The following is a 55,214-nucleotide window of genomic DNA, read 5'->3' on the forward strand; positions in this document are numbered from 1 at the left end:
CACGGGTTGGGGCGGCACCAATATCTCCGATCCGCTCGCAATCCTGGGACCGTTCGACGCGAAGGAGGCCAGGCCTGGCCTCTCGATGCTGATGGTCTCCACGACCGGCGAGCATTCGTCCTATTACGTGCTCGACGAAGCCTTGAAGCCGGTCGAGACCGAGATGCCGGATGACCTCAAGTTTTCGGTCGAGCGCATTCAGGAGAATTGCGAACCGGCGCTGTGTACGGTGCTGTTCATGGCGGGCGCCGGTGGTTCCTTGCGGGCGGGCGTGACCGACAATCCGGTGCGGCTGACGCGCTCGGTGAAGGACGCGCTGACGCGCGTCACCAGTGGCGGCGCGCCGGTCTATGTTTGGCCGGGCGGCGGCATCACCTACATGGTCGACGTGACACAGATGCCGGCGGGGGCATTCGGTTACGTGCCGACGCCCGCGCTGGTGGCGCCGATCGAATTCACGATGAAGCTGTCGGACTATGCGGCGCTCGGCGGGCACATGGATTATGTGAAGCCGCTCGCCGAAGTTCAGGGCGGCGACGATGTCCGCCAATTGCCCTGGCAGAACCCGATCCCGGGACCCCGGGCATGACAAGGCTCCCGCAAATCGCGTTGCTGTCTGACGGCCGGCGGCTGCATTTGCAGGATGGACCGATTGACCTGATCGTCGAGGCGAGGGGGGCGGCCGACGCAGTGCGCGAGGCCTATAAGGCTGCGGCCGAACGGTTCACCGGGCTTCTCGACGAGCTCTGCGCGGAACTGCCGGAACTGCGGACCGTTGTCGAGGAGCGGACCTCGTTGAGAGGCGTTGTGGCGCATCGCATGCACGCCGCGGTGGCGCCCTATGCCGGTGATGGCTTCATCACGCCGATGGCCGCTGTGGCAGGCAGCGTGGCGGAGGAGGTGTTGGGCGCAATGCTGAACGCTGCGGCGCTCGATCGGGCCTATGTCAACAATGGCGGAGACATTGCCCTGCATCTCGGCGAGGGCGAGCATTTTTCGGTCGGCCTGATGGACCGGCCCGATCGCGACGGCGTGATGCGGACAATCAGGGTGGACGCCGATGATCCCGTGCGTGGCATTGCGACCAGCGGACGGCACGGCCGCAGCTTTTCCCTCGGGATTGCCGATGCGGTGACCGTGCTGGCCGGAACGGCGTCGCAAGCCGACGCGGCCGCGACGATCGTTGGGAACGCCGTCGATCTGCCGGGGCATCCCGCCATCATCCGAAAACCTGCGAACGAACTTCAGCCCGACAGCGATCTTGGCGCGCGGCTCGTGACCCGCAACGTTGGTGGATTGTCGCAGAACGAGATCACCACCGCGCTCGAATCTGGCGCGGAATGTGCACGGCAATTATTCGATCGCGGATTGATCGAGGGTGCCGTGTTGCAGCTTTGTGGTGATATGATTGTCATCGGGACCAAGGATATTGAACGGCAACGATCGCGCCCGCTTGCACAAGAGAACGCGGTCCATGCCTGAACTGGGAAGCGGTTTGAGGAAACAATCATGAGCGCGATCATCCGCAAGATCGTCACCGTCGTCGAAGAGACGCAGATGGAGATGGGCCGCCAGGTCTCACCGCCGACGCGGCGTGCGGCGGCGATCGCCGTGATCGAGAATCCGTTTGCTGGAAAGTATGTCGAGGATCTCTCGCCGCTGATCGCGATTGGCGAGGAGCTCGGCGAGCTGCTCTCGAAGCGCGCGGTGGCGGCGCTCGGCATCGACGGGTCCAAGGCGCAGAGCTATGGCAAGGCCGCGGCCGTCGGCGAGAATGGCGAGCTGGAGCATGCAGCCGCCATCCTTCACCCGAAAATGGGCGCGCCGGTGCGTAAAGTGCTGGGCAAAGGCGCTGCGCTGATCCCGTCGTCGAAGAAGCGCAGTGGACCCGGCACGACGCTGGACGTTCCGCTGGGCCACAAGGATGCAGCCTTCGTGCGCAGTCATTTCGATGGCATGGAAGTGCAGATCAACGACGCGCCGCGCGCCAACGAGATCATGGTCGCGGTCGCCGTCACCGACAGTGGCCGTCCTTTGCCGCGCGTCGGCGGGCTGACCGTTGCGGAGATCAAGGGCGAAGACGGACTGCGTTAATCTTTTCAGAAAGTGGAGGTTGGGATGCGAGCAAAGAACTATTTTGTCGGGGCGGCGTTCGCGCTGTTGGCAAGCGGCATGGCTCATTCGGCCCTTGCGCAGGACATCAAGATCGGCGAGATCAACAGCTACTCGCTGCTGCCGGCGTTCACTGAGCCCTATCGCAAGGGCTGGCAGCTAGCGGTCGAAGAGATCAATGCGGCCGGCGGCATCAACGGCAAGAAGCTCATCGTCGTCTCCAAGGACGATGGTGGCAAGCCGGCAGATGCGCAGACCGCGGCCAACGAGCTGGTGTCGAGCGAGGGCGTGGCGATGCTGACGGGTACGTTCCTGTCGAACATCGGTCTTGCGGTCAGCGACTTCGCCAACCAGAAGAAGGTGTTCTTCCTGGCGGCCGAGCCTCTGACGGACGCCATCACCTGGTCGAAAGGCAACAAGTACACGTTCCGACTGCGTCCTTCGAACTACATGCAGGCCGCGATGCTGGTGGAAGCGGCCAGCAAGCTGCCGGCAAAGCGCTGGGCGACGATCGCGCCGAACTATGAATACGGCCAGTCCGCGGTCGCGGTGTTCAAGAAGCTGATGTCGGAGAAGCGGCCCGACATCCAGTGGGTCGATGAGCAGTGGCCGCCGCAGGGCAAGATCGACGCCGGTCCGGTGGTGCAGGCGGTTGCCGCGGCCAATCCCGAAGCGATCCTCAACGTCACCTTCGGCGCCGATCTCGTCAAGCTCGTGCGCGAAGGCAACACCCGCGGCCTGTTCAAGGGACGCGAGGTCGTCTCCTTCCTCACCGGTGAGCCGGAATATCTCGATCCACTCAAGGAGGAGACACCCGAGGGTTGGATCGTCACCGGCTATCCCTGGTACTCGATCAAGACGCCCGAGCACGACGCGTTCCTGAAGGCCTATCAGGCCAAGTACAACGACTATCCGCGCCTCGGCTCGATCGTTGGCTACCAGACCATCAAGTCGGCGGCGGCGATCCTGGCGAAGGCCAATTCGAGCGATCCGGAGAAGCTGATCACTGCGGCGGAAGGACTTTCGATGCCGTCGCCGCTGGGCGAGATCACCTTCCGCAAGATCGATCACCAGTCGACGCTCGGTGCCTATGTCGGCAAGACCGCGCTGAAGGACGGTAAGGGCGTGATGGTGGACTCGTCTTACAAGAAGGGCGCGGACTATCTACCAAGCGATGCCGAAGTCGAGAAGCTGCGTCCGAAGGATTGATCCAAAGTGAGACCGGGGCCTCGTGGTTCGAGGCGCGCGGCGCAGCCGCGCTCCTCACCATGAGGGTCCCGGACCTTCCTGAGGAGGCGCGTAGCGCCGTCTCGAAGGATGAAGCCTAATATTGCGACTTACGCTTAACCCGGACCGCAGATGGCCTTTTACGTCGTACAGTTTCTGACCGGTCTCGCCAGCGCAGCGTCGCTTTTCCTGGTGGCGTCGGGCCTGTCGATCATCTTTGGCGTGACGCGGATCGTGAATTTTGCGCATGGCGCCTTTTACATGATCGGCGCCTATGTCGCCTTCACGCTGACGGAGCGCCTGTCAGGTGCATTCGGCTTCTGGGGCGGCATCGTGGTGGCGGCGTTCGCGGTGGCGCTGATCGGCGTCATCGTCGAGATGGTGCTGCTCCGGCGCATCTATCACGCGCCCGAGCTGTTCCAGCTGCTTGCGACCTTCGGCCTGACCTTGATGGTCGAGGACCTCGTCGTCCTGATCTGGGGCCCAGACGATCTCGTGGGGCGCCGTGCGCCCGGCTTCAAGGGGGCGATCGACTTCTTCGGCCAGAACATTCCGAGCTATGATCTGTTTCTGATCGTGCTCGGACCGGTCGTGCTCGGCATTCTCTGGCTCTTGTTCCAGCGCACGCGCTGGGGCGTTCTGGTGCGCGCAGCGACGCAGGACCGCGACATGGTCGCGGCGCTGGGCGTCAATCAGAAATGGTTGTTCACGAGCGTGTTTGCGGTCGGCGTTTTCCTCGCCGCTCTCGGCGGTGCGCTCCAGATCCCACGCGATGCCGTGCATCATGCGATGGATTTGCGCATCATCGTCGAGGTCTTCGTCGTCGTGGTGATCGGAGGCCTCGGTAGCATCATCGGCGCTTTCGTCGCGGCTGTGCTGGTCTCCGAGCTCAACGCCTTCGGCATCCTGATCTTTCCAAAAATCTCTATCATCCTGGTCTTCCTGGTGATGGCGGTGGTGCTGATCGTGCGGCCCTGGGGCTTGTTCGGCAGGCCCGAGGCGCCGGCCCGCAAGACGCCCGGTCTCACCGTCAATCCCTGGCGACCGCTGACGTCGAATGAGCGGTTGGCTGCGTTTGCAGCGCTCGTCGTCGCGGCGACACTACCGCTGTTCGCCGGCAATTATGCACTGACCGTCGGCTCGGAGATCGCGATCTCAGTGATCTTCGCCGTCAGCCTGCACTTCCTGATGTCGGTCGGCGGGCTCGCGTCCTTTGGTCACGCCGCCTATTTCGGCCTCGGCGCTTACGGCGTCGCTTTCCTCGCCAAGATGGCCGGACTGCCGATGATCGTCTGCCTGTTGCTCGGTCCGCTGCTCGGCTGCATGGGCGCTGCCGTGTTCGGCTTCTTCGCGGTGCAGCTCTCCGGCGTCTATTTTGCGATGCTGACGCTCGCCTTCGCGCAGATCGTCTGGTCGATCGCGTTCCAGTGGGTGAGCGTCACCGGTGGCGACAACGGCATCCTGGGCGTCTGGCCCTCGAGCTGGGCGGCGAGCCCATCGCATTTCTATTGGCTGTCGCTCGGTGTTGCGGCGCTCGTGACGATCGCTTTGCGGGCCATGGTGTTCTCGCCGTTCGGCTATGCGCTGAGGGCGACGCGCGACTCGCTGCTGCGCAGCGAAGCGGTCGGCATCAACACCAAGCGTATCCAGTGGACCGCCTTCGTGATCGCGGGCACGACCGCGGGCATTGGCGGCGCGCTGTTCGCCTACCTCAAGGGCAGCGTCTTTCCGGACAATCTCGGCATCTCGCTCTCGGTCGACGCCCTTGTCATGGTGCTGCTCGGCGGCGTCGAGACGGTGTCGGGCGCGGTGATCGGCGCCATCGTCTACAAGGCCTTGAACATCTGGCTGGTCAGTCAGACCGACCTGTCAAAACTCGTGCTCGGCGGTTTCATCGTTCTGATCGTCGTCGTCTTCCCCAAGGGCATCGTCGGCATGCTGGAGATGCTAGCGCAGCGCCGCAGGAAGACATCGCCGCCGGGGTCACCCTTGCTTGCCAAGCCGATCGAGTCCGCCGAATGAGCGTCGCGCCCCCACTTCTCGCGGTCGAAGGACTGACCAAATCCTATGGCGGCGTCCATGCCGTGCGCGGCGTCTCGTTCTCGCTGCGCGCCGGTGAAATCCTGGCGCTGATCGGACCGAACGGCGCGGGCAAGAGCACCTGTTTCGACATGCTCAATGGCCAGAACAAGCCTGATACCGGCCACGTCCGCCTGCTCGGCGAGGACACAACCGGCAGGAAGCCGCGCGAGATCTGGCGGATGGGCGTGGGGCGCACTTTCCAGATCACCGCGACTTTCGCGACCATGACGGTGCGCGAGAACGTGCAGGTCGCGCTGATTTCGCACGGCAAGCAATTGTACAATCTTTGGGGCTCGGCGCCGAACTTCGACCGCGGCGAAGCCGGGCGACTGCTCGAGCTGGTCGGCATGGGGGGCTATGCGGATCGCCCCTGTGGCGAGCTTGCCTACGGCGACCTCAAGCGGCTTGAGCTCGCCGTCGCGCTCGCCAACCAGCCAAAGCTGCTGCTGATGGACGAGCCGACCGCCGGCATGGCGCCGCGCGAGCGCGTCGATTTGATGCGGCTGACCGCGCAGATCGCTCGGGAAAAATCGATCGGCGTTCTCTTCACCGAGCACGACATGGACGTGGTGTTCGAGCACGCCGACCGCATCATCGTGCTCAACCGCGGCACGCTGATCGCCGAGGGCTCGCCGGCCGAGGTCCGGGGCAATCCGCAGGTGCAGGCGGTCTACCTCGGCGAGGGCCTCCTCTACGATGCCGGGCCTCGCGAGGGAGCATCGGCATGAAGCTCACGGTGCAGGACCTCAATAGTCATTACGGCCCGGCCCATATCCTGTTCGACATCGGCTTCGAAGTCGGCGAGGGGGAAGTCGTGGCATTGCTCGGCCGCAATGGCGCCGGCAAGTCGACGACGTTTCGCTCGATCGTCGGGCTCGTCGCGCAGCGCTCAGGACGGATCATGTTCGAAGGCAAGGATGTCTCGGCGCGTCCGACACATGAGATCGTGCGGGATGGGCTTGGTTACGTGCCGGAGGAGCGGCGTATCTTCACCGATTTGACGGTGGAAGAGAATCTCGAGGTCGGCCGCCAGCCGAAGCGCCCGAACGCGCCGCACTGGACTCGCGACAAGCTGTTTTCGCTGTTCCCTAACCTCGGCGAGATGAAAAATCGCCCGGGCGGCCGCATGAGCGGCGGCGAGCAGCAGATGCTCACCATCGCGCGCACGCTGATGGGCAATCCATCGCTGGTGCTGCTGGATGAGCCCTCGGAAGGCCTGTCGCCGAAAATCGTGGAGCAGATGGTCGAGGCCATCCTGACCATGAAGAAGGAGGGCGTCAGCATCGTCGTCTCCGAGCAGAATCTGCATTTTGCGCGGCTGATCTCCGATCGCGCCTATATCATCGAGCGCGGCCGCATCTGCTTCGGCGGCACCATGGCCGAGCTCGACGCGCGTCCGGATATCCGCGACGCGCATCTGTCGTTGTGAAGGCAAAGGGCAAGGGCATCGAGCGGATGGCGAGAAGCGTCGCGGCGAAGAAAAGCGTCAAACCGGCAAAGCCGCCTTATGTGCTCGACGAGCAGGTCGGCTTCATCCTTCGCCAGGTCTGGCAGCGCCACAGCGCGATCTTCTCTCGCGAGATCGGCACCAACATTACGCCGACGCAATGGGCGGCGCTGTCGAAGCTCGCCGAGGCCGGGCCATGCTCGCAGAACCAGCTCGGGCGCCTGACGGCGATGGACGTGGCGACCATCAAGGGCGTGATCGATCGGTTGACGGCGCGCGGCCTCACCGAGACCAGCCAGGATCCGGAGGATGGACGGCGGCTTCTGGTCAGCCTGACGCGCGCGGGCCAGCAATTGGCGGAAAAGGTCGCGCCGAATGCGCTTGCGATCACACGAGAGACGCTGGCGCCGCTCGAGGCAAAGGAGCGCGAGATGCTGATGGCGCTGTTGAACAAGCTGCGGTGAGGCGCGACTAACCTCGGTGAAGGTCTTGTCGAGGTTTTTGACATGAGAGCGGCGACCCGGTTTGCTATGGCTCTGAGCATGAGTGTGATGCTGGCGGGCCAGTCTGCTCCCGCCCTGGCGGCGCAAGCCTATGAGGGGTTCTGGGCGTCAACCAAAAAGGATTGCCGCGACGAGGACAGCGCCAACCGCATGAGCATCGAGGGCGGCAACCGTCTCTATTGGTACGAGACCCGGTGCCGCGCCAGCGAGATCACTGCCGACGGGAAGCTCGCCTGGAAAATGAAGCTCGCCTGCGAAGGCGAGGGTGAGAAGTATCGCTCCAGTCCCCGGGTTTCCATTGCCGCGGACGGCAAGCTGGTGATGGACAACAGCCCGGTCGGGCCGGGCAAGCGCCAGACCTATGTGCGTTGTGAGATAGCGAAACCGCGGTGATCCTGCTACGTCTTCCCCGGCCATTTTGCGCGATAGCGGATTTCGCTGCCATCGGCGAACCGCCGCCACGTTCCGAACTCCGGCGTATGCGGAGCCGAGGCCGTCAATCCGATCGGGTAGATTCGGCTGGGCTGTCCCTGGATGTTGACGGCGAGTTGCCGGTGCGAGGTTCGGAACGCCAGTTCGACTTCGCCTGCGATGACGGGCTGATCGCCGTCACTATGGAAGCCAGCTGCGTTCAATTCGCCCGGCATGGTGTTGAGGTCCGTCTGCAATTCGATGGTGATATCTTGCGGTGATTTCGGCACTGTTGCGCCGGCCGGAAGGCGAACCTCGAAGACGAGCAGAGGAGTGGCGCCGTTTCGGTTGAGCCAGGGCGTGGCCGTCATGTACGCGACGCCCAGGTAGGTGGCGGCGGCGGCCACGCAAAGCAGGACCACGACACCAAGCGATTTCAGGCTGTTGCGCGCGAGACCGCTATTGCCTGCATCCGTGCCGGAACGCGTCACCAGCCAGCTGGCAAGCACCACGCCAGCGATCGCTCCGATGGGTGAGTAGACGAACAGTGCCAACAGGCCAGACGTGATCGGGTCCGCCCGGTTGCCCAGATCGAGCACTGAAAACAGCACAAAGGTCGTGACATAACCTCCGACCGCACCGGCTACACCGGCGGCAATCCGCGACGAATTCTTCATGTCTCCCTCGGCGTTCCAGCAATGAACTGCCTGCGTTAGACGCAGCAGGCCGACGACTTGTTCAATGCTGTCAAGGGAGCACGGGAGCGGCGAGCCGCTCCGGCTGCGTCACTTCGCCACCACCTCGGGCACCCTGCCGGCCGGCGGGGTGTTGCGGCTGCGCTGGGTGCGCACGATACCGTCAATGATGGTCATGCCGATGCCGGGGAGGTCGCCGAGTTGGACGCTGTCCAAAATGTTCTTGCCGGCCGAGTGCTGCGCCTTGTCCATGATGACGAAATCGGCCGAGCGGCCCACTTCGATCAGGCCGCAATCCAATTCGCGCATCCGCGCCGTGTTGCCGGTGGCCAGGCAAAACGCGACCTCGGCCGGGAGGTCGCCAAGCGAGGACAGCATCGACACCATGCGGAGAATGCCGAGCGGCTGCACGCCGGAGCCGGCCGGCGCATCGGTGCCGAGGATGACGCGGTGCAGATCGCCCATCTCGCGCGCAATGCGCAACGTGAACAGCGCCGAGCGCTCGTTGCCATTGTGAACGAGCTCGAGGCCGCGCTTGCAGCCCTCGCAGATGCAGCGGATCTGGTCGTCGGGAAGCGCGGTGTGACCGCCATTGATGTGGCCAACCACGTCGGTGTCTGCCTCAAGCACCACATCCTTGTCGATCAATCCGGAGCCGGGGATCGAAGGACCGCCGGTGTGGATCGTGCTCTGGATGCCATATTTGCGGGCCCAGCCGACCATTTTTCGCGCCGTGGGGCCGTCCTTGACGCCGCCCAGGCCGACTTCGCCGAGCAGCTTGACGCCGGCTGCGGCCAACTCCTTGAAGTCCTCCTCCACCATCTCGCACTCGATCACAGGCGCGCCGGCGTGAACCTTCACGCCGCCAGGCCGCAGATTCCAGAATGCACGCTGCGCGAAGATGGCCATCGCCTTCAACCCCACGACGTCGCGCGGGCGGCCGGGCATATGCACCTCGCCGGCGGAAATCATCGTGGTGACGCCGCCATGCAAATTGCTGTCGATCCAGCCGATCTGGTTCTGGCGCGGCGTCCAGTCGCCCGCAACAGGATGGACATGGCTGTCGATCAGGCCGGGCGCCACCGTGGTGCCGTTGGCCTCGACGATGGTGGTCGCGCCTTCGGTGTTGAGGTCCTTGAAGCGGCCGATCGCGGTGATCTTGCCGTTCTCGGCGACGATGGTGTCGCCGTCCAGGATCGGCTTTTCCAGCGCGCCGGACAGGATCAGGCCGATATTGCGGATCACGAGCTTCGAGGGTCCGGTGGCCTGGGGTGCGTCATGCGCCATGGAATGGGTCCTTGTCCTTAACTGCAACGCTTCCGATCTTGGGCAGCCTTGACCGCGGGATCAAGCCGGATTATTCATTAGTATACAAATGATCGTATACAAACGACGCATAGCTGCCGCCTTGAAAACCGCCACGACGCGCCACGGAAGGGTGAGATGAGCAATTTCAATCAGGAAGCCGTTTTGAGCGTCCACCACTGGACCGACACGCTGTTCTCCTTCAAGACCACCCGCAGCCCGACCTTCCGCTTCCGCAACGGCGAATTCACCATGATCGGGCTCAAGGTCGGCGAGAAGCCGCTGCTGCGGGCCTACAGCGTCGCCAGCGCCAATTACGAGGACACGCTGGAGTTCTTCTCGATCAAGGTCGCGGACGGCCCGCTCACCTCACGGCTCCAGCATCTAAAGGAAGGCGACGAGATCATCGTCAGCCGCAAGGCCACCGGCACGCTGGTGATCGACAATCTGGAAGACGGCCGCAACCTCTACCTCATCGGCACCGGTACGGGCCTTGCGCCGTTCCTGAGCGTGATCAAGGACCCCGAAACCTACGAGCGGTTCGAGAAGGTCGTGCTGCTGCACGGTTGCCGACACGTGAAGGAGCTCGCCTATGGCGAGATGATCACCGAGACGCTGCCCAAGGACGAGCTGATCGGCGAGTACATCCGCAACCAGCTGATCTACTATCCGACCGTGACGCGCGATCCCTTCCGCAATCGCGGGCGCATCACCGATCTCATCACCTCGGGCAAGCTGTTTTCCGACATCGGCCTGCCGGCACTGGAAGCCGCCCACGATCGCGTCATGATCTGCGGCAGCCCGGCGCTGGTGGCGGATACCCGCGTGCTCCTCGGCGAGCGGGGTCTTGTCGAGGGCAATCACGGCGAGCCGGCCCAATTCGTGGTCGAAAAGGCCTTCGCCGAGCGCTGAGCCCGGAACCCCCGCGCAAGAAGACCGTATTTTCGCCGCCGCGCGCCCGTTGCGGCGTCGATTCGGCACGCGATACACTGTGGGAACGAATCAGCGGAGTTCCCACATGGTTGCGGACAGCGACAGCAATATCGCCTGGCACCGGGTTCAGTTGAAGAAGAACCGCGCCGAGTTGAAGGCGCTCGAAACCGCGCGCTTCACGATGGGCGAGATCGCGTCTTCGAAGCGGAACGGCCAGACCCAGAAGGCGCTCGGGGAACTCAAGCGCAAGATCGTGCAATCCGAGCGCGTGATCGCCGATCACGACAAGCGCACGCGCCGTCCGCTCACCACCGACCTGCGAAGCCTCAGCAACGGCAGCTGGAGCAATTGGGACGCCTACACCAACCAGCAGCAGCGCAAGATCGGCCCGCGTTCGCCGGGGCGGGGGTAGACTCGACTCTCACGCCTGCACCGAAGCCGAAGCGGAGGTTCCGTATCCCTTGCGCGGGCGGCGTCGTGCACCATCTTGGTGAGACCCCGTCAACCGCTTCGGTGATCACATGGCACCACGCCTCGATTTCACCAGCGAGGCCTTCTTTCGCGATCCGCCCAAGGCGATCGCAACGTTGCGCATGTCCGGTCCTGTGGTCGCGGCGCGATTTCCTCTCGTCGGCGATGTTTGGATCACCACGACCCATGAGGCCACCGCGCAGGTCCTGAAGGACGGCACCGATTTCACGCTGCGCAAGGAGGATGGGGACGTCGCGGGTTTGCGCTGGTGGATGCCGAACTACGTCAGAACCATCGCCAACAACATGCTGACAATGGACGAGCCTGACCACACAAGGCTGCGCAGCATTGTTGACGAGGCCTTCCGCCGCCGCGCGATCGTCGCGATGGAGCCGCGCATCCGCGCCATCGCGGACGGTCTCGCCGACGAGCTGTTCCTAGCAGGAAGCCCGGCCGATCTCGTCCAGCGCTATGCGCGCATCCTGCCGCTCGCGGTGATCTCCGAGCTGCTCGGATTGCCGTTGGCCGATCGCCCCCGCTTCGTCGCCTGGGCCAATACGATGTCCTCACTTACGAACGTCGCCAGCTTCTTCCGCATGCTGTTCGCGTTCCGCAAGATGCGAGCCTACCTCGAACGGCAGCTGCAGATTGCCCGCGTGCGGGGCGGCGAAGGCCTGATCGCGGAGCTGGTTCAGGTCGAGCGCGAGGGCGGCCAGATCACGCCGGGCGAAATGGTGTCGATGGTGTTCCTACTGCTCGCGGCCGGCTCCGAGACCACCACGCATCTCATCAGCGGTTCTGTCTACGAGCTCCTCAGAAATCCCGGCGTCCGCGACTGGCTGGCACAGGACTGGAGCCGCGTCGGGCTTGCGGTGGAGGAATTCCTGCGCTTCGTGTCGCCGGTGCAGTTCTCCAAGCCCCGCTATGTGAGGCGGGATATCGAGCTCGCGGGCGTGCGTCTCAAGAAGGGCGATCGCGTCATGGTGATGCTCGCCGCCGCGAACATGGACCCGGCGATGCATGAGCGCCCCGAGAGCCTCGATCCCGCGCGCAAGCCGAACCGTCACATGTCCTTCGGAACGGGCATCCATTTCTGCCTCGGCCATCAACTCGCGCGCATCGAGGCAGCGTGTGCCCTGGAAGCGTTGTTTGTGCGATGGCCGCGGCTTGGCTTTGCTGTGGACGTGTCTCAGATCCACTGGCGCAAGCGACCGGGCATGCGAGCGATCGCGAACCTCCCTGTCGTGCCCGACGGCCACGCAGCACAGGCGACAGCATCAGCTGGATCGATGTTGATTCGTTCCCAGCCAGTGGCCTGCTGAGACTTACACCTTGCGGAAAATTTCTCTGCACTCGTCGGTAGGAACGGCATGCCGTTGCTCTAGTTGTTTTTGCGACATCGAAAGCCGCGACGAGTTCCTCCGGTCGATGTCGCAGATCAACAACAGGAGACAGCATCATGACCGGCAAGATGCCACCTGTTCCCACCGAGAATCAAAGTCCGAAGGGAACCGGCGACAGCAAGCAAGTGTCCTCGACTGCCCCGCGCGGCCAGCAACGTGCGCAAAATCCGGACCAGCAAGGGCAGCAGGGCAACATCAAGCAGAACACCACCAACCAAGGCTATCAGCAAGATCGCTGAGGAGCGGACCCTCATGTCGACATCCACCAAGACACCGAACAGCATCCGTCAGGGCGGACCAGGCGCATCGCATGAGAATGCGAAGGCACCGCTCGAAGTGAAGAAGCCACCGGCGGACGACCCGCAGCGCAACCACAGCCGCGTCTCCGGCGGAGGTGGCGAGCACGATTCACACCACAGGCATGACGAGGCCGGAAAAGGCGGAGGCAGGTGAGGCATGACCAACAAGCAACCCAAACTCTACGCACCGACGGAAAAGGATCTGCAAAATAACCCCATGATCGGCGGATCGAAGGGCGCAACGATGGCCGGTATCTCGCCTGAGGACCTCGAGGACGCCTTGGGCGAGAACACGATCGAAGGCGACGTCGAGAACGACGTGAACGCCGCTGGCGGCATCGACAAGGACATCGCACGCAGTGGCACGCACCGAAGAGGCCGATAGCTCCGGAGGACGAGCATGCAAGGCAAGAAGACCCACGAGCAACAGGTTCGCATCCTCGAGCGCAAGCCGGATGTTCCAGACGCGCGAGAGCTTGAGCGCGCCCTCGGCCACAATCCGGAGAATACGGCCGTTCACCGGGCGCGACCTGAGGCGCGACAGAGTGAATTCCCGGTGAGCCGAGGCGGCCTCAACCAGGAAAGCGATCACAACAAGCACAATGATTCCGGCCAAAGCGGACACAAGCCGCCGAAACCGACGCCGGCACAGCAGAAGCATTGAGCTGCACGGGCGATCAAAGCAAGAGGAGAAAAAGATGCCAGGTGGTCGTGGCAGCAAGACGCATTTCAGATCGGGCATGCACGGCAAGGGCGACGGCAGCGGCGCCATGACCGACGTGCCCAAGGAGAAGATCGGCGACAACATGGTGCTGTCAAACCGCGACAAGGCGCAGCACTCGGACATTCGCGGCATGGACGGCAAGGCGATCCAGACCGAACAATATCAGGACCACTCGGCCAACCGGCTCGACGAGGAGCCGGGCACCGACGAGGCCTGAGAGCGGCGTTCCTTCCCGCTGAACTCGCGGACCGGCTTTCAGCCGGTCTGCTTTTTTGTCGACCCGAGATCACGCTCCCAGCCGAACACGGAACGGCCGTCGAGATCGGGCGAGGCCGCACGCTCTCCGGCGATATAGGATTCGACGGATGGCCCATGCGCGGTGCGCTCCAGCCGCCGCGCCTGGTCGTCGAGGCGCTTGATGGCTTGCATCTCTTCCTCGCGCCCGAGCTTTGCGTTCTGAATCGCCCCCTTCAGCACGCGAATGGTTTCGTCATAGACCTTGAGTGGAACAGGGTAGGGATGCCGGTCCTTGCCGCCGTGGGCAAGCGAGAAGCGCGCGGGATCGTTGAAGCGGTAGGGCGCGCCGTGCACGACTTCGGCGACCATCGCCAGCGAACGAACGGTGCGAGCGCCAACGCCGGGAGTCAGCAGCAGCTCCGGAAAGTCGACCGGGCCGCGCTCGGCCGCAGCAGCGAGTGTGCCGTGCAGGCGGCGCGCAAACACGTCCTTCGGCCGCACGTCGTGATGCCCGGGCATGATCAGGTGCGGCAGCGTCGCCTGTGCGGGCGCGGGCGCAGTTCCGGTGAGCCGCTCGAATTCGGAAAGGATAAGATCCGGGCCGAGATCGCTCAGAAGCTCGAGCTGCGCGGTGCGCGAGATCTCGGCGCGATGGTCGGTGAGGTTGACGATCTCGCCTTGCCGCGGCCCGTCGATCGCGCTGTGCGGTGCGTCGACAAAACTCTTCAGCGCCTCGGAATGCCAGTGATAGCGGCGGGCCTGCCGCTTGTCGCCGTTCATGCCTTGCTGCACCACGGTCCATTTGGCGTCGGCGGTGACGAAGAAGCCGTGCAGGTAAAGGTCAAAGCCGTCCTGGACCGCGGCGCTGTCAACCTTCGCCACGAGGCGACTCGCACGCGTGAGCTTTGCGCCGTCGAAGCCGATTCGGTCGCCGAGCTGCATCAGCTCGTCCGGGGTCTTGCGCGAGTGCTGGCCACGCCCGCCGCAGACGTAGATTCCGAGCTCGTCCTGGAGCGGTCCCAGCCCGCGCTTCAGCGCGCCAATCACCGACGTCGTGATGCCGGAGGAGTGCCAATCCATCCCCATGACGGCGCCGAACGACTGGAACCAGAACGGGTGCGAGAGCCGCTGGAGAAATGCATCGCGTCCGTAGTGATGCACGATCGCCTGTGTGACGATCGCGCCGAGCGACGACATGCGGGTCGCCAGCCAGGGTGGAACCCGGCCGGTGTGAAGGGGAAGATCGGCGCTGCCGGTCCGTCGAGTCATGATTGACCACAAATAGCGCAGTTCGGCGATGATTGCACCAGAGGGATGCTGCATTGCACCGAGCGGGGGAGCGAACGACGCTGCAACGCGTTGAACGCAAGCGCGGATGCAATGCGGGGACATTAATGGATTGGCAGACCCTTTTGGCCGACATCGACAGGATGTTCGGGTGGATCCCGTCGTGGTTCGTCGGCCTCACTCTAGTCTTGGGCGCGATCCTGATCGCCCTGTCGATCTATCGCCTCTCGGATTGGCTGTTCAACCGCGCCTTCGGAACCCGCCTCCCGCTCGTGAGCGTGTTCATCGCCCGCACCGCGGGCCCAACTCAGCTGGCCCTCAGTCTTGCCGCCGTAGCGTTGGTGCTGCCGCTCGCGCCGCTGGACGACGCCTTCCGCACGCCGCTGACGCGCCTGTTCGTCGTCGCCTTCATTGCGCTGATCGGCTGGATCTCGATCCGGATCGTGGATATGAGCGCGGCACGGTATCTCCAGAACTTTCGCGACGTCACCGAGAATTTTGTCGCGCGCAAGCACGTCACCCAGGTCCGCGTCTTCAAGCGCGTCACCGATATCATCATCGTCATCATCACGGTGTCGACCGCGCTGATGACATTCGACTCGGTCAGGCAATACGGCGTCAGCCTGTTCGCCTCCGCCGGTGCCGCCGGTATCATCGTTGGTCTTGCCGCCCGGCCGCTGCTGAGCAATCTGATCGCGGGCATGCAGATCGCAATCACCCAGCCGATCCGCATTGAGGATGCCGTGATCATCGAGAACGAGTGGGGCTGGGTCGAGGACATCGCCGCGACCTATGTGGTGATCCGGCTGTGGGACTGGCGCCGTATGGTGGTGCCGCTGTCTTATTTCATCGAAAAGCCATTCCAGAACTGGACCCGCGACACTGCGTCCCTGATCGGCGTGATTGCGTTTCATGTCGATTATCGTGCCGACGTGCCGCGGATCCGGCGCTGGCTGGAAGAAGCAGTGAAGGAGTCCAAGCTCTGGGACGGCGAGGTGGTCAATCTCCAGGTCGTTGACGCGGATGCTCGCACCATCGAGCTCCGCGCCCTCGTCAGCGCCAGGAACGCGCCGCAGTCCTGGGACCTGCGCTGCGAGATGAGGGAGAAGCTCATCGCCTTCATCCGGGACGAGATGCCGGAAGCGCTGCCGCGCGAGCGCGCGATCCTGATCCCGTCGGGAGGAGGCGACGATGACGCCGATTTCGTGCGGCGTCCCGCGCCGCCGGAGAAGATGCGGGCGAGCGCACGCAATTGACCTACTTGCGCGTGGCCTTCGTGGCGCCGCGCAAGCCTGCCTGGCGCCGGATCGTGTCCAGCGCGCTGGTCCTCATGCGAAGCACCTCACTGCGCGCGGATGTCGGCGGCCTTCAGCACCGGCTCCCATTTGGTCGCCTCGGCATGCATGTAGGCGCCGAAATCCCTCGACGATGAGCCGACCGGGGCCGCGCCGATCTTGCCGAGCGTCGACAGTACGTTTGGGTCCTGCAGCGCCGCCTTCAGATCGCTTTCGAGCTTCGTGACGATCTCCGGCGGCATTTTTGCGGGACCAAGAACGCCCCACCAGACGGAGACGTCGTAACCCGGCACGCCCGACTCGGCGACGGTCGGAACATTGGGCAGCGCCTTGGAGCGTTCGGCCGAGGTCACCGCGAGCGCGCGCACCGCGCCGCCTTCGATCTGGCTGATGGCTTCCGCAAGTGGATTGATGCTGAGCGGAATGTCGCCGGCGATCACGGCGGTCAGCGCGGGGGCGCCGCCCTTGTAGGGGATCGCGACGATCTTGGTGCCGGACATGTATTTCAACAGCTCACCCGCGAGGTGCGCCGAGGTGCCGTTGCCGGACATGCCGTAGGAGAGCTTATCCGGCTCCTTCTTCGCCGCGATGAGGAGATCACTGAGCGTCTTATAGGGGCTGTCCTTGGCCACGACGATCGCGAGCGGGGAGGAGGCGACTTCGCTGATCGCGGTGAAATCCTTGAACGTGTCATAGGGCACCCTCGGATAGATGAACTGGTTGAGTGGATGGCCGCTCGCGACGAGGATCAGCGTGTAGCCGTCGGGCGCGGCCTGCGTCAGCGCTTGGGACGCGACGATTCCGCCGGCGCCGGGACGATTGTCGATCACCGGCTGCTGGCCCCAAGTCCCGGCCAGCGCCTGAGCCAAGGTGCGCGCGAGCACGTCGACGGCGCCGCCGGCCGCATAAGGCACCAGGATGTGGACCGGCTTGCTCGGATATTTGTCGGCCTGTGCGGCGGTCCCCGCGAGCAGCAGACCGGCGCCCACCATCAGACCGCTGATGGTCTTGTTGAAACCCAGCATTTCCCAGCACTCCTTTGCACCCAGCGGCGGTCTCTCGGCCTTTCCGGGTGTCATCCATGGTTTTTGTTGACGAGACCTGATCTTTTGTACGATAGTACAAATCACATGATCCGCAACCCCGCCAGCAAGGAAACGGCCCGCAAGCCGAACATGCGCGAGGCGATCCTCGCCGCGGCCGAGGAGCTGTTCGCCACCAACGGCTTCAACGCCGTGTCGGTGCGCGATATCGCACAGGCCGCCGGCGCCAATCCCGGCAGCGTCACCTATCATTTCAAGACCAAGGACGGCCTACTGCTGGAGATCTACCGGCGCCATTGCGGGCCAATGAATTTGCGCCGTTCCGAGCTGCTCGCGGCCGCCAAGCGCGTGCGCGATCTCCAGGACCGGCTCGAAGCGGTGGTGCGGGCCTATGTCGTGCCGGCCTTCACCTCGGGCAGTGATCTTGCCGGGGGCGGGGCGCGGTTCACGCGGCTGCGCGCGGTGATGTCCGCGGAGGGCAATGAAGTCGCGCGAAAGATCATCGCACAGACTTTTGACGACACCAGCCACGCCTTCATCGATGCTGTTCACGAAAGCCTGCCGCACGTTCCGCGCACCGATATCGTCTGGCGCAGCCACTTCCTGCTTGGCGCACTCTATTATTCGCTGGTGACGCCGGATCGCGTCTCGCGCCTGTCGCGCGGCGAGGCCGACGGCAGCGATGCCGCAAGTGCCATCGAGCAATTGGTGCAAGCCACCGTGGCCGCGTTCCAGGCGCCGGCGCTGGATCAGGCGCCAGCACGGCGACGGCCGGTCGTCAGCAGCAAGACTTGAAGACACGATCTGGTTCGGCGGTTTATCTGATGGCAATGATGTACACGCCGACCATTCCGCCGCCCGATCCGGACACGCGCACGCCGAAGTTCAGACTGCCGAACCTGTCTTGCGATGCGCATTGCCACATCTTCGGGCCCGGCGCGAAATACCCTTACGCGCCGGAGCGTTCCTACACGCCGCCGGATGCGCCGCTCGAGGATTTCCGCGCGCTGCATGCCAAGCTCGGCGTTGGACGTGCCGTCATCGTCAATGCGAGTGTGCATGGCACCGACAACACGGTGGCGCTTGACGCCATCGCGCAGAGCAACGGGGCCTATCGCGCGGTTGCCAATATCGACGACACCATCACCGAGCGCGAGCTTCGCGTGCTGCATGAGGGCGGCTTCCGCGGCTGCCGCTTCAATTTCGTCCGCCATCTCGGCGGGGTCCCGGACAAGCAGGTGTTCGACCGCATCGTCGCGCTGGTCGCACCGCTCGGCTGGCATATTGATCTGCATTTCGATGCGATCGACCTGCCTGAACATGCCGACACGCTGATAAGGCTGCCGCTGAGCTACACCATCGACCATATGGGACGGGTGAAGGCCTCCGAAGGGCTCGACCAGCTGCCGTTCAAGATCCTGGTCGAGCTGATGCAGCGCGACGAGAAATGCTGGGTCAAGATCTGCGGCTCGGAGCGGGTGTCATCGGCCGGTCCGCCGTTCACCGACGCCGTGCCGTTCGCGCGAAAAATTGTCGAGACGGCGCCCGACCGCGTCATCTGGGGCACCGATTGGCCGCATCCCAATGTCAAGGCGATGCCGAACGACGGCGATCTCGTCGACCTGATCCCGCTGTTCGCGCCGGAGCCGGAGTATCAGCAGAAGATCCTCGTCGATAATCCAGCGCGGCTGTTCGAGTTCGGCCAATGACGGCGCTAGCGATCGACAAGCCGCGCGGCCGCGCCTGGTGGAAGGAGCTCTGGATCCAGGTGCTCATCGCCATGGCGGCCGGAATCGCGCTTGGGATCGTCAATCCCGAGGGGGGCGCCAGGATGCAGCCGCTTGGCGACGCCTTCATCAAGGCGATCCGGATGCTGATCGCGCCGATCATCTTCTGCACGGTCGTCCATGGCATCGCGCATATGGCCGATATGGCCCGTGTCGGGCGCGTCGCCGTCAAGGCGATCGTCTATTTCGAGATCATGACCACGATCGCGCTGATCATCGGTCTCATTGCGGTGAACTTGCTCAAGCCCGGCGTCGGCATGAACATCGATCCCGCCAGCATCAATGCCAGCGCGATCGAGCCCTATGTCAAGCAGTCGGGCGTGATCGGCTTTGTGCCGTTCCTGATAAACATTGTGCCCGCGACGTTCGTCGGCGCCTTTGCCGAGGGCAACATCCTCCAGGTGCTCTTCATCGCCGTACTGTGCGGATTTGCGCTGGTGCAGCTCGGCGAGCGCGCCGCGCCGCTGGTCCATCTCATCGACATCGCCGCCAAGATGGTATTCACCATCGTCGGATTCGTGATGTGGGCTGCGCCGATCGGCGCCTTCGGCGCCATCGCCTTCACGGTCGGCAAGTTCGGCGTCGGCTCGCTGGCCTCGCTGGGCAAGCTCCTCGGCGGCTTTTATCTCACCTGCGTGATCTTCATCATCGTGGCGCTCGGCCCGGTCGCGCGTCTGTGTGGCTTCTCGCTGCTCAAGCTGATCCGTTACATCTGGGAAGAGCTCTTGATCTGCATCGCCACGACATCGTCCGAGACGGTGCTGCCGCGGATGCTAACCAAGCTGGAGCAGGCCGGCTGCGAGCGCAGCGTCGTTGGGCTGGTGATCCCGACCGGCTATTCCTTCAATCTCGACGGCACCTGCCTCTACCTTGCCGCCGCCTCGGTGTTCCTGGCACAGGCGACCAACACGCCGTTTGGGCTCGCCGAGCAGATCGAGCTGCTTCTGATCCTGCTCGTGACCTCCAAGGGCGCGGCGGGAATCGCGGGCGCCGCCTTCGTCGTGCTGGCGGCAACCTTGTCCGCCACCGGCAGCATTCCGGTGACGAGCGTGGCGCTCGTGCTCGGCATCCACCGCCTCATGTCGCAGGGGCTGACGCCAACCAATCTGATCGGGAACGCGGTCGCGACCATCGCGATTGCCAAATGGGAAGGCGCACTCGATGGCGACCGCCTGAAGCGCGTGCTCGACGGCGAGGAATCCGCTGTCGCGACTCGATGAACCGATGACGTTGACGAACGATAGAGGGGAGTTTGTCCCATGAAAACAGGTCTCGTGATCACGGCCCATCCGGGCGATTTCGTCTGGCGTGCCGGCGGTGCCATCGCGCTGCATGCGAAGAAGGGCTATCGCATGAAGATCGTCTGCTTGTCCTTCGGCGAGCGCGGCGAGAGCCAGTTCGCCTGGAAGGAGAAGGGCGCCACGCTGGAATCGGTCAAGGCCGGTCGCAAGGACGAGGCGGAGCGGGCGGCCAAGCTGCTCGGCGCCGAGATCGAGTTCTTCGACTGCGGCGACTATCCGCTGAAGCTCGCCGAGGCGCATTTCGACCGCATGGTCGACGTCTACCGCGAGCTCAATCCGAGCTTCGTGCTGACGCATGCGCTGGAGGATCCCTATAATTTCGACCATCCGAACGCGGCGCATTTCGCGCAGGAAACCCGCGTGGTCGCGCAGGCGATGGGCCACAAGCCCGGCGCGCAGTACAAATATTCGGCCCCGCCGGTGTTTTTGTTCGAGCCGCACCAGCCGGAGCAATGCAACTACAAGCCGGACCTGCTCCTCAAGATCGACGAGGTCTGGAAGGAGAAGTACGAGTCGTTCCAGATCCTCGCCGCGCAAAAACATCTCTGGGGCTATTACGAACGTGTCGCACTCAATCGCGGCATCCAGGGCAGCCGTAACACCGGTGTGCCGATGACGTATGGCGAGGCCTATCAGCGGCTGTTTCCGACGGTTGCGGAGGAGTTGGCATGAAGCCGGTCGTCGTTCGCAACATCAAGCGTGCCGATCCCGCTGGGATGGCGGAGTACGGCGTCTCGACTGTGCACGAGGCCTATGATCGGCTCGGACTGATGAAGCCGTATCTGCGGCCGGTCTGGGCCGGCGATCGCCGGCCCCGCCGTCACCGTGCTGGCGCAGCCCGGCGACAACTGGATGATTCATGTCGCGGTCGAGCAGTGCACGAAGGGCGACATCCTCGTCGTGGGCTGCACCACCGACAACACCGACGGCATGTTCGGCGAGCTGCTCGCAACCTCGCTGCAGGCGCGCGGCGTGCAGGGATTGATCATCGATGCCGGCTGCCGCGACGTCAGGGCACTGCACGAGATGAACTTTCCGGTGTGGTCGCGCGCGGTCTCGGCCAAGGGCACGGTGAAGGCGACGCTCGGCTCGGTCAATGTCCCCGTGGTCTGCGCCGGCGTCAACCTCGATCCCGGCGACATCATCGTGGCCGATGACGACGGCGTCGTGGCGGTGCCGAAGCGCTACGCGGCCGAGGTCGCCGAGAAGGCGAGGAAGCGCAACGCGGACGAAGGCGGCAAACGCAAGCGGCTGGCTTCGGGCGAGCTGGGCCTCGACATGTACAGCATGCGCGAGGCCTTGGCGAAGGCCGGGCTCGTCTATGTCGACAATCCCGAGGACGTCTAAAACAATCAGCGGAGTGGGCCGATGGATCGTCTCAAGCTGAAGGCCGTGCTCGGCAGTCACCCCCATGTCCAGGCGGTGAAGAGCGGCGAGCTCCGCTCCAACCGCTTCGACCTCGACTTCATCGATTACACGCCGACCAACACTGCGTTCAAACCGATGGTGCGCGAGCAAGCCTTCGACGTCTGCGAGATGGCGATCGTCACCTATCTGATGGCGAAGGCGCATGGCAAGCCCTTGGTGCTGCTGCCTGCCACAATGCTCGGCCGCTTTCAGCATTCCTACGCGCTCTATAGTTCTGCGCAGGGAACTCTCGGGCCGTCCGATCTCGAAGGCAAGCGCGTCGGCATCCGTTCGTTCACGACCACGACCGGCGCCTGGATCAGGGGCATCCTCGCCAACGACTACGGCGTCAACCTCGACAAGATCCGCTGGGTCACGTTCGAAGACCCGCATGTCGCCGAATATGTCGACACCACCGAGCGCGCGCCGAAGCACAAGAAGATCCTTCAGATGCTGCTCGACGGCGAGCTCGACGTCGTCCTTGGTGAGGCCTCGAACGATCCCAAGCTGAGGCCGCTGTTCCCCGACCTGGCCGCGGAAGCCGCCATATGGTACGCGCGCCGCGGCGTCGTGCCGGTCAACCATCTCGTGGTCGTGACCGAGCAGCTAGCGAAATCGCGTCCTGACGTAGTTTCGGGCATTTATGATCTCCTCAAGCAAAATAAGGCGCAGGCGGGGCCTGCGGCAACGCCGGACCTGGTTCCGTTCGGAATCGAAGCGAACAGAAGGTCGCTGGAGTTGATCGTCGACTACGCGTTCCAGCAGGCGCTGATCCCGCGCCGCTATGCGGTTGAGGACCTGTTCGACGCAACAACGCGAGGACTGAACTGATGGCGGGCGATCCCAAGCGATGGCAGGTCGGGCTGGTCGGTTATGGCGAGGTCGGCAGGATTCTGGCCGAGGATTTGCGCCAGCAGGACATCAAGGTCACAGCCTTTGACATCAAGCTCGCGGGCGAGCAGGGTGGTTCGCTGCACGAGCATGCTGAAAAATTCGGTGTGGGGCTCGCAGCCTCGCACGCCGAGCTGACCGCCAAGTCCGATTTCATCATCTCCGCGGTCACCGCGAGCCAGGCCGTGCCGGTGGCAAAGGCCTGCGCGGCCGCGATCAATCAGGGCACCTGGTTCCTGGATTTCAATTCGGCGTCTCCCGCCGCCAAGCAGCGCGCTGCCGCGCTGATTGATGGCGCCGCCGGACGTTATGTCGAGGGCGCGGTTATGACGTCGGTGCCGCCTTATCGCATCAAGGTGCCGCTGCTGCTCGGCGGTCCCGGGGCCAGGGAGCTGGAGCCGCTTTTGAACGGGATGGGTTTTGCGGCCAAGGTTGCGGGCGACAAGCTCGGGGTTTCATCGGCGGTGAAGATGTGTCGCAGCATCATGATCAAGGGCCTGGAGGCCATGGTGATCGAAAGCTTCACTACCGCGCGCGCCTATGGCGTCGAGGATGCGGTACTGGCTTCGCTGGCGGAAACCTTTCCCATGATCGATTGGGAGAAGCAAGGTGCTTATTGCTTCCAGCGTGTGATCGAGCATGGCCGCCGCCGCGCCGAGGAAGTACGCGAGGTCGCCGAGACCGTGCGTGAAGCGGGGCTGACGCCGTGGTCCGCGCAGGGCACCGCCGAGCGGCAGGCCTGGGTGGCGGACCTCGCCGACGAGGGCCTGTTCGGAACGAAGGGTACCAAGGAGTTCGCCCGCAACGCTGACTGGCGCACCGAGGCGGACCGAATCCTGGCGAAGATCAATCGCGAGAAATAGGGCGGCTCCTGCTCAGGACTTCGCCGTGCGAGAGCCAGTGAGTTCGTCGCGGGTGCGTTCGATCAGCGCCATCAGGTCTTCGGCCTTGCGGGCCAGCCGATCGTTCGCGACTTGGGTCCGGTATTCCGCGCGGATCACCCGAATGCACTTGTCGGCGGTGTCGAGCGTCAGGAGCATGCGCGTCAAGTCATCTTGGGTCCGGATGCTCGCCAGATCGAGGTTTGACAGGACATGCCCGATGCCGTCGAGCCGTATTATAGCGGCATCGCCGGGCGTTCTCGCTCGAATGGCGCGATGGTCGATGCTGCTGAATGCGCTGAACATGTCGATGCTTCCCCGTTGAATGCAGACTTCAGTGCAGGTTCTGCTTTGAACGGCACCGCGGGACTGGCAATACGCTCAGCTATCGGCAATCAGCGCGGATCGACTATCCGGTATTCTACCGGATTCGGAATATGAGAGCGATCGACGGTAACATCTAACGGAAATAACGCGGCAATTCGCCCCGCTTCAATGCAGATATGCGTCCAGAGCGGCTCAGGAGCCGGGGCGGAACACAGTGGGCCGTTGCCGCGCAAAAGTCTGCCGGCCGCTCTTGAAGCCCATTACGACATCCGGCAGCTCGGCGACGGCGAAGCGGCTGTCTTGCGTATCGAGCACGATGAGATCGGCGGGGTTTCCGACCTTGATGCCGTAATCCCCAAGGTTCATCAGCCGCGCCGGCAGCTCGGTCACGAGATCAAGGCAGGTATCGAAGTCGTTCACCGAGGCATGCGCGACGTTGGCGTAGAAATTCGCCATTCGCAGCAGTGAGGCATCGCCGAACGGCGTGAAGGGATTGAGCACGTTGTTGGTCGCGATCGAGCACAGCACGCCGTCGGCGGCGAGCTTGTGGGCGAGCGTCAGCCCGCGTGGCGCGTTGTGGGTCGCTTCGCGCCCCATCAGGTACAGATCCGTTGCCGGCAGCACGGTGACGGCAACGCCAGCCTTGGCCAGCTGCGCGGTGGCGGCCCTCAGCCGCTCCGGTGGCAGTACGGAGAGTTTCGTGGCGTGGCCGATTGCCACGCGCCCCCCATAGTTGCGCCGCTCGGTCTGCCGGCAGACCTCGTCGAGGTGCCACCAGGAGGGATCGAGATCGAAATCGAGATGGAGATCGACGTCCAGGTCGAACGCCTCGGCGAGGTCGAAGATGCGTGCGAGATGGGCGTTCGGGTCGGTGTCCGTGTAGGGGCAGCCGCCGATCACCTCCCCACCATCGCGCAGCGCCTGGATCAGAAGCTCCTCGCTGCCGGGATCGTTGGTGAGGCCTTCCTGCGGAAAGACACAGAGCGACAGGTCGATCGCCCAGGCATAGTCACGCTTCAGCGCCTTCACCGCCTCGAAGCCGCGCAATCCGATGCGGGGATCGATCTCGACGTGGGTTCGCATGCGCGTGGTGCCGTGGACGATGGCACGTTCGAGTACCCGGGCGCCGCGCGCGTAGACGTCCTCGACCGAGAAACCCTTCTTCATCTCGGAGAGGGCGCGGATCGCTTCGGAGACGCTGCCGTGATCATGCCCGCAGCGGCCGAGCAGGCAGGCCTTGTCGAGATGGATGTGGCTGTCGACGAAGCCGGGCAGGGCGAGGCGTCCGCCGACATCGACTTCGGCGGCCTCGCAAGCGAGCGTCGGTTCGATGGCGGTGATCCGGCCGCGCGTGACGCCGATGTCCATCGGGTCGGCGGCACCACGCAGCAAGGCGTTGCGAAAGATGAGGTCAAAGGCGGATTGGGCGGTCATGGCTCTTGCGGAAGGAATTTAGTGCATTCGGCCGCGTTTGGCGGCTCCAGATTGTCGGCAGTGTAGCGACGGAAATGTTCAAAATATATGCACGTATTCCCCGAGAGCGGCGCTAGTATTCGCAAGCCCTGGAGAATGAGCCATGTCCGCTGCCGCAAAAGCCGAAGCCGGCCCGTCGTCCGACGCCGAGATCGTGGAAGCCTATCTCACGGCGTCGATGATCCCCGATCCGGACGCCGCGGCTGCCTATATGGCGCCGGGCACGGTGATCACCTTTACCGGTGGGCGCGAGTTCGATCATCCGCGCGGCCCGACCGCTTTCAACGCCAAGCGCTACCGCTGGGTCAAGAAGAAGATGGACCGTTTCGACGTCTGCCCCGGCGACGGCGAGACCGTGGTCTATAGCGTCGGCACGCTCTACGGCGAATGGATGGATGGGTCCGCGTTCGAGGGCAACCGCTATGTCGACCGCTTCGTGGTGCGGAATGGCCAGATCACCAAGATGGACGTCTGGAACGACAGCGCCGAGCGGATCCTGGTCCAGCGCGGCATCGACGCGTAAGCGCCATCCTGGCGCTTGAGCGCCCCGACTCCAGGGGGACAAAAGGCCGGTCCACCCTATCGCAAGCCGCGATAGCTGATAGGTGCAAGCTCGTCTGGCGGCTGCCGCGCGCCTGCGCTATCAACGGCGCGATTGCTGCGCCCGGCATGGGGGCGCAAGCCTCCTCAAGGAGTTCCCGATGCGTTTACCCACCGTTGTCCTGGCCCTCACATGCCTTGCAACTGCCGCCTCCGCCGAAGACCTGTCGGGTACGCTTCAGAAGGTCAAAGAGACCAAGAAAATCACGCTGGGCTACCAGGAGGCCTCGGTCCCGTTCAGTTATCTCGACGGCAACCAGAAGCCGGTCGGCTTTGCCATGGATATCTGCCTCAGGATCGTGGATGCCGTGAAGAAGCAGCTCGGTATACCCGACATCGCCGTCGACACCCTCGCCGTGACATCGTCGAACCGGATTCCGCTGATGGTCAACGGGACGCTCGACCTGCATTGCTCGGCGACCACCAACAATGCCGATCGCCAGAAGCAGGTCGCCTTCACCAACACGCACTTCCTCAGCGCCACGCGATTTGCGGCCAAGAAAGCCGCAAAGATCAACACCATCGACGATCTCAAGGGCAAAGCGGTGACGGCGGTGGCCGGCTCGGTCAACCTGACGCAGCTCGCCAAGGTTAACACCGAGCGCAATCTCGGCATCAATGTGATGCCGGCCAAGGACCAGGCCGAAGCTTTCCTGCTGCTGGAAACCGATCGCGCCCAAGCCTACGCGCTCGACGACGTGCAGCTCGCGGTCGCGATCGCGCGCTCGAAAGAACCACAGCTCTTCATGATTAGCGAGGAGACCTTCTCGAAGCCGGAGCCTTACGGGATCATGCTACGGCGGGAGGACGCGCCGTTCAAGGCGCTCGCCGACCGCGCGACTGCAGAGCTGTACGCGAGCCCGGAGATCGAGGCCCTCTACAAGAAGTGGCTGGAATCGCCGACGCCGCCGAACGGCCTCAATTACAACGTCCCGATGTCGGGCGCCTTGCGCAACGCCTTCAAGAAGCCGAGCTCAAGCTTCGATCCCGATGTGTACGTGGTGAATTGAGTGAGGGCGCCACGGCGCTGGTTGTAATCGGGCTGCGTGTCATCCTGCCCTCGCTCCTTGCGGGAGAGGGCAGCTCCGCTGGTTGATGCAGCTCACTGGGGTGAGGGGTTTGTCTCCGCGGAAGCAGACCCCTCATCCGGCGCTTCGCGCCACCTTCTGCCGCAAGGGGAGAAGGAAAGAGAGCGAGCCGCACGGGCGGAATGCTTGCGACGCTAGGCGTTCGAATATTTCTTCAGCTCGAACCGCGCGATCTGGTTCCTGTGGACTTCGTCCGGGCCGTCGGCGAGACGCAGCAAACGCGCGGTCGCATAGGCCTGGGTCAATCCAAAGTCGTTCGACGTGCCGCCGCCGCCATGGGCCTGGATCGCCCAGTCGATGATCTGGCAGGCCATGTTGGGCACGGCGACCTTGATCATCGCGATCTCCGCTGTCGCCACCTTGTTGCCGACGGTGTCCATCGCGTATGCGGCGTTGAGCGTCAGCAGCCGGGCCTGCTCGATCATGATGCGGGCCTCTGCGATGCGCTCCTGCGTCACCGTCTGCTCGGAAACCGGCTTGCCAAAGGCGACGCGGCTGCGCACCCTCCGGCACATCTTCTCCAGCGTGCGTTCGGAAAGCCCGATCAGCCGCATGCAATGGTGGATGCGGCCGGGGCCGAGGCGGCCCTGCGCGATCTCGAAACCGCGGCCTTCGCCCAGCAGCATGTTCTCCTTGGGGACACGCACGTTGGTGAAGACGACCTCGGAGGCACGGTCGGGCACGCCGTAGAAGCCGAACACGGGCAGGGCACGCTTGACCTCGACGCCCGCTGTGTCCATCGGCACCAGGATCATGGATTGCTGCTTGTGGCGGTCCGCATTGTCGGGATCGGTCTTGCCCATGAAGATGCAGATCTTGCAGCGCGGGTCGGTCGCGTTGGTGGTATACCATTTGCGGCCGTTGATGACGTAATGGTCGCCCTCGCGAACGATCGAGCTTTCGATGTTGGTCGCATCGGATGAGGCGACGGCAGGCTCGGTCATGGCGAAGCAGGAGCGGATTTCGCCTGCGAGGAGCGGCTTCAGCCAGCGCTCCTTGTCCTCCTTCGTGCCATAGCGCTCCAGCACCTCCATGTTGCCCGTGTCGGGCGCCGAACAGTTGAAGACTTCGGGTGCGAGATGCGAGCGGCCCATGACCTCGCAGAGCGGGGCATATTCGAGATTGGTCAAGCCGGCACCGTGGCTGGAGTCCGGCAGGAACAGATTCCAGAGGCCTTCGGCACGTGCCAGCGGCTTCAGCTCCTCGACGACCGGATAGACCTTCCAAGGCCCCAGCTCCTCCGCCTCGCGATAAAAGCGTTCCTCGTTCGGATAGATGTGCCGGTCCATGAAACTGTCGAGCCTGCGCTTGAGCTCGACGACTTTGGGCGACATCGGGTAGAGCATCTTTGTCTCCTTGGTCGATGGACAGGCCGGGCGCAATCGGCTCAGGCGACGCGATACCCTTTAAATTTCTCGCGCAACGCTGATTTGAGCACCTTGCCGGTGCCGGTCATCGGGAACTCGTCCATGAACTCAACGGCGTCGGGCATCCACCAGCTCGCGATCTTCGGGCGCATGTGCTCGAGCAGCGTCTTGCCGTCGACGGTCGCGCCCTTCTTGCGGACGACGAGGAGCAGAGGCCGCTCCTGCCATTTCTCATGATTGATCGCGACCACGGCGGCTTGCAGCACATCAGGGTGAGACAGGGCGACGTCCTCGAGCTGGATCGAGGAGATCCATTCGCCGCCGGACTTGATGACGTCCTTGGAGCGATCGGTCAGCGTGACGTGGCCCTGGGGGTCGATCACGGCCATGTCTCCGGTGATCAGCCAGCCGTCGCGGTCCAGGCCTTCTTCGAGTTTCATGTAGCCGGACGCAACCCACGGTCCCCGCGCGCGCAGATGGCCGACGCTCTTGCCGTCGCGCGGCAGCTCGTTGCCGCCGTCATCGACGATGCGCAAGGCGGTGCCGAAACAGGCGCGGCCGGACACCTGGCGGCGGTCGAACTTCTCCTTGTCCTCAAGATGCTCGGAGCCCGGCCGCAAGCCCGGCATCGAGCAGCCCAAGGCTTCGGTCATGCCCCAGGCCTGGACGTAGTCGATGTCATACTCGCGCTTGAGCCTCTCGACCATCGCGCGCGGGGGTGCCGAGCCCGACGACAATGTTGCACGAAGTGTCGAGAACCTGTTGCCGGTCCGCCCGAGCCAGTCGAGCAGGATCAGCCAGAAGCTCGGCACGCCCGCGGACAGCGTCACCTTCTCGCCTTCGAGCAGCTCGTAGAGCTTGTCGGGCTCGTAATTGCGGCCGGGCAGCACCAGCTTCGAGCCGGTATAGGGCGCGGTGAACGGCATGTTCCAGCCGTTGCCGTGGAACAGCGGCGCCATCGGCATCATCACCTCGCGCACGCCTTCCAGGTGCCCGGGCAGGAAGTCGAAATTGCAGGAGACCATGGTCTGCAGGATCGCGGCGCGATGCGAATAGATCACGCCCTTGGGATTGCCTGTCGTGCCCGAGGTGTAGCAGATCGTGGATGCCGATTTTTCGTCGAATTCCGGCCAGGCGAAGCCGGTGTCGTGCTCGTTCTCCAGCAGGTCCTCGTAGCAATGAACGTTGGCAAGCTTGGTCTCCGGCATTCGCTCGCGCGAGCACATCACGACATAGGCTTCGATCGATCTCAGCTGCGGCGCGATCGTCTCCACGATCGGCAGCGTGGCGCGGTCGATGAACAGCAGGCGGTCCTCGGCATGATTGACGATGTAGACGAGTTGTTCGGGAAACAGCCGCGGGTTGATGGTGTGCAGCACATATCCCATGCCCGGCGCGGCGTAGAACATCTCGAAATGCCGGTGCGTATTCCAGGCCAGCGTGCCGACGCGGTCACCGGACATCATGCCGAGCCTCTTGAGCGCCAACGCCATGCGCTTGATGCGCGGGTGGGCGTCGGCATAGGTGTAGCGATGGATGTCGCCTTCGATCTCGCGCGCGACGACCTCAGCCTCGCCGTGATAGTCGGCGGCATACTGGATCAGGCCGCTGATCAGGAGCGGCATGTCCATCATCAATCCCTGCATCGTCTCCTCCGGACCGCCATGTCGTTGCATGACGTACGCTTGTGATGTGCGCTTGAGGTTAGCGGAACGCCACTCCACGTTCACGCAAAAAGCGAGAGACGCGATTGCATGCGTCACTTTTTCAGGGCTAAGTGATGCTAGCTGCCGGCGAAGCAGTGTCCGCCGGGGGAGGAAACGGATGTCAGCGCAAAGACACAAGACCGGCGCAGCCGGCGAATCTACAATCGACATTGCCGCACTCCGAGCGCGCTATCGCGACGAGCGCGATCGTCGCCTGCGCGCCGAAGGCAAGGCGCAATATGTCGAGGTGACCGGCGAGTTCGGACGCTATCTCGACGATCCCTGGGCCAATTCCAGATTTGCGCGCGAGGCTGTCAGCGAACAGACCGAGGTGCTCATCGTCGGCGGCGGCTTCGGCGGCCTTCTGTGCGGCGCGCGACTGCGCGAAGCTGGCATCGATGATTTCCGGGTCGTGGAAAAGGCAGCCGATTTCGGCGGCACCTGGTACTGGAATCGCTACCCTGGCGCGGCCTGCGATACCGAGAGCTACATCTACCTGCCGTTGCTGGAAGAGACCGGCTACATGCCGGTGCGCAAATATGCGCGAGCCCCCGAGATCTACGAGCATTCGCGCCGCATCGGCCGTCATTTCGGCCTCTATGAGCGCGCGCTGTTTCAGACCGTCATCACCCACATGGAATGGCGGGAGCAGGAGGCACGCTGGCTGGTCGAGACAGATCGCGGTGATTGCATCCGCGCGCGCTTCGTCATCCTTGCTGGCGGCCCGCTGAGCCGTCCGAAGCTGCCGGGCATTCCCGGTATCGAAAGCTTCAAGGGACACAGCTTCCACACCAGCCGCTGGGATTACGCCTACACCGGCGGCACGGCCGAAGGTGATCTTAGTGGTCTTGGCGACAAACGCGTCGGTATCATCGGCACCGGGGCCACCGCCGTGCAATGTGTGCCGCATCTCGGCCGCTCGGCCAAGGAGCTCTACGTCTTCCAGCGTACGCCGTCGGCGATCGGCGTGCGCGACGACCGCCCGACGGATCAGAGCTGGGCGCAGGGGCTCAGGCCCGGCTGGCAGCGCGAACGCATGGACAATTTCACCGCCGTGATCTCGGGCGAGCCATTCGAACAGGATCTGGTGCAGGACGGCTGGACCGGCCTGCTCGGCGAGATCCTGCTGGCGCCGCGCCGCCAGCCGCAGCCGGTGACTTCGATCGAGGAGGCGCTCAAGGTCATCGAGCAGGCCGATTATCGCAAGATGGAAGAGATCCGAGCGCGCGTCGATGCGATCGTCAAGGATGAGGCGACGGCTTCGGCGTTGAAACCCTGGTACAAGGCATTCTGCAAACGGCCGTGTTTCCACGACGAATATCTCGACACCTTCAATCGTCCCAACGTGCATCTCGTCGACACCAGGGGACAGGGCGTCGAGCGCATCACCGAGAACGCGGTCGTGGTCGACGGCAGGGCTTATGAGCTCGACTGCCTGATCTATGCCAGCGGCTTCGAGGTCGGCACCGACTACGCCCGCCGCATGGGCTTTGAGGTCTACGGCCGTGACGGCGTGAGCCTGTCGGCGCGCTGGCGCGATGGCGTCAAGACGCTGCACGGCTTCTACAGTCGCGGCTTCCCGAATTGCTTCCTGATCGTCATGGTGCAGGCCGGCCAGAGCGCCAACTTCCCGCACATCATCGACGAGCAGTCGCAGCACATCGCCTATGTGATAGCCGAGGCGCGCAAGCGCAAAGCCCGGACGCTGGAGCCGACGCTCGATGCCGAGAACGCCTGGGTCGAGGAGGTGGTCAAAGCTGCGCTCGGCCGCCAGACCTATCTCGCCGAATGCACGCCCGGCTATTACAACAATGAAGGCGTGTTCGATCCGATCGCGGCGAGAAACAGCCAGTATTGGCGCGGGCCGGTGGCATTCCTGCGGCTGCTGGACAAGTGGCGCCAGGAGGGCAATTTGGATGGACTGGAACTGTCGTATGATCACGCCATGGAGTCGGCGCCTTCGTCCGGGTAAGCTCGGGCATTGGATCACCCAGGGAGAGGACGTCGGACATGATCAGGGGCAGAACTGTAGCTGCGGCGGTTTTTGGGGCGATGACGCTGCTCGGCTGCCTGGCGCCCGCCGCCCACGCCGCGCAATGCGGCAGTTCGTCGGCCGGCTTCGAGGCCTGGAAGCGCGAGTTCAGCGCGGAGGCGCAGGGCAAGGGCGTCGGCCAGACTGCGCTCTCGGCGCTGATGCAGACCAATTACGCCAGTGCCACCATCGCGGCCGACCGTGGCCAGCGCAGCTTCTCGCTGACGCTCGACCAGTTCCTCGCCAAGCGCGGCGCCACCACCATCGTTGCCAAGGGTCGCCAGCTCAAGCAGTCGCAAGCCGCCTTGTTCACCTCGATCCAGCAGCGCTATGGCGTCCCGCCGGGGCCGCTGATCGCGATCTGGGGCATGGAGACCGGGTTCGGCAGCCAGCGCGGCAACCAGAATATGCTCTCTTCGATCGCGACGCTCGCCTATGACTGCCGCCGTCCCGAATTCTTCACTGAGCAGCTCTATGCGGCGCTGAAGCTGATCGATCGCGGCACGCTGTCGGGGGCAACCCGCGGCTCGATGCACGGCGAAGTCGGTCAGACCCAGTTCATGCCCAAGAACATCCTGGCCTACGGCACCGGCAATCTCGAAGTTGCCGCCAATGCGCTGAACTCGACGGCGAATTTCCTCAAGGCCCATGGCTGGCGTGCAGGAGCGGGTTACCAGCCGGGCGAGCCGAATTTCGCTGCCATCGAAGCCTGGAATGCCGCCGGCGTTTATCAGAAAGCGATCGCCCTGATGGGACGGCAGATCGACGAGGGCGGAGGTACGGCCGCCTCGCGCTGACCAGAGCCGCGTTTCGAAGGGGCTCAAGCTTCTTGGTTTTGCCGCGTTTGCTTTATGCGAACCGGCATCCACTTCGCTTGAGAACGCTCCTGCTCAGCAAGGCGTGATGCGCCGGCAAGAGAAAGTTGTTGCCAACTGGAACCGACGGCACGAGGTTTGCTTTGATCGAACAGGGCTGGGCATGAGGAGACTCAACATGGCAACCCAGATCGTGATGGACCAGACTGGCGACACGCGCCACGAGTTTGATCCTGGCAATGCCGAAGCGCTGGCGCGAGCCGAGCGGCGCTTTCGGGAGCTGACCGGAGCGGGCTTCACCGCCGCGCTGCGAACCGGACCTGGCGAAGTCACCCGGATCCGATCGTTTGACCCGACCGCGCAGGAAACGCTGTTCTATCCCCGCCTGGTTGGCGGTTGATCTGAGCTGCTCATGATCGCGGCAGTTTGGCTCCGTGGGCCGGCGCGTGCGCGTCTGCATGCGCTCCGCGAACTCTATCGGCGCTTTTTCGGCGAGAACACGCCGGATGCTCGCGGTCGCCGGCTCCTGGCCGAATGGCTGTCACCGGCGCAGCGCGCCCAATTCGAGCAGCACCGGTATTTCGATGTCGTCGGCGGCGATACCGGCAAGACCTATCGCATCCATTATGGCACCGCCGCCAACGTCCATGAGATCGACGAGGCCGGAAATGCGACGATGGGGTGGTGCTTCGTCCCGTCAGGCTTTCTCGTTCCCGGCGACGTGATGCTCGCACAGAAGATCGCGCTCGAAACCGACGAAAGGGGAGCTCTCGCGCTCGCCAACAGGTTTCCGCCAGCGACGCATTCGGAGCACTTCTACCGGCGGCCGTTCTAGGGCGTGGGCTATCAGTAATGGGTGGAGCGATAGGCATCCACCGCGTGCGCTGCAAAGACGCCGACGCTGCAAAGCGCGAGCAAGGCCGAGATCAGCTCGATCATAGTTCGTCCTCTTGCGGCGGCAGGGCGACGAGGTGCTGACAGCAGGAATAATCCCAGATCAGGTTGAGGAAGAATTGCATGGTGGCCGTCCCTGTATGCTTTTGACAACGAGATAACCGACCATCTGTTTCAGGCGTGTTTCGTCGCATCTGGAAACGGGTTTCTTGGGGAACCCCGGGCTGGTTTGTGCGCTGCGGAGCCGCTACATCCCGCTCTTGCTCAATCCCATTAGCCGCGAGGCGGCGCATCACATTGCGAGGCGAAATCATGGCGCAGGTCGAGTGGTTCGACGATCTCACCATTGGAATGCAGTTCAAATCCCCCGAAGTTCACGTCACCGAGGCCGACATCAAGCGGTTCGCGGCCGAGTTCGATCCGCAGCCGATGCATCTCGACCACGAAGCCGCCAAGCAGACCCTGTTCAGGGGTCTCGCTGCCTCGGGATGGCACACCGCCGCGATTGCCATGAGCCTCGCGATCCAGACCCGTCCGTTCGGCCCGCATCCGCTGATCGGTGCCGGCGTCGACGGGCTGCGCTGGACCATCCCGGTGCGGCCCGGCGACCGCCTGCATCTGGTCGGGGAGGTCATGAGCCTGACGCCATCGAAGTCGAAGCCGCAGGGCATCGCACTGGTGAAATGGACGATGTTCAATCAGAACGGCGAGGAGGTTTACACCTTCACCCCGATCGCGATCGTGCCGCGGCGAACCGCCTGAAGCCCTTGCGGGTCACCGGCAGAGGTGGTCATCTCAGTCCGGGGAACACGCTGGAGGCTGACATGAAACGATATCTTCTCGCCGCCGGGCTCCTGGCAGGCGCCTTGAGCGCAGTCGCTTTGACCGCAAGACCGGTGCAGGCGCAACAATCCAAGGTCGGCGACTGGACCATCGAAAAGCGTATGCAGGACGCGCATTGCAATGCGAGCCGCGGCTACAAGGACAAGGAAGACGAGAACCGGGACTACGTCATCGTCATCACCTATTCCGAGAAGGCGATCGTGATCGTGATGATCTATGACGGTTGGGAGTGGGACAAGGTCGGCGAGATCCTCCGGGCCGATGTCGGCACCGACGACGCCGATATCATGAAGAAGGCGAAGTGGGAGGTCATGGACAAAACTACCGTGCGCGGCATCTTCGAATACGAGCAGTCCATGATGGACCGGCTGTCCAAGGCCAAGCGTCTCTCGCTCGATTTCGAGGACGATGACGACGACAGCATCGAGATGCAGGTGCCGCGTGCCGGTGAAGCGCTGGCGGCATTGAAATTCTGCGAGGAGAATCGCAAGTAAACTGCCGGAGCCGAATGCGAGGCCGGCGGGATCGGTGGCGACAGGGTTCTGCGGTGCGCGCGCTGCCTGACGCATCGCACGCGTGACTCATCGCACACAGTCCGCGCGCTGTTCGCATTTATCCTAGTCTTTGGCGAAAACGTCCAAGCCGCATCCTGCGGTTGACGTTACGCAAGGACGATGTTCGATATTCCAGCATTTCGTTGCAACGTTTTCTCCCCGTCGAAGGCGGCCATTGAACGGCCCGTCTCCTTCGCCAGTCCCCGGATCGCGATCTTTCTCGCACGCCCGAGCCATACGCAGATTGCGTCGTCCGGCCGATGACAATCCTCCACGCAAATCGATTCTCGTCCCTTGTCGGCGAGATCTACGACGCCGCGGTCGATCCCGCACTGCGCAGCGGGGTGCTGGAACAGGTTTCGCATTTCGTCGGCGGATGTGCCGCGACCATCCTGTCCAGGGACAGAGCCAGGCTCTCGATCGAGATCCACGAGCATTTTGGCACCGAATCCCGCTTCCGCCAGCTTTATCGCGACCGATATGTGGAGCTGGACCCTCTACTCGATCGCCATTTTACGCTCGCGGCGGAGCAGACGATCGGCGTAGCCGACATCATGCCTCAGGCGGATTTTCTGGCAACGAGCTTCTATCGCGAGTGGGTGGAACCGCAAGGAGCGATAGACCTTGCAACCGTTGCCCTCGAGAAGTCGGACACGCGCACCACAATCCTGCAGGTGTTGCGCCACCGGTCGCGCGGAATGGTTGACGAGCCGATGCGTGAGCGCATGCGGCTGCTGGCTCCGCACCTTCAGCGCTCCAGGATCATGGGCCGACAGATCAGGGCACGCTCGCATACCGTGGACGACCTTGCCGAGGTCTTGGATGGGCTGAGCACGGCGATCTGCCTGCTCGACGCAGATGGCCGCGTCGTGCATGCCAACGCAGCATGCCGCGGGCTGTTCGCCGATGCCAGCCTGCTCGCAATGGTCGGCGACCGGATCGTGGCCCGCAACACCCAGACTGATAAAATATTCCGCGGCCTGTGCGAAATCGATTCAGGCAGCGAAACTCGTTCCGCTGCCCGCCGCCAGATCGAGCTTGCGACATCAGTTGATGGACAGCACTATCTGCTCCACGCCTTTCCCTTGAAGCGCTGTCGCACTCCATCGCGAGATGCTGCAGCCACGGTGCTGTTCGTTCAGAAGGCATCGGCGGCGACATGGCTCGCGGCTGATGCGATTGCGGCGGCCTTCAGGCTGACACCGTCCGAACTGCGCGTTTTAATGGCCATCATCGAGATTGGCGGTGTTCCCGACATTGCGGCAAAGCTCGGCATCGCCGAAACGACGGTGAAGACGCATCTCGGTCGCCTGTTCGAGAAGACCGGCACCGGCAGGCAGGCCGACTTGGTCAAGATCGCCACCGGCTTTGCCGTTCCATTCGCGCATCGAACGAATGGCGGTGACGACGCCGTGTGATCCATTTCACAAGGCTCGCCGATACGTGCCGCGATCTCAATGCATTGTGATGAGCCGAGCTCCCATGTCCTCCGAATGCAGGACGCGAGTCATTTGATACTTTCGTATATCGCGATCCAGAAAAGTGAAGAGCAGCAAGCGCCACGAAGAGATGCGACGACGGCGTCAAACGCGAGTGTGAGGAAACGACAGCGCACGGCCGGACCTGCTCGTCGGTTGGAGGATTGCAGTGAGCCAGTTTGATTTTTCTATTATTAATGTTTCGACGAACGAAATTCCCGAAAACGAGCGTATCCCGCTGCTTCGCGATTTCTACTGCCGCGGGGTGTTGAAGGCGGAGGTCGAGGCGAGAGAAGGAAAGCCGGCTACGGCGAGCTTCACGTCCCACGTCTTGCCGGAAGCCCAACTGCTGATCGGAGGATTGTGCGGAGCGCGCGTCAGTCGCACCAAACACCTGGTTGCCGATGGCGACGACAGCCTGGCCCTGATCGTGAATCGATCTGGCGTACTTGGAATATCCGAGCGGGGACACGATCTGAGCCTTCGTGCAGGGGAGGCGGTCCTGACCAGCGCGGAGGACGTCACGACGTTCGAGCGATTGTCGCTGGGTAGCTGCTTCTCCCTACGCGTGCCGAGACGCGTGCTGGCGCCGATGATCGTGGATGTCGATGACGCCGTAATGCGTGTCATGCCGGAGAGCTCGACAGGACTTCGATTGCTGGTCAACTATGCGGAGACACTGGTGCGGGAGAAGGCGTTCGCGACGCCAAATTTGCGCCAGCTCGGGGTCGGGCATCTGCACGATCTTCTGGCAATCGTTCTCGGTGCCACCAACGAGCCCCGGGAGCTGGCTGGGCGGCGCGGCGTGAAGGCGGCACGGCTGCAGAAGGCCAAAGTCTCCATCGCCAACAATTGCTGGCGGCAGGACCTGTCGGTGGCCACAGTCGCCCAGGAGCTCGGCGTGACGCCGCGTTATCTCCAGCGCCTGTTCGAGGCCGACGGCAAGACGTTCTCGTCCTTCGTGATCGAACAACGCGTCAAGCGCGCCCATCGCATGTTGCGGGAACCCGGATACGCCGAGCGGACGGTCAGCTCGATCGCCTACGATGTCGGCTTCGGCGATCTCTCCTATTTTAACCGCTGCTTCCGTCGAACTTATGGCGCCACGCCCAGTGACGTCAGGAGCGGCGAAATGTCGTGACCGCGCACGACTGAGTTTCAAGTCAAATGCCGCTTGGAGACGGCAGGGGCGGGCGTGCGCCGCCCCCAGTTGGAGTGTTGCATGCGCCGTTTTTTCTTTGATCTTATGATCGGCAATATCGTGAAGATCGATCCGGGCGGCATGGTGTTCGAATGCCCCGAAGCGACATTCGTGGTGGCCAACGAGATGGCAAGCCACCTGTTCGTCTGGCGCGACGATTTGCGCGACCGCGATGCCTGCATCCGGGTCAGAAACGCCGACGGGCGCGAGATCTATCGCGCCGCGGTCTGGTCGGAGAATGTGGAGAAGGTCGGCTGGGACGAGATGTGAGCATCCCGGTGCGGTATCGCGACTCTGCATCAGTAGCAGCCGAAACGAATATCCGCTCGTTGCCGGCCGACGCCTCATCCGATCGGAGGATGCCGCATGCTGTGGTTGTGGTATGCTTGGTGATATTGATCACCCAGGCCATTTATAGCCATGCACGGACCACGGAACTGCCCGACCTGGTCGAGGCCATCTACGATGCCGGGCTCGATCCCTCGCTGTGGAATAACGTCGTCACCGGCATCCGCGACTTCGTCGGCGGCCAGGCCTGCGGGCTGTTTTCCAAGGACTCGATCAGCAAATTCGGCGTCACGCACTATTATTGCGGGGCGGACCCGCACTACATCCGGCTCTATTCCGAGACGCATTCGAAGTTCGATCCGCTGACGGTCCTGCCGCCGCATGGCCAGATCGTCAGCATCCCGGATCTCGTCAATTTCGATGAATATCGGCGAGGACGCTTTTACCAGGAATGGATGCGGCCGCAGGGTTGCAGCGATGCGGCTAACGTCGTGCTCGAGAATTCGAATGCGAGCTGCCCCGTGATGATGACGGTGCTGTCGGGCCGCCGGATGGTGGATCCGGTGATGAAGCAGCGCCTCTCGCTGATCTTGCCGCACGCCAGCCGAGCGTTGCTGATCAACCGCGCCATGACCTCGCAACTGACGCTGGCGACGGCGTTGGCGGAGGTCCTGGACAATTTGGCCTGTGGCATCTTCCTGCTCGATGGCTTCTGCCGGGTGGTGCACGCGAATTCCGCAGGGCACGCCTTGCTTTCGGCCGACGATCTGGTTCGGTCCGTTGCCGGGCAATTGGTGACCAGCAGTGCGGAGGCCAATCAGACGCTGCGGGAAGCGTTCGCGACCCGCCATGAAATTGCGCTGCTTGCCGCGAAGGGGCACGCGTTTTCGCTGCTTTCGCCTTCGGGCGAGCGCTACGTCGCGCACATCCTGCCGCTGTCGTCCGTCCTGCGGGACGGCAGCGAGCGGGTGGTCGATGCCGTCGGTGCGCTGCTGCTGCGTAAGGTATCGCTCGGCGGACAGTCCTACGGCGAATTGATCGCGCGGACCTTCGACCTTACACCGGCCGAGTTGCGCGTGTTCCTGTCGATCGTCGAGGTTGGCGGCATCCCGGAGACGGCGGTCGCGCTCGGTATCGCAGAAACGACGGCGAAGACGCATCTGCATCGCGTGTTCGCCAAGACGGGCGTTTCGCGTCAGGCCGATCTCGTTAAGCTCGCGGCAGGGTTCTCCAATCCGCTTGTGAACTAGACTGTTGAATTTTGCCTTCACGATTGAACCTTTCGCTCCCGCGAAAGACTCACGGAAGCCGCCAGGCATGAAGAACACTTCGCCATCTCCATGTGTCACCATTGGCTCTTCCGATGCCCCGACCTCCAAAACCGTCCGAGTTGATCGAGACTATCTATGACGCGGGTCTCCACCCGGAGTTGTGGAGCGAGGTCGTTGTCAAACTCAATGCCTTCATTGGCAGCCAAGCCTGTGGTCTGATTTCGAAGGACCCGGTCAGCAAATCAGGCGCGACGCATTATTATTGCGGGGTCGATCCGTACTACATTCAGCTCTATGCGGAGACCTACTCCCAATACGACCCGCTTGCTCGGCTTCCGCGCTATGGCGAGGTGCGCAATATCCCTGATCTCGTGGATTTCGACGAATACCGCCGCGGCCGCTTCTACCAGGAATGGCTGCGCCCCCAGGGCTGCGTCGACGTCGCCAACGTGGTGCTGGAGCAGTCGAAGTCGCCGTGTCCGATGCTAATGACCGTGATCCCGGGCAGGGAGATGCTCGGCGCGGAACAGCGGGCGCGAATGCAGTTCCTGGCTCCGCATGCGAGCCGGGCGCTGTTGATCAACCGGGCGATCGAGCGGAAGCAGCAGCGCGCGGTCGCGCTTGCCGACGTCGTGGACCGACTGAATGCCGGTGTCATCCTGCTCGATTCGACCTGTCATATCATCCACAGCAATCCGGCCGCGGCGACGATCCTAGACGTCGACGATGTCCTGCGGTCTGTCTCGGGCAGGTTGGTGGCAAGATCTTCCGCTGCTAATTCAGCCTTGCGCGATATTTTCCGTGACACCAGCGAGGTCGCGTTGGCGGCATCTTCGGGACGGAAAATTCCGTTGATGTCGCATGACGGTTCCTACTACGTCGCGCAAATCATCGCGCTGCCATCATTGCTGCGCGACGGGGTGGCCGAGCGCAGTTCGGCAGTGGGAGCCCTGTTCATCTGGAAAGCGGAACTCGACGGCCGCTCGTGTGCCGGGCTCATTGACCGCACCTTCGAGCTCACGCCTGCCGAACTGAGGGTCTTGCAGTCAATCGTCGATGTCGGCGGCGTGCCGGAGACGGCGGTTGCGCTCGGTATCGCCGAGACGACGGTGAAGACGCATCTGCATCGCGTGTTCGCCAAGACCGGCGTTTCTCGTCAGGCCGATCTCGTCAAGCTCGCAGCTGGATTTTCCAATCCGCTCGTGCACTGAGACGCGTTCAAAAACGCAGGCGAGTCGCCGTAGCTCGCAATAGGTTCAATCACAAGCATCATTAGAAAGTTATCGCACGTCGTTCGATCGAATGACGCGATTTTCCGCGTTGTCTTCTACTAGACGTCACACGATCTGTTGTTCGACCTACCAGACATTTTTGTGAAGCAACTCACTGCGAGCGGAAACGAATTCCGTCAATCTCTCGTGCAGGTTGAGAGGAGATTGTCATGCGGACGGCGTCACCAGTTCTGACAGGAAGATTCCGCGATATCGTCGCCCGCATGGGCGCGGTACTCCGCGCGCAGCGGGAAATCGACGCGGAGCGCGTGTTGCGGCGCTATCGCCACCTGCTGGACCAGCCGCACGAAGCGCCGTGTTTGAATGAAATTATTCCCGTTTCCCGTGAAGAGGATATCTTTGAAAATGCCAACGGAGTTGATCCGCGCGAGCGCACGAGCGACCACCCCAAATTCGAACGTGCGTAACGTCAGCATCGTCGCAATCGCGCTGACGGCAGCGCTCGTCGCTCTCCAACTGGTCGGCCTCGCGATGCTGGAGCGATCTCATGCTTACGCGCAGCCGTCGGTTCCACTCGTGCCGGCCGTTTGCACCGAGAGCGCCGATATTCCCGTCTCGCAAATTCCCTACGACTGACCGGAGGCGGATTGTGCCTGATGTCACGACTCTGATGCTGCTCAGCGTTGCCGTGTTCGCCGGCGCCTTTGTCTCCGGACTCTCGGGATTTGCCTTTTCCGCGGTAGCGGGCGCCATCCTGCTCCGGGTGTTTCAGCCGCTCGAAGCCGTACCGCTGATGATGGCGTGCAGCATCGGCGTGCAGGCCACCAATCTGTGGTCGCTTCGGCGCAATATCCGCTGGGAAGGCAGTCTGCTGCTGATCGTCGGCGGCTTGATCGGCGTTCCCATCGCGGTGTCGCTGCTCCAGAGCACCGATACGCATCTGCTCCGGCGCGGCTTCGGCATTATCGTTGCGCTCTATGCGGCCTACATGCTGCTGCGGCCGACGCTGGTGACGGCCGGCGAGGCGGTCGGGCGGCACTGGGTCGCGTTGATCGGGTTCGGTGGAGGACTGGTCGGCGGACTGACCGCGATGCCGGGCGCGATCCCGACGATCTGGTGCGACATGCGCGGCATGCCCAAGAGCGAGCAGCGCGGCCTGGTGCAGCCGTTCATCGCCGCGATGCAGCTGTTCGCGATCGCGCTGCTGTTCGGACATCAGGATCTGTCGTCAAAGGTCTGCGTCGATCTCGCGGTTAGCCTGCCGGCGCTGTTCGCAGGCTCCGCGCTGGGCGTGATCGCGTTCCACAGGGTCAACGAGACGGTCTTTCGCAAGACCGTGCTCGTTTTGTTGTTGCTGTCGGGGATTTCCCTGATCTAGTGCCCGACGGGTTGCACCGGCGCCGCGCTGGTGTCGCTGCCGTGATGCGTCAGCGGCTTCATGCCAGTGACGGTCCGCAGCAGCACATAGAACACCGGCGTCAGGAACAGGCCGAATACGGTGACGCCGATCATGCCGGAGAACACGGCGACGCCCATGGCGCGCCGCATCTCCGAGCCGGCCCCGGTCGAGAGCACCAGCGGCAGCACGCCCATGATGAACGCCATCGACGTCATCAGGATCGGGCGCAACCGCAGCCGGCTCGCCTCGATTGCGGCCCGGATCGGGGTGCGGCCTGCGAATTCGAGCTCGCGCGCGAATTCGACGATCAGGATCGCGTTCTTGGCCGAGAGTCCCACCAGCACGATCAAGCCGATCTGGGTGAAGACGTTGTTATCGCCCTTGGAGATCCAGACACCGAACATAGCAGCCAGCAGACCCATCGGCACGATCATGATGATCGAGAGTGGCAAGGTCAGGCTCTCATAGAGCGCGGCCAGCACCAGGAACACCAGGAGGATCGCCAGCGGAAACACCCACAGTCCGGAATTGCCGGCGATGAACTCCTGATAGGTCAGGTCGGTCCATTCGAAGGCAAAGCCGGGCGGCAGCGTCTCCGCCGCGATCCGCGTCGCGACCTCCTGCGCCTGTCCGGAGGAGAAGCCGGGAGCAGCCGCCGCGTTGATGTCGGAGGACAGGAAGCCGTTGTAGCGGATCGCCCGCTCGGGTCCCGCGCTCTGGCGAACGCTCAAGAGCGCCGAGAGCGGCACCATGTCGCCCGAGGACGAGCGCACCTTCAACTGCCGGATGTCGTCGGCGCGGGCGCGGAACGGCGCGTCGGCCTGCACCCGGACCGAATAGGTGCGGCCAAACTTGTTGAAGTCGTTGACGTAGTAGGAGCCCAGGTAAATCTGCAGCGTGTTGAACACCTCCGTCACGGGCACGCCCAATTGGAGCGCCTTGGTGCGGTCGATGTCGGCGAACAGCTGGGGCACGTTGACCTGGAAGCTCGAGAACACGCCGGCGATCTCCGGCGCCTTCTGCATCGCCGCCATGAACGCCTTGGTCGCCTCGTTCAGCGCCTCATAGCCGAGACCGGCACGGTCCTCGATCTGCAGCTTGAAGCCGCCGATGGTGCCAAGGCCGTTGACCGGCGGCGGCGGGAACATGGCGATGAAGGCTTCCTGGATGCCGGCATATTTCTTGTTCAGCTCGGCCGCCAGCGCGGGGCCGCTGAGAGAAGGATCCTTGCGCTCGTCGAACGGCTTGAGCGTGGAGAACACGATGCCGGCATTGGAGGAGTTGGTGAAGCCGGCGATCGACAGGCCCGGAAAGGCGACCGAACTCTCGACACCTGGCTGGGTCAGCGCGATGTCGCTCATCTTGCGGATCACCTCTTCAGTGCGATCGAGCGCTGCGCCGTCGGGCAGCCGCGAGAAGCCGACCAGATACTGTTTGTCCTGGCCCGGCACGAAGCCGCTCGGCACCTGCTGGAACAGAAGCGCGGTCACGCCGATCAACACCACATACAGTCCCATCACTGCGGCCTTGCCTGATATCACCTTGGTGACGGTGCCGCTGTAATTCTCCGACGAGCGTGTGAACACCTTGTTGAAGCCACGGAAGAACCAGCCAAGGCCCTTTTCCATGATGATCGTCAGCCGGTCCTTCGGCTCATTGTGTCCCTTGAGCAGCAGCGCCGACAACGCGGGCGACAGCGTCAGCGAATTGATGGCGGAGATCACGGTCGAGATCGCGATCGTCAGCGCGAACTGCTTGTAGAACTGCCCGGTGAGGCCGGAGATGAAGGCGAGCGGCACGAATACCGCGATCAGCACCATCGCAATCGCGATGATCGGCCCCGACACTTCGCGCATCGCCTGGTAGGTGGCGTCGCGAGGCGACAGCCCTCCCTCGATGTTGCGTTCGACGTTCTCGACTACGACGATGGCGTCGTCGACGACGATGCCGATTGCGAGCACGAGCCCGAACAGGCTGAGCGCGTTGATCGAGAAGCCGAACACGTGCATGACCGCGAATGTGCCGACGATCGACACGGGCACCGCCAGCAGCGGAATGATCGAGGCGCGCCAGGTCTGCAGGAACAGGATCACCACCAGCACCACCAGCGCGATCGCCTCCAGCAGCGTGTGAATGACGGCCTCGATCGAGGAGCGCACGAACTGGGTGGGATCGTAAACGATCTGGTAGGACACGCCTTCCGGCATATTCTTCTTGATCTCGGCCATGGTGGCACGGACATGATCGGAGATCTCCAGCGCGTTGGAGCCGGGCGCCTGGAAGATCGGAATCGCCACTGCCTGCTTGTTGTCGAGTAGCGAGCGCAGGCCGTATTCGGACGCGCCGAGCTCGATGCGGGCGACGTCGCGCAAGCGCACGACTTCGCCACGCGTACCGGTCTTGACCACGATGTCGCCGAATTGCTCTTCGTTCGCAAGCCGCCCTTCCGCGTTGACGGACAGCTGCAGGTCGATGCCCTTGACATTCGGGGAGGAGCCGACCACGCCGGCAGCGGCCTCGACGTTCTGCGCCTGGATCGCCTTGACGATGTCGCTTGCGGTGAGCCCGTGTTCGGCAGCCTTCTGCGGATCGACCCAGACCCGCATCGAATAGTCGCCGGCGCCATAGAGCTGGACGTCGCCGACGCCGTCGATCCGTGCAAGACGGTCCTTGACATTGAGCACGGCGTAATTGCGCAAATACGTCATGTCGTAACGGCCGGTGGGCGACAACAGATGCACGACCATAGTGAGGTCGGGCGACGACTTCTTGGTGATGATGCCGAGCTGCCGCACCACGGCGGGCAGGCGCGGCTCGGCCTGCTGCACACGGTTCTGCACCAGCTGCGTCGCCTTGTCAGGATCGGTGCCGAGCCGGAATGTCACCGTCAGCGTCATCGCGCCATCGGTGGTCGCCTGGCTTGACATGTACAGCATGCCTTCGACGCCGTTGATCTGCTCTTCGATGGGAGTCGCCACCGTCTCGGCGATCACCTTGGGATTGGCCCCGGGATAGGTCGCGCGCACGAGGACGGAGGGCGGCACGACATCGGGATATTCCGAGATCGGCATCGCGAACAGCGAGATCAGGCCGGCGAGGAAGATCAGGACCGAGAGCACACCGGCAAAAATCGGACGATCGATGAAGAACTTCGAGAGATTCATGGCTTTGCCCCTGCGCGAGAGACGACCCTCCCGCCATTCCCGGGCGCGGGAAAAGCCCGCAAATCCGGAAATCCAGAAGTGATGTCTTGGTAGTTCAACAAATTCGACATTCCGGCTCGCGCTGCCCGCGCGCTCCGGAAGCGGAGAATGCTAGCGTTGCACCACGTCCTGTTTGCTGTGGTTGGAGGCCTGCTGCGGCCCGCGCGCGCCCATCGACGCGATCTCCGTCTTGAGCAGGGCGCCGGGACGCACGCGCTGGAGGCCGTTGACGATAATGCGATCGCCGGTCTTCAGTCCCGTCGTCACGATACGCAACCCGTCGACCGAGCCGCCGAGGGTGATCGGCCGGTAGACCGCGCGGCTGTCGTCGCCGACCGCCATCACGAACTTCTTGTCCTGGTCGGTACCGATCGCGCGCTCGTCGATCATGACCAGCGATTGCTGCTTGGGCTGGCCCATGCGCACGCGGGCGAACTGGCCGGGGATGAGACGCCCGTCCTCGTTTCTGAACACCGCGCGGACACGGATGGTGCCGCTCTGGCCGTTGACCTGGTTGTCGATGAGCTGGATGTGGCCCTTGGCCGAGAGGCCGCCTGAGGTCGTCATCTCCACCGGGATCTGGTCCAAATTGCCGCGCTTGCCGGAGACATCTGCGATCGAGTTCAGCGCCCGCAGCACCACCTCCTCATCCGCATCGAACGACGCGTAGATCGGATTGACCGAGACCAGCGAGGTCAGCACGGGGGAGGCGGTGCCGGCGGCGACGAGATTGCCGACGGTGATTTCGATCTTGCCGACGCGGCCGTCCACGGGTGCACGTACCTCGGTGTAGTCGAGATTAAGCTTTGCGGTCTGGAGCGTCGCCTCGGCTGCCTTCACGTTGGCGATGGCCTCGCGGTTGGCGTTGTCGCGCTGGTCGTAGTCGCGCCGCGTCACCACGGCGTTGCCGACCAGCTGCGCGCCGCGCTCAAGTTCATTCTGCGTGAACACGACGCGCGCTTTCGCAGCTTCGAGCTGGGCCGCGGCCTTGTCGACCTCGGCTGCGTAGGGCGCCGGGTCGATCTTGAACAGGATGTCACCAGCCTTCACCAGCGCGCCTTCGATGAAGTTGGCCGACAGGATCGCGCCGGCCACGCGCGGGCGAAGCTCGACGCGTTGAATGGCCTCGAGCCGACCGGAGAAATCGTCCCACAGCACGGTCTGCTTTGGTTCGATCAGCGCGACCGTGACAGGGACGGCTTGCTCGGCCGCGGCGGTCGCGGTCGCCTGCGCGGCACGAAAGTAATGGCCGGTCGCGATCGAGCCGGCTACGGCGAGAGCGCCCACGATGGCGACGCCGCCCAGAAGGCGGCGGACATGGCCGGGGCGAGAGGTATTTTGGGAGGGGGGCATTTGCGCTCCAGATATGTAGTGTTCACTACAGATGTGGAGCTGGATACCGCAGCGCAAGATACTTATGTACCATTCGCTAAGAAAATTGTAGCGGTTTACCGCAAGAATTGGCAAGTGGAAGAGAAAATAAAGCGAGAACAAAGAGATAGGATCCGGCGTTAGGGTCAGGGACGACGCCGATTTCGAGGAGAAGAGGCAAATGGGCATGGGACGCCCCCGCGAATTCGACGCCGAAACGGCGTTGGACCAGGCGATGGAAGTGTTTTGGCGCCATGGCTATGAGGGTGCCACGATCGCTCAGTTGACCGAAGCCATGGGGATCAATCCGCCCAGCCTCTATGCCTGTTTCGGCAACAAGGAAGGGCTGCTGAAGGCCGCGCTCGACCGCTATACCAAACTGCGCACCGTTTGGATGGACGAGGTCGTGGCGGCACCCACCGCCCGCGACGTCGCCGAACGGATGCTGATGGGCATCGCCGACAAGCAGACCGATCCCGCCAACCCGCCCGGTTGCCTGCTCGTGCAGGGCGGCATTGCATGCGGCACCGGATCAGAAAGCGTCCCCTTCGAACTCGCCGCCCGGCGCGCCCAGAACGAGGACCAGCTTCGCGATCGTTTTGTTCGCGCCAAGGCCGAAGGCGATCTCAAGCCGACCTCGGATCCCGCGGCACTCGCGCGCTACGTTTCGGCCGTCTCGGTCGGCATGGGCGTGATGGCGTCCTCAGGCTCCGACCGCGAGGCATTGCAGCAGGTCGCGAGCGTGGCGGTGCAGGCGGTCGAGGCGCAGTCGACTGCAAGAACATGACGAGCGTTGTCGTCTTCGCCTCTATCATCTCACCGATTGCGTGGCAGACAGCGACGGCGGTGGGACGAAGCCGCCGAACGCGCGTTCGATCAGTCCGGCGAGCGCAATCGGTGTGCGGTCCTCGAGATAAGGCCCGATGATCTGGACGCCGATCGGCAGGCCCGATGGCGTGCGCTCGATCGGAACGGCCGTTGCAGGCAGTCCGCAGGTCGAAGCGGGGTCTGCCCAGATGAAGCACGCATCGGCATAGGGATAGAGCTGTCCATCGATATCGAGTTGCCGCGCGTCGAACGGCTCGGACTGGTCCTGGGGAAAGGCCGGTACGGCGGCGGCCGGGTAGATTACTGCGTCGAACTCGCGGAACAGCTCCTGCCATCGTTGTTGCAGCCGCAGGCGCGCCGCGTCGGTCGCCAGCCATTCGCGATGGACCATCGCCCAGCCGCGCGCGCGCTCGGCCTGCAGGCTGCGGTCGTCGGGCGAGAGTTCTGCGGCAACTCCTTGCGCCTCTGCGAGGGCGGCCGGTGTCAGGCGTGGACTTCGCGCTGCGTTCAACAGCTTCATGTAAAGGCGGGCGGATTCGGCGAGATCGGGCAGAGACGCACTCGAGCGCGCGACGCGTGCGCCTGATCGTTCGAGCCGTTCCGACAACCGCCCGATGGCGGAACGCACGGCATCGCCTGTCGGCATCAACGGATGCGTATCGATCACGAGAATCCTGAAACCCCTGAGCTGGTCGTGTCGTGAGGCCGGCAACGCAAGACGATAGCCGATCCCGTCGCGCGTCTCGTCGGGGCCGGCGATCACGTCGAGCGCGAGTGCGAGATCCGAGGCAGTGCGCGTCATTGGTCCAACGACGGCGAGATCACCCTGGCCGGCAACGGGCGGTGCCGGCGGAAGGCTGTATCCGCGCAGCGGGACGAGGCCGAGGCTCGGCTTGTGTCCGAACACACCGCAGAAATGCGCCGGGACCCGGATCGAGCCGCCAATATCCGAACCGATCGAGAGCGGTCCGAATCCCGCAGCCAGCGCCGCGCCTGATCCGCCTGAAGAGCCGCCGGGCGATCGGCCGAGATCCCACGGATTGTTCGTCGTACCGTAGATCTCATTGTAGCTCTGGAAATCTCTGAGACCGATCGGGATATTGGTCTTGCCGATGATGACAGCACCCGCCGCCTTCAACCGCGAGACGACAAGAGCGTCCTCCGCGGGTTGGAAATCTTTGAAATGCGGAAAGCCCCATGTCGTCGGCAGGCCGGCGACGTTGAACGGTTCTTTCAACGTCACGGGGATGCCGAGTAATGGCTGCCGCTCGCCGCGGCCAAGTGCGGTATCGGCGGCGCGCGCGGCGTCTCGTGCGCGATCGAAATCGCGAACGATGACGGCATTGATCTGCCCGTCCAGCGCCTCGATGCGCGCGATCGTATGCTCGATCAACTCGGACGCAGAAAGCTTGCGCGCGTGCAGGGCGCTCAGCAATGTGCTGATCGAGCCGTAGTCCCAGTCAGTGGCGGTCAATCCGGGCGGCATCACGATCTCCATTGTCTTGCATCGCCGCGTCGATGTCGCTCGGCTGCAAATCGATCCGAGTATCGAGCATGCAATTTGGCGGATGGTATGAGGAGGCCGCGCAACGGGAACCAGATCTGTCCGCCGGTCGGGGGCCGGAGGCGTCGCCTGGCCATCAGATCGCGGGATACGCACTGCTTGCCGCGGTCTATGCGCGATCGATGGGCTCTGTACGGGCTGCTGCTCACGTGGCATTGGGGGCGGCGAAGCCTGGATACTGACGAGCATGTTCGCCCTGACATTCCTTGGGACCTCCGCCAGCGTTCCGTCGGCGGAGCGCAACCATCCGGCTCTCCTGGTGGAGGCCACGGGCAAGCGCGTCCTCATCGATTGCGGCGAGGGCACGCAGCGCCAGTTGCTGCGCAGCGGCGCGGGCTTTCGACGGCTTGACCGCATTCTGCTGACGCATGCCCATCTCGATCACGTGCTCGGTATCCCCGGTCTCTTCTCGACGCTGGGGTTGCGTCAGCAATCGGACGCGATGACCGTCTATGGAGGCCAGGGCACGCTCGACATCGTCATCCGCATGCTTGCCGGCCTGTGGGGCGCGGGCAGGGCGCCGATCCCGGTGGAGTTCGCACCGCTGACCGAAGGACAGGTTATCGACGCCGGCGACTTCACCATCGATTGCTTTCCGGTCCGTCACCGCGACACCGACAGCTTTGGTTTTTGCTTCCAGAGTCCGGCACGCCGCCATCTTGAGCGGGAGCGCCTCGCCGAGCTCGGTGTTCCCGATGGGCCGCTGCGCGGAGAACTGGCCGCACGACCAGTCGTGATCGCCGACCGCACGATCTATCCCGAAGACGTCATGGGGCCGCCGAGCGGCGGCAGGAAGCTTGTGGTCATCGGCGACACCGAAACCACTGACGGGCTGTCCAGGCATGTCGCCGACGCCGATCTGCTGGTGATCGAGGCGACCTTCCTCGATCGCGACGCCGCGACCGCACGGGACTATGGTCATCTCACCGCGCGCGAGGCGGCTTCATTTGCCGCCGCGAACAACGTCAGGCAACTCGTGCTGAATCACATGTCGGGGCGTTATCGCGACGAAGAGATTCTGGCCGAAGCGACAACGATTTTTCCAAACACGCGGATCGCCGCCGACTTCGATCGCGTCGTGATTTAGCGGCACCGCTCAAAGAGAGCGCAACCTCTGACGGTCTGATTGTGAGCTGCTTAACCTGCGGTGGCTGGGGAACTAGGATTCGAACCTAGACAAACAGAGTCAGAGTCTGTTGTGCTACCGTTACACCATTCCCCAACGGAATAGCCGAACAAATTCAATGACTTGTTGATTTGTCCGGCTGTGGCCGATGGCACTTATCGCGCAAATCACGGCTCAAGCGTGGAGGGTTTCTACCCGCTCGGCTGTGGGCTGGCAAGCGCTGCGACGCAGGGATGCTTTGCGGTCCACATGGGACGTGCGGGCCGCGGCATCGTCGGCTCCGGCGGAGCGCCGCGGCGGCGCGCGACCGTTTGCCTCATCCGAAAATCACGTTTCCTGATCGGATCGTCACGCACCGCATCGTCCTTCGGACACACAACCCAAGGAGATCCGTGATGCCCTATGTCGATGGTTTCGTGCTGGCCGTGCCGAAGGACAACATCGAGGCTTACAAGGCGCTGGCGAAAACGGCCTGCGCGATCTGGATGGAGCACGGTGCGCTCGATTATGTCGAATGCATCGGCGACGACGTGCCCTACGGCGAGCTGACTTCGTTTCCGCGCGCGGTGATGGCGAAGGAGGACGAGATCGTGGTGTTCGCCTGGATCGTCTATCGCGACCGGGAGACTCGCGACACCGTCAACAAGAAGGTGATGGCGGACCCGCGGCTGAAGTTGGATGGTATGCCGTTCGACGGCAAGCGCATGATCTACGGCGGCTTCACGACGCTGCTGCGGGCGAGCGACGTGATGGGGTAAGGGCGCTGACCCGGCCCACACGTCGGTGCTTGTCCATGCAGCGTCGTGGCAAGCCGTTTTACTTGCCGGTACGGGGCCAGCATGCCATCCTCTCATCGCCAGGCATAAACAACCGGAAGCGGGCGCTTAGCCGAGCTTCCAAAAAAACTGGTTGGGGAAACCCTTGGGAGGTTTGATTTCATGAGATTGAAGCACGTCACCGGGCTGCTTTGCGCGGCCGCGATGTCCCTTGCGCTCGCTTCAGCCGCGCAGGCCCAGGACAAGGTCGTCAAGATCGGCGCGATCCTGCCGATGTCCGGCGGCACCGCCTCGATCGGGGCGCACGCCAAGGCGGCGCTCGAGGTCGCAATGGACATCATCAACAACGCTCATCCCGAGCTCGGCACTCTGCCGCTGGCCAAGAACGCAGGCCTTGCGGGCCTCGGCGGCGCCAAGATCGAGATCGTGTTCGCCGACAACCAGGGCAACCCGGCGACAGGCCAGAACCAGGCGCTGCGCCTGATCACGGAAGACAAGGTAGCCGCCGTGTTCGGCTCGTATCAGTCCGGCGTCACGCTGACCTCGAGCGCGATCGCGGAGAAATACGGCATTCCCTTTCTGAACTCCGAGTCGGTCGCGGCCAATCTCACCGAGCGGGGCTTCAAATGGTTCTTCCGCACCACGCCGATCGCCACCGACTTCGCCAAGGCCTATGTCGATTTCCTCGCCGACATCAAGGCGCAAGGCGCCAAGACCGATGCAATCGCGCTGGTTCACGACAACACCGAATACGGCACCTCGGTCGCCAACACGATCAGCGCCGCCTTCAAGGAGAAGGGGCAGGCCATCGCAGTTGACGTCGCTTATCCCGTCAACGCGACCGACGTGCAGGGACAGGTGCTCCAGCTCAAGGACAAGAAGCCCGACGTGATCATCATGATCAGCTACACGTCGGATGCGATCCTGTTCGCCAAGACCATGCAGTCGCTCGACTACAAGCCGGCCGTGCTTTTGGCCGACGACGCAGGCTATTCCGATCCCTCCTTCATCAAGGCGGTCGGCAAGATATCGCAAGGCGTCTTCAACCGTTCGTCATGGTCGGTGGGGCCGGCCGGCTCACCATCGGCCATCATCGCCGACATGTACAAGAAGAAGAGCGGCGAGGAGATGGACGACACCGTCGGCCGTCAGATGCAGGGCTTCTTCGTGCTGGCCGACGCGATCGACCGCGCCGGCTCGACCGACCCGGCAAAGATCCAGGCCGCGTTGAAGACGACCGATCTGAAGCCCGAGCAATTGATGATGGGTTACAACGGCGTGAAGTTTGACGACAGGGGCCAGAATATCCTCGCCTCCGCGCTCATCATCCAGCTCCAGGATGGCGAGAACTACACCGCGGTATGGCCGAAGGCCAACGCCGCGAAGGCGCCGGTGCTGCCCTACAAGGGCTGGTGAGATTGAAGGCGGGGCTGCGCGCCCCGCGATTTCCGAAATGATTTGATCAGAGCAACGCTGGCTCATGTCCTTTGTACTCGTGCAGGTGATCGTCGGCGGACTTCTGCTTGGCGCTGTCTATGCCCTGTTTTCCTCAGGCCTCACGCTGGTGTGGGGCATGATGAACATCGTCAATTTCGCGCATGGCGATTTCGTCATGCTCGGCATGTACGTCGCCTATGTCGTCTACACGCTGTTGGGAGGAGGGCCGATCCTCGGCGCGCCGCTGGCAACCCTGGTGCTCGCGACCGTCGGCGTCGTCGTCTATTTCGCCCTGATCCGCGATATCATGAAGGGACCGATGCTGGCGCAGATCCTCGGCACTTTCGGGCTTGCGCTATTGCTGCGTTATTCCGTGTTCTGGTGGTTCGGGGCCAACTTCCTGTCGATGCCTCCGGACATCGTGGGCGGCACCTATGCGTTCGCGGGCCTGCGCATCGAGGCCTCGCGGCTGCTTGCCGGCGTGGTTGCGCTGCTCGTTACCCTCGGGCTGCATCTGCTGCTGACGCGGACCTCGCTCGGCTCGAAGATGCTGGCGGTGGCGGAGGATCAAACCGCGGCCCAGCTCATGGGCATCCGTCCCGACACCATGCAGGCGATCGCCTGGGCGATTGCGGCCGGTGCCACCGGGCTTGCCGGCGCGCTGATTGCGAACTTCTTCTACATCGTGCCGACCGTCGGCGAGACGCTCGGCATTGTCGCCTTCGTCACGGTGTCGCTCGGCGGTTTTGGCAGTGTGCCGGGCGCCCTCGTCGCGGGCCTGCTGATCGGCGTGATCGAGTCACTGTCGGGCTATCTGATCGGCGCGATCTACAAGGACATCGTCGTCTATGTCCTGTTCCTGCTCTTCCTCTGGTTCCGGCCGCAGGGCCTGATGGGCAAGACCTGATGAGAAAGCTGTGATGCGGCGCTTGATCTGGCTCTCGGCCGTCGCAGCGTTCGCGATCTGCTATCCGCTGCTGCTGTCCTCGCCGTTCCAGCAGCGTCTGGGCGCGCTGGTGCTGCTCTATGCGATTGCAGCGTCTGCGTGGAATATCGTCGGCGGCTATGCCGGCCAGGTCTCGGTCGGCCACGTCGTGTTCTTCGGCTGCGGTGCTTATGCCGCGATGGGATCCTACGCAAAGTTCGGCCTGTCGCCCCTGTTCGGCATCCCTGGCGGGATCGTGCTCGCTGTGGGCCTGGCCGCGATCATCGGCGTGCCGACGCTGCGGTTGTCGGGCCATTATTTCAGCATGGCGACCATCGCGGTCGCCGAGACGATGCGGCTGATCGTGACCAACACCGACTGGCTGGGTGCGGCCGTCGGGCTCTCCGGGCCGACCGTGCCGCGCAACATCTTCGATCTCTCGTTCCTGTCGTCGTTGCCGTATTATTATCTCTTCCTCGCAATCCTCGTGATCACGCTGTTGATCACCTGGTGGATGACCAGCAGCCGCATGGGATTTTACCTGCGCGCGATCAAGGACTCCGAGCGCGCGGCGCGCTCGCTCGGCGCACCCGCCAGCCGCACCAAGCTCTACGCCTACATGCTGAGTGCGGCGCTGACGAGCGTCGCCGGCGCGCTCTATGCCATGATGTTCGGCTTCGTCGATCCCGAGTCCGGGTTCGGCATCCTGATTTCGGTGAAAATCCTGATCATGGCCGCGCTGGGCGGGGCAGGGCTGTTGTTCGGGCCCCTGGTCGGTGCCGCGATCCTGGTGCCGCTGGAGGAGATCTCGAACAGCTGGCTCGGCGGCAAGGGCGCCGGGCTCACCTTCGTGCTCTATGGCGCGATCATTGTGGTGATCGCGCGTTTCCAGCCTGGCGGTCTACTCAGCCTGTTCACTCGGCGCAGCAAGCCGACGAAGGACACGGGAGCTGGCCATGCTCCTTGAGGCACGCGAAATTACAAAGGCGTTCGGCAGCTTCAAGGCGGTGGACGATGCCTCCGTGACCTTGGAGCAAGGCGACATCCTCGGCCTGATCGGCCCGAATGGTGCGGGCAAGTCCACCTTCTTCAATTGCCTGACTGGCGATCTCAAGACCACCTCGGGCCGTGTTCTGTTCGAGGGGCGCGACATCACCGACTTCACGCCGGAGCTGCGCGCCGGGCTTGGGCTCGCCCGTACCTTCCAGGTGCCGCAGACCTTTGAGGGCATGACGGTGCTGGAGAACGTCATGATCGGCGCGTTCCTGCGCACCTCGCATCGCAAGGACGCCGAGACCAAAGCGCGCGCGGTGCTTGAGCGCGTCGGCATGATCAGGCTTGCGGATGCGCCGGCGCGTTCGCTCGGCACGCCGGGCCGCAAGCGGCTGGAGATCGCGCGAGCGCTGGCGACCGAGCCGAAGGTGCTTCTGCTGGACGAAGCCATGGCCGGCCTCAACGCCCATGAGGTGAGGCTCGCCATCGACCTCGTGCGCGACATTCACCGTTCCGGCATCACCCTCGTGATCGTCGAGCACATCATGGAAGTGATCATGTCGCTCGCCAGCCGCGTGATGGTGTTCCACCAAGGCAAAGAGATCGCCCGCGGCTCGCCGCGCGAGGTCACATCCAACCCGGCGGTGATCGAGGCCTATCTCGGCAAGCGCGCAGCGAAGGC

General features: G+C 63.5%; 58 protein-coding genes, 1 tRNA gene and 1 pseudogene (2 of these 60 only partly in view). 48 read left to right on the forward strand and 12 right to left on the reverse strand.

Annotation, left to right across the window (positions count from 1 at the left end):
- The 9 genes from IVB42_RS37580 to IVB42_RS37620 all read left to right on the forward strand — a co-directional run.
- A protein-coding gene (locus tag IVB42_RS37580) for a 6-hydroxynicotinate reductase (RefSeq protein ID WP_247391233.1) crosses the window boundary here: on the forward strand, window positions 1-589 show its end. The gene continues 869 nt to the left of window position 1, outside the view; 589 of the gene's 1,458 nt are visible here — the last part of the coding sequence; its start codon lies beyond the left edge, outside the window; the stop codon is at window positions 587-589.
- Window positions 586-1,482 (forward strand): UPF0280 family protein, encoded by an 897-nt coding sequence (locus IVB42_RS37585; RefSeq protein WP_247398292.1) that lies wholly within the window; start codon window positions 586-588, stop codon window positions 1,480-1,482. Before IVB42_RS37580 ends, IVB42_RS37585 begins: the two co-directional genes overlap by 4 nt.
- Window positions 1,483-1,509: 27 nt before the next feature.
- On the forward strand, window positions 1,510-2,094 hold the full coding sequence (locus IVB42_RS37590) for an amino acid synthesis family protein (protein WP_085352760.1): 585 nt from the start codon (window positions 1,510-1,512) through the stop codon (window positions 2,092-2,094).
- 24 nt (window positions 2,095-2,118) lie between these two features.
- Complete coding sequence (locus IVB42_RS37595) at window positions 2,119-3,321, forward strand: ABC transporter substrate-binding protein (protein ID WP_247398290.1); 1,203 nt, start codon at window positions 2,119-2,121, stop codon at window positions 3,319-3,321.
- Window positions 3,322-3,471: 150 nt separating this feature from the next.
- Window positions 3,472-5,361 (forward strand): ABC transporter permease, encoded by a 1,890-nt coding sequence (locus IVB42_RS37600; RefSeq protein WP_085352762.1) that lies wholly within the window; start codon window positions 3,472-3,474, stop codon window positions 5,359-5,361.
- Window positions 5,358-6,149, forward strand: a complete 792-nt coding sequence (locus IVB42_RS37605; protein WP_085352763.1) for an ABC transporter ATP-binding protein — start codon at window positions 5,358-5,360, stop codon at window positions 6,147-6,149. The genes IVB42_RS37600 and IVB42_RS37605 overlap by 4 nt, the downstream gene beginning before the upstream one ends.
- Window positions 6,146-6,850 carry an ABC transporter ATP-binding protein gene (locus IVB42_RS37610; protein WP_007592446.1) on the forward strand — a complete coding sequence of 235 codons (705 nt, stop codon included), beginning with the start codon at window positions 6,146-6,148 and terminating at the stop codon, window positions 6,848-6,850. The genes IVB42_RS37605 and IVB42_RS37610 overlap by 4 nt, the downstream gene beginning before the upstream one ends.
- A gap of 26 nt (window positions 6,851-6,876) precedes the next feature.
- A complete protein-coding gene (locus IVB42_RS37615) occupies window positions 6,877-7,332 on the forward strand; it encodes a MarR family transcriptional regulator (RefSeq protein WP_007592445.1) in 456 nt (151 codons plus the stop codon).
- Window positions 7,333-7,374: 42 nt separating this feature from the next.
- Entirely contained in the window at window positions 7,375-7,764 is a 390-nt protein-coding gene (locus IVB42_RS37620; RefSeq protein ID WP_018459313.1) for a hypothetical protein, read from the forward strand.
- Window positions 7,765-7,769: 5 nt separating this feature from the next.
- Here IVB42_RS37620 and IVB42_RS37625 read toward each other — a convergent pair whose 3' ends face one another.
- Complete coding sequence (locus IVB42_RS37625; RefSeq protein ID WP_247398287.1) at window positions 7,770-8,459, reverse strand: hypothetical protein; 690 nt, start codon at window positions 8,457-8,459, stop codon at window positions 7,770-7,772.
- A gap of 108 nt (window positions 8,460-8,567) precedes the next feature.
- On the reverse strand, window positions 8,568-9,764 hold the full coding sequence (locus IVB42_RS37630; protein ID WP_018459312.1) for an amidohydrolase family protein: 1,197 nt from the start codon (window positions 9,762-9,764) through the stop codon (window positions 8,568-8,570).
- A gap of 156 nt (window positions 9,765-9,920) precedes the next feature.
- On the opposite strand from IVB42_RS37630, the gene IVB42_RS37635 reads away from it, so the two are divergent.
- The 8 genes from IVB42_RS37635 to IVB42_RS37670 all read left to right on the forward strand — a co-directional run bounded on the left by IVB42_RS37635 (window position 9,921) and on the right by IVB42_RS37670 (window position 13,829).
- On the forward strand, window positions 9,921-10,694 hold the full coding sequence (locus tag IVB42_RS37635; RefSeq protein ID WP_018459311.1) for a ferredoxin--NADP reductase: 774 nt from the start codon (window positions 9,921-9,923) through the stop codon (window positions 10,692-10,694).
- A gap of 106 nt (window positions 10,695-10,800) precedes the next feature.
- Entirely contained in the window at window positions 10,801-11,127 is a 327-nt protein-coding gene (locus IVB42_RS37640) for a hypothetical protein (RefSeq protein WP_018459310.1), read from the forward strand.
- Between the two features lie 109 nt (window positions 11,128-11,236).
- Window positions 11,237-12,508, forward strand: coding sequence for a cytochrome P450 (locus tag IVB42_RS37645; RefSeq protein WP_247398284.1), 1,272 nt, complete (start codon window positions 11,237-11,239; stop codon window positions 12,506-12,508).
- 137 nt (window positions 12,509-12,645) lie between these two features.
- The gene (locus tag IVB42_RS37650) at window positions 12,646-12,828 is read left to right on the forward strand and encodes a hypothetical protein (RefSeq protein WP_247398281.1); all 183 of its coding nucleotides are present in this window, start codon (window positions 12,646-12,648) and stop codon (window positions 12,826-12,828) included.
- A gap of 13 nt (window positions 12,829-12,841) precedes the next feature.
- Window positions 12,842-13,042 (forward strand): hypothetical protein, encoded by a 201-nt coding sequence (locus tag IVB42_RS37655; RefSeq protein WP_007592432.1) that lies wholly within the window; start codon window positions 12,842-12,844, stop codon window positions 13,040-13,042.
- Window positions 13,043-13,045: 3 nt separating this feature from the next.
- Entirely contained in the window at window positions 13,046-13,273 is a 228-nt protein-coding gene (locus tag IVB42_RS37660; protein ID WP_247398278.1) for a hypothetical protein, read from the forward strand.
- Between the two features lie 15 nt (window positions 13,274-13,288).
- Window positions 13,289-13,552 (forward strand): hypothetical protein, encoded by a 264-nt coding sequence (locus tag IVB42_RS37665; protein WP_018459305.1) that lies wholly within the window; start codon window positions 13,289-13,291, stop codon window positions 13,550-13,552.
- 34 nt (window positions 13,553-13,586) lie between these two features.
- Window positions 13,587-13,829, forward strand: coding sequence for a hypothetical protein (locus IVB42_RS37670; RefSeq protein WP_247398277.1), 243 nt, complete (start codon window positions 13,587-13,589; stop codon window positions 13,827-13,829).
- A gap of 38 nt (window positions 13,830-13,867) precedes the next feature.
- On the opposite strand, the gene IVB42_RS37675 is transcribed toward IVB42_RS37670, so the two are convergent.
- Window positions 13,868-15,118: a DUF763 domain-containing protein gene (locus IVB42_RS37675; protein WP_247398274.1), complete on the reverse strand. Its 1,251-nt coding sequence runs from the start codon at window positions 15,116-15,118 to the stop codon at window positions 13,868-13,870.
- Window positions 15,119-15,243: 125 nt separating this feature from the next.
- Between IVB42_RS37675 and IVB42_RS37680 the strand changes: the two genes are divergently transcribed.
- Window positions 15,244-16,392, forward strand: a complete 1,149-nt coding sequence (locus IVB42_RS37680; protein ID WP_247398272.1) for a mechanosensitive ion channel domain-containing protein — start codon at window positions 15,244-15,246, stop codon at window positions 16,390-16,392.
- An 86-nt stretch (window positions 16,393-16,478) separates the two neighbouring features.
- Here the strand turns inward: IVB42_RS37680 and IVB42_RS37685 are convergent, their stop codons facing one another.
- Window positions 16,479-17,456, reverse strand: a complete 978-nt coding sequence (locus IVB42_RS37685; RefSeq protein WP_085353040.1) for a tripartite tricarboxylate transporter substrate binding protein — start codon at window positions 17,454-17,456, stop codon at window positions 16,479-16,481.
- 105 nt (window positions 17,457-17,561) lie between these two features.
- On the opposite strand from IVB42_RS37685, the gene IVB42_RS37690 reads away from it, so the two are divergent.
- The 7 genes and pseudogenes from IVB42_RS37690 (at window position 17,562) to IVB42_RS37720 (ending at window position 23,723) form a co-directional block, all read left to right on the forward strand.
- The gene (locus tag IVB42_RS37690; RefSeq protein ID WP_085385611.1) at window positions 17,562-18,269 is read left to right on the forward strand and encodes a TetR family transcriptional regulator; all 708 of its coding nucleotides are present in this window, start codon (window positions 17,562-17,564) and stop codon (window positions 18,267-18,269) included.
- Between the two features lie 29 nt (window positions 18,270-18,298).
- Window positions 18,299-19,183, forward strand: coding sequence for an amidohydrolase family protein (locus tag IVB42_RS37695; RefSeq protein ID WP_018459299.1), 885 nt, complete (start codon window positions 18,299-18,301; stop codon window positions 19,181-19,183).
- On the forward strand, window positions 19,180-20,481 hold the full coding sequence (gene dctA, locus IVB42_RS37700; RefSeq protein WP_247398270.1) for a C4-dicarboxylate transporter DctA: 1,302 nt from the start codon (window positions 19,180-19,182) through the stop codon (window positions 20,479-20,481). The genes IVB42_RS37695 and dctA overlap by 4 nt, the downstream gene beginning before the upstream one ends.
- A 39-nt stretch (window positions 20,482-20,520) precedes the next feature.
- On the forward strand, window positions 20,521-21,234 hold the full coding sequence (locus IVB42_RS37705; protein ID WP_204510920.1) for a PIG-L deacetylase family protein: 714 nt from the start codon (window positions 20,521-20,523) through the stop codon (window positions 21,232-21,234).
- Window positions 21,231-21,909 (forward strand): annotated as a pseudogene (locus tag IVB42_RS37710) (4-carboxy-4-hydroxy-2-oxoadipate aldolase/oxaloacetate decarboxylase). Before IVB42_RS37705 ends, IVB42_RS37710 begins: the two are co-directional and overlap by 4 nt.
- A gap of 21 nt (window positions 21,910-21,930) precedes the next feature.
- Window positions 21,931-22,800: a hypothetical protein gene (locus tag IVB42_RS37715; RefSeq protein ID WP_247398267.1), complete on the forward strand. Its 870-nt coding sequence runs from the start codon at window positions 21,931-21,933 to the stop codon at window positions 22,798-22,800.
- Window positions 22,800-23,723: an NAD(P)-dependent oxidoreductase gene (locus tag IVB42_RS37720; RefSeq protein WP_247297593.1), complete on the forward strand. Its 924-nt coding sequence runs from the start codon at window positions 22,800-22,802 to the stop codon at window positions 23,721-23,723. Before IVB42_RS37715 ends, IVB42_RS37720 begins: the two co-directional genes overlap by 1 nt.
- Window positions 23,724-23,735: 12 nt before the next feature.
- Here IVB42_RS37720 and IVB42_RS37725 read toward each other — a convergent pair whose 3' ends face one another.
- Together IVB42_RS37725 and IVB42_RS37730 are read right to left on the reverse strand one after the other, a co-directional pair.
- Window positions 23,736-24,047: a hypothetical protein gene (locus tag IVB42_RS37725; protein ID WP_247398264.1), complete on the reverse strand. Its 312-nt coding sequence runs from the start codon at window positions 24,045-24,047 to the stop codon at window positions 23,736-23,738.
- Window positions 24,048-24,260: 213 nt separating this feature from the next.
- A complete protein-coding gene (locus IVB42_RS37730) occupies window positions 24,261-25,502 on the reverse strand; it encodes an amidohydrolase family protein (protein WP_247398261.1) in 1,242 nt (413 codons plus the stop codon).
- Between the two features lie 142 nt (window positions 25,503-25,644).
- On the opposite strand from IVB42_RS37730, the gene IVB42_RS37735 reads away from it, so the two are divergent.
- Together IVB42_RS37735 and IVB42_RS37740 are read left to right on the forward strand one after the other, a co-directional pair.
- Window positions 25,645-26,064 (forward strand): nuclear transport factor 2 family protein, encoded by a 420-nt coding sequence (locus IVB42_RS37735; protein WP_018459291.1) that lies wholly within the window; start codon window positions 25,645-25,647, stop codon window positions 26,062-26,064.
- Window positions 26,065-26,242: 178 nt separating this feature from the next.
- A complete protein-coding gene (locus IVB42_RS37740) occupies window positions 26,243-27,151 on the forward strand; it encodes an amino acid ABC transporter substrate-binding protein (protein ID WP_247398259.1) in 909 nt (302 codons plus the stop codon).
- A gap of 212 nt (window positions 27,152-27,363) precedes the next feature.
- Here IVB42_RS37740 and IVB42_RS37745 read toward each other — a convergent pair whose 3' ends face one another.
- Window positions 27,364-28,575 (reverse strand): acyl-CoA dehydrogenase family protein, encoded by a 1,212-nt coding sequence (locus tag IVB42_RS37745; RefSeq protein ID WP_085353044.1) that lies wholly within the window; start codon window positions 28,573-28,575, stop codon window positions 27,364-27,366.
- 41 nt (window positions 28,576-28,616) lie between these two features.
- Complete coding sequence (locus IVB42_RS37750) at window positions 28,617-30,242, reverse strand: long-chain fatty acid--CoA ligase (RefSeq protein ID WP_247398256.1); 1,626 nt, start codon at window positions 30,240-30,242, stop codon at window positions 28,617-28,619.
- Window positions 30,243-30,420: 178 nt separating this feature from the next.
- On the opposite strand from IVB42_RS37750, the gene IVB42_RS37755 reads away from it, so the two are divergent.
- The 14 genes from IVB42_RS37755 (at window position 30,421) to IVB42_RS37820 (ending at window position 42,288) form a co-directional block, all read left to right on the forward strand.
- Entirely contained in the window at window positions 30,421-32,274 is a 1,854-nt protein-coding gene (locus tag IVB42_RS37755; RefSeq protein ID WP_247398252.1) for an NAD(P)/FAD-dependent oxidoreductase, read from the forward strand.
- 38 nt (window positions 32,275-32,312) lie between these two features.
- Entirely contained in the window at window positions 32,313-33,131 is an 819-nt protein-coding gene (locus IVB42_RS37760) for a lytic murein transglycosylase (RefSeq protein WP_085352771.1), read from the forward strand.
- Between the two features lie 196 nt (window positions 33,132-33,327).
- Window positions 33,328-33,549, forward strand: a complete 222-nt coding sequence (locus IVB42_RS37765; protein ID WP_007592399.1) for a hypothetical protein — start codon at window positions 33,328-33,330, stop codon at window positions 33,547-33,549.
- 12 nt (window positions 33,550-33,561) lie between these two features.
- Entirely contained in the window at window positions 33,562-33,984 is a 423-nt protein-coding gene (locus IVB42_RS37770) for a hypothetical protein (protein WP_018459285.1), read from the forward strand.
- A gap of 371 nt (window positions 33,985-34,355) precedes the next feature.
- Complete coding sequence (locus IVB42_RS37775; protein WP_018459282.1) at window positions 34,356-34,805, forward strand: MaoC family dehydratase; 450 nt, start codon at window positions 34,356-34,358, stop codon at window positions 34,803-34,805.
- 62 nt (window positions 34,806-34,867) lie between these two features.
- On the forward strand, window positions 34,868-35,380 hold the full coding sequence (locus IVB42_RS37780) for a hypothetical protein (RefSeq protein ID WP_018459281.1): 513 nt from the start codon (window positions 34,868-34,870) through the stop codon (window positions 35,378-35,380).
- Window positions 35,381-35,700: 320 nt separating this feature from the next.
- Complete coding sequence (locus tag IVB42_RS37785; protein ID WP_085352775.1) at window positions 35,701-36,858, forward strand: LuxR C-terminal-related transcriptional regulator; 1,158 nt, start codon at window positions 35,701-35,703, stop codon at window positions 36,856-36,858.
- A gap of 229 nt (window positions 36,859-37,087) precedes the next feature.
- On the forward strand, window positions 37,088-38,059 hold the full coding sequence (locus IVB42_RS37790) for an AraC family transcriptional regulator (protein ID WP_018459279.1): 972 nt from the start codon (window positions 37,088-37,090) through the stop codon (window positions 38,057-38,059).
- A gap of 81 nt (window positions 38,060-38,140) precedes the next feature.
- Window positions 38,141-38,389 (forward strand): hypothetical protein, encoded by a 249-nt coding sequence (locus IVB42_RS37795; RefSeq protein WP_247455834.1) that lies wholly within the window; start codon window positions 38,141-38,143, stop codon window positions 38,387-38,389.
- 119 nt (window positions 38,390-38,508) lie between these two features.
- Complete coding sequence (locus IVB42_RS37800) at window positions 38,509-39,657, forward strand: helix-turn-helix transcriptional regulator (RefSeq protein WP_247398246.1); 1,149 nt, start codon at window positions 38,509-38,511, stop codon at window positions 39,655-39,657.
- Between the two features lie 113 nt (window positions 39,658-39,770).
- Window positions 39,771-40,889, forward strand: a complete 1,119-nt coding sequence (locus IVB42_RS37805; protein WP_247398229.1) for a helix-turn-helix transcriptional regulator — start codon at window positions 39,771-39,773, stop codon at window positions 40,887-40,889.
- 230 nt (window positions 40,890-41,119) lie between these two features.
- Window positions 41,120-41,377, forward strand: coding sequence for a hypothetical protein (locus IVB42_RS37810; protein ID WP_085352780.1), 258 nt, complete (start codon window positions 41,120-41,122; stop codon window positions 41,375-41,377).
- On the forward strand, window positions 41,370-41,546 hold the full coding sequence (locus IVB42_RS37815) for a hypothetical protein (protein ID WP_247398227.1): 177 nt from the start codon (window positions 41,370-41,372) through the stop codon (window positions 41,544-41,546). Before IVB42_RS37810 ends, IVB42_RS37815 begins: the two co-directional genes overlap by 8 nt.
- A gap of 13 nt (window positions 41,547-41,559) precedes the next feature.
- Window positions 41,560-42,288, forward strand: coding sequence for a sulfite exporter TauE/SafE family protein (locus IVB42_RS37820; protein WP_247398225.1), 729 nt, complete (start codon window positions 41,560-41,562; stop codon window positions 42,286-42,288).
- On the opposite strand, the gene IVB42_RS37825 is transcribed toward IVB42_RS37820, so the two are convergent.
- Entirely contained in the window at window positions 42,285-45,473 is a 3,189-nt protein-coding gene (locus tag IVB42_RS37825; protein ID WP_085352783.1) for a multidrug efflux RND transporter permease subunit, read from the reverse strand. The two genes, IVB42_RS37820 and IVB42_RS37825, sit on opposite strands and share 4 nt — an antisense overlap.
- A gap of 150 nt (window positions 45,474-45,623) precedes the next feature.
- On the reverse strand, window positions 45,624-46,865 hold the full coding sequence (locus tag IVB42_RS37830) for an efflux RND transporter periplasmic adaptor subunit (protein WP_247398223.1): 1,242 nt from the start codon (window positions 46,863-46,865) through the stop codon (window positions 45,624-45,626).
- 199 nt (window positions 46,866-47,064) lie between these two features.
- Between IVB42_RS37830 and IVB42_RS37835 the strand changes: the two genes are divergently transcribed.
- Window positions 47,065-47,670 carry a TetR/AcrR family transcriptional regulator gene (locus tag IVB42_RS37835; protein WP_018459270.1) on the forward strand — a complete coding sequence of 202 codons (606 nt, stop codon included), beginning with the start codon at window positions 47,065-47,067 and terminating at the stop codon, window positions 47,668-47,670.
- Window positions 47,671-47,694: 24 nt separating this feature from the next.
- On the opposite strand, the gene IVB42_RS37840 is transcribed toward IVB42_RS37835, so the two are convergent.
- Window positions 47,695-49,197 carry an amidase gene (locus IVB42_RS37840; RefSeq protein ID WP_247398221.1) on the reverse strand — a complete coding sequence of 501 codons (1,503 nt, stop codon included), beginning with the start codon at window positions 49,195-49,197 and terminating at the stop codon, window positions 47,695-47,697.
- Between the two features lie 265 nt (window positions 49,198-49,462).
- On the opposite strand from IVB42_RS37840, the gene rnz reads away from it, so the two are divergent.
- A complete protein-coding gene (gene rnz / locus IVB42_RS37845) occupies window positions 49,463-50,362 on the forward strand; it encodes a ribonuclease Z (protein ID WP_247398219.1) in 900 nt (299 codons plus the stop codon).
- Between the two features lie 61 nt (window positions 50,363-50,423).
- On the opposite strand, the gene IVB42_RS37850 is transcribed toward rnz, so the two are convergent.
- Window positions 50,424-50,497: transfer RNA gene (locus tag IVB42_RS37850), tRNA-Gln, on the reverse strand.
- Between the two features lie 299 nt (window positions 50,498-50,796).
- On the opposite strand from IVB42_RS37850, the gene IVB42_RS37855 reads away from it, so the two are divergent.
- From IVB42_RS37855 to IVB42_RS37875, 5 genes are all read left to right on the forward strand, one after another.
- Entirely contained in the window at window positions 50,797-51,159 is a 363-nt protein-coding gene (locus tag IVB42_RS37855; RefSeq protein ID WP_085385621.1) for a DUF1428 family protein, read from the forward strand.
- A gap of 180 nt (window positions 51,160-51,339) precedes the next feature.
- Window positions 51,340-52,593, forward strand: coding sequence for an ABC transporter substrate-binding protein (locus tag IVB42_RS37860; protein ID WP_247398217.1), 1,254 nt, complete (start codon window positions 51,340-51,342; stop codon window positions 52,591-52,593).
- A gap of 64 nt (window positions 52,594-52,657) precedes the next feature.
- A complete protein-coding gene (locus IVB42_RS37865; protein ID WP_247398215.1) occupies window positions 52,658-53,521 on the forward strand; it encodes a branched-chain amino acid ABC transporter permease in 864 nt (287 codons plus the stop codon).
- 13 nt (window positions 53,522-53,534) lie between these two features.
- Complete coding sequence (locus tag IVB42_RS37870; RefSeq protein ID WP_085395896.1) at window positions 53,535-54,506, forward strand: branched-chain amino acid ABC transporter permease; 972 nt, start codon at window positions 53,535-53,537, stop codon at window positions 54,504-54,506.
- Window positions 54,496-55,214, forward strand: the 5' portion of a protein-coding gene (locus IVB42_RS37875) for an ABC transporter ATP-binding protein (protein ID WP_247398213.1). The gene runs 49 nt beyond the window's last position; only the first 719 of its 768 coding nucleotides appear in the window; the start codon lies at window positions 54,496-54,498; the stop codon falls past the right edge of the window. Before IVB42_RS37870 ends, IVB42_RS37875 begins: the two co-directional genes overlap by 11 nt.

Source organism: Bradyrhizobium sp. 45 (genome assembly GCF_023073155.1).
Classification (GTDB): Bacteria; Pseudomonadota; Alphaproteobacteria; order Rhizobiales; family Xanthobacteraceae; genus Bradyrhizobium; species Bradyrhizobium canariense_D.

Coding starts and splice junctions, on each gene's coding strand:
- IVB42_RS37585 (WP_247398292.1), top strand. CDS start 586: ATGACAAGGCTCCCGCAAATCGCGTTGCTGTCTGACGGCCGGCGGCTG.
- IVB42_RS37590 (WP_085352760.1), top strand. CDS start 1,510: ATGAGCGCGATCATCCGCAAGATCGTCACCGTCGTCGAAGAGACGCAG.
- IVB42_RS37595 (WP_247398290.1), top strand. CDS start 2,119: ATGCGAGCAAAGAACTATTTTGTCGGGGCGGCGTTCGCGCTGTTGGCA.
- IVB42_RS37600 (WP_085352762.1), top strand. CDS start 3,472: ATGGCCTTTTACGTCGTACAGTTTCTGACCGGTCTCGCCAGCGCAGCG.
- IVB42_RS37605 (WP_085352763.1), top strand. CDS start 5,358: ATGAGCGTCGCGCCCCCACTTCTCGCGGTCGAAGGACTGACCAAATCC.
- IVB42_RS37610 (WP_007592446.1), top strand. CDS start 6,146: ATGAAGCTCACGGTGCAGGACCTCAATAGTCATTACGGCCCGGCCCAT.
- IVB42_RS37615 (WP_007592445.1), top strand. CDS start 6,877: ATGGCGAGAAGCGTCGCGGCGAAGAAAAGCGTCAAACCGGCAAAGCCG.
- IVB42_RS37620 (WP_018459313.1), top strand. CDS start 7,375: ATGAGAGCGGCGACCCGGTTTGCTATGGCTCTGAGCATGAGTGTGATG.
- IVB42_RS37625 (WP_247398287.1), bottom strand. CDS start 8,459: ATGAAGAATTCGTCGCGGATTGCCGCCGGTGTAGCCGGTGCGGTCGGA.
- IVB42_RS37630 (WP_018459312.1), bottom strand. CDS start 9,764: ATGGCGCATGACGCACCCCAGGCCACCGGACCCTCGAAGCTCGTGATC.
- IVB42_RS37635 (WP_018459311.1), top strand. CDS start 9,921: ATGAGCAATTTCAATCAGGAAGCCGTTTTGAGCGTCCACCACTGGACC.
- IVB42_RS37640 (WP_018459310.1), top strand. CDS start 10,801: ATGGTTGCGGACAGCGACAGCAATATCGCCTGGCACCGGGTTCAGTTG.
- IVB42_RS37645 (WP_247398284.1), top strand. CDS start 11,237: ATGGCACCACGCCTCGATTTCACCAGCGAGGCCTTCTTTCGCGATCCG.
- IVB42_RS37650 (WP_247398281.1), top strand. CDS start 12,646: ATGACCGGCAAGATGCCACCTGTTCCCACCGAGAATCAAAGTCCGAAG.
- IVB42_RS37655 (WP_007592432.1), top strand. CDS start 12,842: ATGTCGACATCCACCAAGACACCGAACAGCATCCGTCAGGGCGGACCA.
- IVB42_RS37660 (WP_247398278.1), top strand. CDS start 13,046: ATGACCAACAAGCAACCCAAACTCTACGCACCGACGGAAAAGGATCTG.
- IVB42_RS37665 (WP_018459305.1), top strand. CDS start 13,289: ATGCAAGGCAAGAAGACCCACGAGCAACAGGTTCGCATCCTCGAGCGC.
- IVB42_RS37670 (WP_247398277.1), top strand. CDS start 13,587: ATGCCAGGTGGTCGTGGCAGCAAGACGCATTTCAGATCGGGCATGCAC.
- IVB42_RS37675 (WP_247398274.1), bottom strand. CDS start 15,118: ATGACTCGACGGACCGGCAGCGCCGATCTTCCCCTTCACACCGGCCGG.
- IVB42_RS37680 (WP_247398272.1), top strand. CDS start 15,244: ATGGATTGGCAGACCCTTTTGGCCGACATCGACAGGATGTTCGGGTGG.
- IVB42_RS37685 (WP_085353040.1), bottom strand. CDS start 17,456: ATGCTGGGTTTCAACAAGACCATCAGCGGTCTGATGGTGGGCGCCGGT.
- IVB42_RS37690 (WP_085385611.1), top strand. CDS start 17,562: ATGATCCGCAACCCCGCCAGCAAGGAAACGGCCCGCAAGCCGAACATG.
- IVB42_RS37695 (WP_018459299.1), top strand. CDS start 18,299: ATGGCAATGATGTACACGCCGACCATTCCGCCGCCCGATCCGGACACG.
- dctA (WP_247398270.1), top strand. CDS start 19,180: ATGACGGCGCTAGCGATCGACAAGCCGCGCGGCCGCGCCTGGTGGAAG.
- IVB42_RS37705 (WP_204510920.1), top strand. CDS start 20,521: ATGAAAACAGGTCTCGTGATCACGGCCCATCCGGGCGATTTCGTCTGG.
- IVB42_RS37715 (WP_247398267.1), top strand. CDS start 21,931: ATGGATCGTCTCAAGCTGAAGGCCGTGCTCGGCAGTCACCCCCATGTC.
- IVB42_RS37720 (WP_247297593.1), top strand. CDS start 22,800: ATGGCGGGCGATCCCAAGCGATGGCAGGTCGGGCTGGTCGGTTATGGC.
- IVB42_RS37725 (WP_247398264.1), bottom strand. CDS start 24,047: ATGTTCAGCGCATTCAGCAGCATCGACCATCGCGCCATTCGAGCGAGA.
- IVB42_RS37730 (WP_247398261.1), bottom strand. CDS start 25,502: ATGACCGCCCAATCCGCCTTTGACCTCATCTTTCGCAACGCCTTGCTG.
- IVB42_RS37735 (WP_018459291.1), top strand. CDS start 25,645: ATGTCCGCTGCCGCAAAAGCCGAAGCCGGCCCGTCGTCCGACGCCGAG.
- IVB42_RS37740 (WP_247398259.1), top strand. CDS start 26,243: ATGCGTTTACCCACCGTTGTCCTGGCCCTCACATGCCTTGCAACTGCC.
- IVB42_RS37745 (WP_085353044.1), bottom strand. CDS start 28,575: ATGCTCTACCCGATGTCGCCCAAAGTCGTCGAGCTCAAGCGCAGGCTC.
- IVB42_RS37750 (WP_247398256.1), bottom strand. CDS start 30,242: ATGCAGGGATTGATGATGGACATGCCGCTCCTGATCAGCGGCCTGATC.
- IVB42_RS37755 (WP_247398252.1), top strand. CDS start 30,421: ATGTCAGCGCAAAGACACAAGACCGGCGCAGCCGGCGAATCTACAATC.
- IVB42_RS37760 (WP_085352771.1), top strand. CDS start 32,313: ATGATCAGGGGCAGAACTGTAGCTGCGGCGGTTTTTGGGGCGATGACG.
- IVB42_RS37765 (WP_007592399.1), top strand. CDS start 33,328: ATGGCAACCCAGATCGTGATGGACCAGACTGGCGACACGCGCCACGAG.
- IVB42_RS37770 (WP_018459285.1), top strand. CDS start 33,562: ATGATCGCGGCAGTTTGGCTCCGTGGGCCGGCGCGTGCGCGTCTGCAT.
- IVB42_RS37775 (WP_018459282.1), top strand. CDS start 34,356: ATGGCGCAGGTCGAGTGGTTCGACGATCTCACCATTGGAATGCAGTTC.
- IVB42_RS37780 (WP_018459281.1), top strand. CDS start 34,868: ATGAAACGATATCTTCTCGCCGCCGGGCTCCTGGCAGGCGCCTTGAGC.
- IVB42_RS37785 (WP_085352775.1), top strand. CDS start 35,701: ATGACAATCCTCCACGCAAATCGATTCTCGTCCCTTGTCGGCGAGATC.
- IVB42_RS37795 (WP_247455834.1), top strand. CDS start 38,141: ATGCGCCGTTTTTTCTTTGATCTTATGATCGGCAATATCGTGAAGATC.
- IVB42_RS37805 (WP_247398229.1), top strand. CDS start 39,771: ATGCCCCGACCTCCAAAACCGTCCGAGTTGATCGAGACTATCTATGAC.
- IVB42_RS37810 (WP_085352780.1), top strand. CDS start 41,120: ATGCGGACGGCGTCACCAGTTCTGACAGGAAGATTCCGCGATATCGTC.
- IVB42_RS37825 (WP_085352783.1), bottom strand. CDS start 45,473: ATGAATCTCTCGAAGTTCTTCATCGATCGTCCGATTTTTGCCGGTGTG.
- IVB42_RS37830 (WP_247398223.1), bottom strand. CDS start 46,865: ATGCCCCCCTCCCAAAATACCTCTCGCCCCGGCCATGTCCGCCGCCTT.
- IVB42_RS37835 (WP_018459270.1), top strand. CDS start 47,065: ATGGGCATGGGACGCCCCCGCGAATTCGACGCCGAAACGGCGTTGGAC.
- IVB42_RS37840 (WP_247398221.1), bottom strand. CDS start 49,197: ATGCCGCCCGGATTGACCGCCACTGACTGGGACTACGGCTCGATCAGC.
- rnz (WP_247398219.1), top strand. CDS start 49,463: ATGTTCGCCCTGACATTCCTTGGGACCTCCGCCAGCGTTCCGTCGGCG.
- IVB42_RS37855 (WP_085385621.1), top strand. CDS start 50,797: ATGCCCTATGTCGATGGTTTCGTGCTGGCCGTGCCGAAGGACAACATC.
- IVB42_RS37860 (WP_247398217.1), top strand. CDS start 51,340: ATGAGATTGAAGCACGTCACCGGGCTGCTTTGCGCGGCCGCGATGTCC.
- IVB42_RS37865 (WP_247398215.1), top strand. CDS start 52,658: ATGTCCTTTGTACTCGTGCAGGTGATCGTCGGCGGACTTCTGCTTGGC.
- IVB42_RS37870 (WP_085395896.1), top strand. CDS start 53,535: ATGCGGCGCTTGATCTGGCTCTCGGCCGTCGCAGCGTTCGCGATCTGC.